The following is a 57,671-nucleotide window of genomic DNA, read 5'->3' on the forward strand; positions in this document are numbered from 1 at the left end:
TCTACAGAGCAAGAAGTAAAATTGCCAGACAGCAAGGTAGAAGTCGTCGATCCAAACCACTTAACTGATGAAGAAAAGCAGCAAGTTAAGGACAACGTGATCAAGTCCAACCCAGATGCCAAGGATATCAAAGTAGGCGACAATGGAGATACTGATGTAACCTTTGATAATGGTAACCATGGCCATGTCGACGGCAGTGAATTGGTAACTAAGAAGCCAGATACTTCTACAGAGCAAGAAGTAAAATTGCCAGACAGCAAGGTAGAAGTCGTCGATCCAAACCACTTAACTGATGAAGAAAAGCAGCAAGTTAAGGACAATGTAGCCAAGTCTAACCCAGATGCCAAAGATATCAAAGTAGGCGACAATGGAGATACTGATGTAACCTTTGATAATGGCAACCATGGCCATGTCGACGGTAGTGACTTGGTAACCAAGAAGCCAGAGACACCTGCAGAGCAAGAAGTAAAATTACCAGACAGCAAGGTAGAAGTCAGCGATCCAAACCACTTAACTGATGAAGAAAAGCAGCAAGTTAAGGACAACGTGATCAAGTCCAACCCAGATGCCAAGGATGTCAAAGTAGGCGACAATGGAGACACTGATGTAACCTTTGATAATGGTAACCATGGCCATGTCGACGGCAGTGAGTTGGTAACCAAGAAGCCAGAGACACCTGCAGAGCAAGAAGTAAAATTACCAGACAGCAAGGTAGAAGTCGTCGATCCAAACCACTTAACTGATGAAGAAAAGCAACAGGTTAAGGACAACGTGGTCAAGTCCAACCCAGATGCCAAGGATGTCAAAGTAGGCGACAATGGAGATACTGATGTAACCTTTAATAATGGCAACCATGGTCATGTAAGTGGTGATCAATTAATAGTTAAATCTAATGATAGCCATGATAATACGACTGATGCTGATAAGCATCCTGCAGTAGTTCCAGGCACAAAGGTAGAGGTAGCAGATCCAAGTCATTTAACTGATGATGAAAAGAATCAGGTTAAAGATAATGTAGCCAAGTCTAACCCGGATGCCAAGGATATTAAAGTGTCTGATAACGGTGATACAACGTTAATCTACAATGATGGCAGCCAACATAATCTTTCAGGCAGTGATTTGATTATTAAGAAAGATAATAATTCATCTAACACTTCTAATAACACAGATGCTGATAATAATCCTGCAGTAATCCCAGATACTAAGACTCCAGTCCAAGATCCAAATCATTTGACTGATGCGGAGAAGAACCAGATTAAAGATAATGTATCTAAGTCTAATCCAAATGCTAAAGATATATTAGTTAGCGATAATGCAGATACTACTTTGATTTATGGCGATGGATCTAAGAATGTCATTAAGGGAACAGATTTAATAGTTGTTAAATCAACTTCAACTATCTCACCATCTAAGAATATTTCTGATTTGCAAGACAAGGGTAAGAATAATAAGAAAGCAGAATCTGCAAAAGAAACTCTGCCACAAACTGGTGAATCAGATAATATCCTAGCTGTAATTAGTGGTGCAGCAATGCTAATCTTATCGGTAGTAACATTCGGTCTGATTAAGCGTAGAAAAGAATAATCACAGTTAGAGCAAATGAGACATTTAAGGTCTTGTTTGCTTTTTCTGTAAAAAATAATCAACTATGTATTGACTCAATGTAATTAAACCAGTATAATACAGAAGTTGAGAACAAGAAGAAGCTCCCGCTTCTCGCCTAAGTTAAAAATATAGACCTCTAGGCTGATCGATAATATCTGTTGATTAAAGGCGGGCGCATTACTTTGTCCGCCTTTTTCTTGTCCTCGAAATTAACGTGGAGGTGAATACCCATAGCAAGAAATATGATTTTAAACGAAGATATCCGTGCTCGTGAAGTTCGTTTGATTGATTCTGATGGTCAACAAGTTGGCGTTGTATCTAAGAATGAAGCTTTACGTAAGGCTGCTGATGCCGACATGGATTTAGTTCTTATCTCTCCTAACGCTAAGCCACCTGTTGCTCGCGTAATGGATTACGGTAAGTATCGCTTCGAACAGCAAAAGAAAGCTAAGGAAAATCGTAAGAACCAAAAAGTTATCGCAGTTAAGGAAATTCGTTTAAGTCCAACAATCGAAGGCAATGACTTTGACACTAAGTTAAAGCATGTTCGTAAATTCTTGACTAAAGGCGCTAAAGTGAGAGTTTCTATCCGCTTTAGAGGTCGTGCTATTACTCACAAGGAGTTAGGTAAACAAGTCTTAGAGAAGATGGCAGATGAAGCAAGTGACTTATCAACTGTTATTACCAGACCTAAGATGGAAGGTCGCTCTATGTTCCTAATGCTTGCTCCTTTGAGTGATAAAGACAAAAAGAAAAAGAAGTAGTTAATTGGAGGAATAGATATGCCAAAGCAAAAAACACACCGCGCATCAGCAAAGCGTTTTAAGAGAACTGCTAATGGTGGTTTAAAGCGTCACCACGCTTACACTGGTCACCGTTTCCACGGTAAGACTAAGAAACAACGTCGTCATTTGAGAAAAGCTGCAATGGTTTCAGCAAGTGATATGAAGCGCATCAAACAGATGCTTTCCCAAATGCGTTAATTTAGAGAGACTTTTTGAGGAGGAATTTTAGATGCCAAGAACTAAAGGTGGAACTGTAACACGTGCACGTCGTAAGAAGCTTTTGAAATTAGCTAAGGGTTACCGTGGCTCAAAGCACATTCAATTTAAAGCAGCAAGTACTCAAATCTTCGTATCACGTAAATATGCTTTCCGTGACCGTAAGAAGCGTAAGAGCGAATTTAGAAAATTATGGATTGCTCGTATTAACGCAGCTGCAAGACAAAATGGTCTTTCATACAGCAAGTTAATGCACGGTCTTAAGGTTGCAGGAGTAGACATGAACCGTAAGATGTTAGCAGACCTTGCTTACAACGATGAAAAGGCATTTGCCGCATTAGCAGAAACTGCTAAAAAGGCTTTAGCATAAATCAAATTCTAAAAATTGGACTCCAGACTTAGGTCTGGGGTCTTTTTTTGTGTGGTCAAGCCTTTTTAGCAATGTAAGTGCTTTTGACTGAAGTTAGCTTCCTATTATATAATTGAACAATAGTGTTTTTTCACTATAAGATGAGGAGTGAAATTTTTTTAAATGAATAATAACAAGAATATGGACACGGCCTTCTTTGGTCAGCCTCGTGGCTTATCCACTCTGTTCTTCACTGAAATGTGGGAACGATTCAGTTATTACGGAATGCGGGCAATCCTGCTATTTTACATGTATTACGCAGTAACTGAAGGTGGTTTAGGTATGAACCAGACAACCGCAGCTTCGGTAATGTCGATCTATGGATCACTAGTATATTTATCGAGTGTTGTTGGTGGCTGGCTTTCAGACCGTGTCTGGGGACCAAGACGAACCGTCTTCATTGGTGGCGTCTTGATCATGCTAGGGCATATTGTGTTAGCAGTGCCATTCGGTGCGGTTGCATTATATGTTTCTATCGCTTTAATTGTAGCTGGTACGGGTTTGCTTAAGCCTAATGTATCTGACATGGTTGGTGGACTATATTCAGACAATGATCACCGTCGCGATGCTGGCTTTAGCTTATTTGTATTTGGTATTAACTTAGGTTCAGCGATTGCCCCAATCTTAGTACCTTGGGCATCAGATGGATTCGGAATGAAGCTATTCGGTAATACCACTAACTTCCATGCCGGATTCGGTTTAGCTGCTGTTGGTATGTTCTTTGGCTTGTTGCAATACTACTTCGGTGGTAAGAAGTACCTTTCTAATGAAAGCTTACTTCCAACAGATCCTATTTCTAAAGAAGATAAGAAGTCAATTACTAAGAAGGTAGTACTAGCACTTATTCTAGTAGCAATCTTATTAGTAATTATGGCATTGATTGGTCAATTGAATGTTGACAATATTGTTAACTTATTAACTATTTTGGCAATTGCTCTTCCTATCTATTACTTTGTTGTCATGCTTCGCAGCAAGAAGGTTACTAAGACAGAGAAGTCTAGAGCAACTGCATATATCCCGTTGTTTATTGCCGCAGCAATCTTTTGGGGGATTGAAGAGTCTGGTTCTGTGGTTTTGGCGCTTTTTGCCCAAGAAAGAACTGTACTTCATCTTGGTAATTGGCACTTCGAAGCTGCTAACTTCCAGACTCTGAACCCAGTATTTATTATGATTTTAACGCCATTCTTTGTTTGGCTATGGGAGAATTGGAAGAAGCAGCCAAGTTCACCTAAGAAGTTTGCTGCTGGATTAGTATTTGCCGGATTATCTTACGCTTGGATGGCAATTCCTGGGATCTTATTTGGTACTAGTGGTCGTGTAAGTCCATTCTGGCTAGTGGGATCATGGTTTATTGTTGAAATTGCTGAGATGCTTATTTCACCTATTGGGTTATCAATTACTACTAAGCTAGCACCTAAGGCTTATCAATCTCAGATGATGAGTATGTGGTTCTTAGCAGATGCAGCTGGTCAAGCAGTTAATGCTCAGATTGTTAAGTACTATTCTTCTGCAACCGAAATTCCATATTTCTTGGCAGTTGGGGTAGTAAGTATTATCTTTGGTGTTATTTTGCTTGCAATGTCCAAGAAGATTTTTAAGCTGATGGATGGTGTGGAATAATCATTTTTAAAATGTCGTTAAAAATTAGCTTTTTTAACGGTATTTTTTTGGCTAAAATTTCTAATATTTCTTAATTTTTGATAATATATATGTGATATAAATTTGGAGACGACGATTTTAATGTTATTTAGACCTCGATATACAATTGACACTATTTATCATCTTGACCCAGTCCAGCTTAATAAGATGGGAATAACGGCAGTTTTTTCTGATTTAGATAATACATTACTTGCCTGGAATAAAGCAGATACAGCTGTCGAAATGGATCAATTAAACCAAAAGTTAGCTAAAGCTGGTATCAAGCTAGTTGTGATTTCCAATAATAATGCTGAAAGAATTGGCAAGGTACTCGATCCTTACCATATTCAGTTTATTGCTAAAGCTCGCAAGCCACTGCCAATTGGCATCAATAAGGAGCTTAAGGAATTAGGGCTTAATAAGAGCCAAGTGCTGATGGTAGGCGATCAGCTGATAACAGATATTCAAGCAGGAAATTTAGCTGGTGTAGGGACAGTTTTAGTTAAACCACTAGTAGAAACAGATAAGTGGAATACGAGAATCAATCGTTTCTTTGAGAAGTTTATCTTTTTCTTTTTGGGCTTGAAGAAGCCGGTTACTTTTAAGGAGATATTAAAAAATGGATGAACAAATTAAATGCATTGGCTGTGGTAGCACCTTGCAAAGTGAAGATCCTAAGAAGTCAGGATATTTACCTAATAGCGCACTAGAGAAGGCTCTAGCCAATGAAGATAGTGATGTATATTGTCAGCGCTGCTTCCGCCTGCGTCACTATAATGAGATTATGCCAGTCGAAGAAAATAACGATGACTTCTTGGCCTTACTTAATTCAATTGGAGAAAAGAATGCCTTAGTTGTTAATGTTGTTGACTTATTTGACTTTAGCAATTCACTTATTCCATCTCTCAAGCGCTTCATTGGCGGTAATGAGTATGTATTAGTTGGTAATAAGATTGACCTCTTTCCTAAGAACACTAAAGAAAGCAAAGTTAAAGATTGGATGCGTCAAGAATCTAATCGCAGCGGACTTCAACCAGAGAAGATCTTCTTAGTTAGTGCGGCTAAAAAGCGTAATTTAGAAGATTTAATCAATTTTTTAGCTAAAAAAGGCAAAAAGAAAGATATTTATTTCGTTGGCACTACTAATGTTGGTAAGTCTACCTTAATTAATGCTATTATTAGTGCGCGTAGTGAATTAAAGGACGTCATCACTACTTCTAAGTTTCCAGGAACTACATTAGATGCCATTAAGATACCAATTTCTGAGGGGCACTACTTAATAGATACACCAGGTATTATGAGTAAGAACCAGTTAGCAAGTCATTTAACTGGCAAGGAATTAGAAATGGTTGCCCCTAAAAAGCCACTTAAGCCTGCCACTTATCAATTAAAGCCAGGTCAGACTTTATTTTTGGCAGGATTAGGGCGGTTTGACTTTTTAGAAGGTGAGGCTAGTGGTGTAACTGTCTATGCAGAACGCAACCTCTATATTCACCGTACTAAGCTAGAGAATGCGGACGCCTTCTATCAAAAGCACAAGGATGACTTACTCTTGCCACCAAGTCCTGAAGATGATTTAGGACCAATGAAGGGTCAGACATTCTCACCCAAGACAAAAAGCGATGTTTTATTTGGTGGGGTAGGCTTTATTACTGTACCAAAGGATATTGTGATTAAAGCTTATACTCCAGAAGGTATTGGATTAGGAATTAGAAGAGCTCTGATTTAAAATGCAATGTGTAGTAGATGAAAAAACACAAGTAAAGTTCGAACCGACTTCTGCTTCAAAGCTGAGAATTGGAATTATGGGTGGAACATTCAATCCAGTTCATATTGCCCACCTAGTTATGGCGGAACAAGTACGCAAGCAATTAGACTTAGATGAGATTTGGTTTATTCCAAATAATATCCCACCCCATAAAGAAATGGCTAATTCGGTTAGCGCTAAGGATAGGGTTAATATGTTAGAATTAGCAACCCGAACTAATCCTCACTTTAGAGTAATGTTATTTGAAATTATGAGGGGTGGGGTATCATATACGGTCGATACTTTGCGGTACTTGAAGCGTCGTGCACCACGTAATCAATATTATTTGATTATGGGTGGGGATGAAGTAAACGACTTTGAAAACTGGAAGGAGCCACAGACAATTTCGCTTTTAGCAACGCTAGTCGGTGTTAGACGACCTAATTATCCTCAAAATCCTAAGTATCCGATGATATGGGTAGATATGCCTGATCTGAACATTAGTTCTTCATGGATTAGACAGAATGTTGCTACTGGTCAGTCGATTCGGTACTTGGTACCAGAAGAAGTAAGATTATATATTGAACAAAGAGGCCTATATCTTGGAGAACATCGAATTTAAGAATACTTATTCACCACTTTCTAGTGCAGAACTTATTGCTAAAGAAAAGGCTAACATGGATGCTAAACGCTTTAAACATTGTATTGGCGTTAGCCAAACCAGCCGTAAGTTGGCACAATTGAATAACTATGATGAAGATAAAGCAGCTTTAGCGGGATTTATTCATGATTATGCTAAGCAAGTATCTCCTGAGCGCTTTATTGAAGTGATTAAGAGTCAAGGCTTTGATCAAGATTTATTAAATTATAATCGCGCAATTTGGCATGGAATTGTTGGAGTTTACTTTATTGAGCATGAATTAAAGATTACTGATCCAGAGATCCTAACAGCAATCAGACGTCATACTACTGCTGATGTTGAGATGAGTACACTTGATAAGATTGTGTTTGTGGCGGACTTTATTGAGCCTGGGCGCACCTTCCCTGGAGTGGACGAGGCTAGGAAAGTAGCGTTTGCTAATTTAGATGATGGTGTTGGCTTTGAATTAGCTCACACACTAGAATTCTTAATTAAAAATAGGCAAAAAGTTTACCCTAAGACATTAGATGCATATAATAAATGGTCAATTAAGCATTAACATATGAAAGGAAAAATAATGTTAGAAAGCAAAGAATTATTAGATTTAACTATTAAAGCAATTGATGAACGCCATGGTGAAGATACAGAAGCTTACGATATGCGAGGCGTAAGTATCTTATCTGATTACTATATTGTAACTACAGCCGGATCAAACCGACAACTACATGCAATTGCCAACAGTATTATTGATAAGATACATGAGAGCGGTAAAGAAGATTATCGAATTGAAGGTAGTAAGGACTCTAATTGGCTGCTGTTAGATATGGGGGATGTTGTAGCTAATATCTTTACCGAGGAAGCTAGAGAATTCTATGGTCTAGAGAAGCTTTGGAGCAACGGTAAAAGGCTTGAATTGAATTTAGAAGACTAAGGAGATAATCATGAGCGTAGTTGGGATCGTAGCTGAATATAATCCCTTTCATAGTGGTCATGAGTTTTTACTTAATCAGGCACGCTTAGCTGCCGGTAATGATCCAATAATTGTTATGATGTCTGGAAACTATGTTCAGCGCGGTCAGATGGCAATTATGGACAAGTGGAGCCGGGCTAAAGCAGCTTTGTCATCTGGCGCTGATTTAGTATTTGAGCTACCTTTTTCTTTTGCGGTGCAGCCAGCAGATATATTTGCAGGTGGAAGTATTAGACTATTGCATGATTTGGGAGTAAGCGACTTAGTCTTTGGGGTAGAGGATGCCAATTTGAATTTCGCATATTTAGCTCAAAAAATAGCCCAAATTCCGCAAGGTAGTTTTGACTTTAAAGACTATACCCAAACTTATGCAACGCAATATAATCAAATGGTCGCAAGAGAAGTAGGTCATGAGGTCAATCAGCCCAATATGATGTTGGCTATTGCTTATGCCGTAGCTAGTCAATCATTAGACAATCCTTTAACTTTGCATCCAGTTAATCGGATTGGTAGTGGGCATGATGATCTATTAATGCGGGAGAACATAGTTTCATCGGCTACTTCAATCAGAAATTATATTTTGCACCATCAAAATGGCAGCTTAATTGAATTAAAGAATATTGTGCCCAAGCAAGAACTTTTGCAACTTCAAGAACAAGGTGTTTATCCTAACTGGAACTTATTATATAAGTTTCTTAAGTATCGTCTTGAAAGTTCTAGCATTGAAGAATTGCAGAAGATTTATCAAATGAGCGAAGGACTTGAATATAAGATGAAGGAAGAAATTCATGAAGCATTTGATTTCACAGATTTCTTGCGTCGAATCAAGTCTAAGCGTTATACTTATGCACGGCTACGTAGACTGTGTCTGTATACATTATTAAATATTCAGTCAGATGAGCTTTTTGCCTCATTTGATGACATTTCAACGATGTTACTTGGCTACAGTACACGTGGACGTAGCTATTTAAAGAAGATGCGTAAAGATTTTGGAGTTCCTGTAATTTCTAAAGTTGATAAAAGAAGTGCTAATTCGGGAACATTAGCTTTACAAGTCAAGACTGATCGTTTATTTGAACAAGTAATCGGAACTGACCAGAACTTTGGTCGCTTCCCAATTGAGGTAAAAAATGCTTAATTATTCTTATTCACAAATAAAAAATAGCAAAAATCCTGTAACTCATGTCGATAGTGATGTTGAATTGAGTTCAGAATTTTTTGAGCGTAGTAAGGAGCTTATAACTAAAGCTAAAAATGTGCATGTAACTGGTGATTTCTTCTATCAAGAGCCATTTGTTACTGGTAACTTCAGGGTGACAGCTGATGTAGAAGTTCCCTCTACTCGGAGCTTAAAGCCGGTAGAGTTACATCAAGATTTTACTTTTACTGAAAATTATTCAGATGTTAAGCCAACTCAAGAACAGCTTGAAGAGGAAGATACCATTATCATGGTTGAAGATGATCTAATTGATCTTCAAACTGCAGTAGAGGACAACTTATTATTGAGCTTGCCTTCAGTAGTTTTGACCAAAGATGAAAAAGAAAAGGGCATCTTTCCAGAAGGAAAAGATTGGCGTGTTATTTCTGAGAAGGAATATCAGGAAGAAAAGTCAGGTCAAGAAAACCCAGCTTTTGCTAAATTGAAAGATTTTTTTAAAAGTCAAGATAAAAATTAATTTAGTACTTGCATTGTGATTTTATTAAAATTAAAATTAATTTATTAATAATTTTTTTGATTCATGGTTAATGAGTTGCCAGTAAATTTAGAAGGTAGTGAACAGCAAATATGAATAAGATTTTGATTGTTGAAGATGAAAAGAGTTTAGCTAGATTCGTAGAATTAGAATTACGACACGAAGGCTATGAAACCGTAATTGAAAGTGATGGTCGCAAGGCACTAGATTTAGCATTAAAAGAAGATTTTAATGCGATCTTATTAGACTTGATGTTACCTAACTTAAATGGGTTAGAAGTAGCTCGTCGTGTTCGTCAAGTCAAAACTACGCCTATTATCATGATGACTGCCCGTGATTCTGTAATTGATCGCGTTTCAGGGCTTGATCATGGTGCAGACGATTATATTGTAAAGCCGTTTGCAATTGAAGAGCTTTTGGCTCGCTTGCGTGCCGTATTGCGTCGAGTTCAGATTGAAAAGAAGTCCATGGGCGAAACTATGGGCGTGCAGAAGGTTGTTCATTTCAATGACTTAACTATTGAAACTGCTAACAGAATTGTTCACCGTGGTGACAAGCAAGTTGACTTAACTAAGAGAGAGTATAACTTGTTGATGACTCTAATTGAGAATAAGAATAATGTTGTTACGCGTGAACAATTACTCAATACTATCTGGGGACCAGAATCTAAGATTGAAACTAATGTTGTCGAAGTTTATGTACGTTACTTACGTAATAAGATTGATGTTCCTGGTCGTCCATCCTATATCAAGACTGTTCGCGGTACCGGTTATATGGTGAGAACGAATGAAAACGATGAACATCGCGACGAAATCGAATAAAAACGCAAAAGAAGAGACTAAGAGATCGTCATTAGCCTTTAAGTGGGTTAGCGTAGTTGCTGCGACAATCACAGTCTCTTTTGTGATATTTTCGATTGCAATTTATTCCTTGATTCGGCAACAATTAATTCAAAATGATCAAGGAAATACCGAAGAGATAGTTACCACATTTCAAAGGCGTCTAGTAGAAATACCAGATAAGTTAGAAATTTCCAATGTAGTGCCACAATTATCTCCTAATACTAATCGTATCTTGAATAATGCCCCTGTTAGCAATAAAAGAGAAAATAATGTTTTCAATGATGATGTTTTAGCGACATTGGCCAATAGAGATACTACAATAATTATTTATAATCTGGATGGCGAGATTATTTTCAGTAATGGCAATAATGTTACTGACCGTATGCCAGATATTAAGGATAATCATGTGCGTCAACTGGGACATACTTCTAGTGGCTTACATTTAAACATCTATCAAAAAATATACTCTGATCGGACTCATAAGTTGACAGGCTACTTAATTGTAGACAATTCTATGACGCAAACTAATAAGATACTCCATACTATTCGCTTATGGATGATTGGACTATCATTATTGGCAATTATAATCTTTATTATTCTATCTTACTTAGTAGTTAATATTGTTGTAGTTAAGCCAATTAAGAAGATGTCTAAGATCTCGCATGAGATTAATGAAGATCCTAATAGTCAAGAGAGAATTTCAAATTTAAATCGTAATGATGAGTTAGGTGAACTGGCCAATAGCTTTAACCAAATGCTTGATCGGATGCAAGCTTATATCCAGCAGCAAAAGCAGTTCGTAGGGGATGTATCTCATGAATTGAGAACGCCTGTAGCCGTTATTCAAGGACACATGAATTTATTGCAGCGCTGGGGTAAGGATGATCCTGAAGTTTTAAATGAATCAATTAATTCATCACTTCAAGAGGCTAATCGAATGAAGCACTTAATTCAAGAAATGCTTGATTTAACTCGTGCAGAGCAAATTGATATCCAGTTTCCTAATGAAGTTACAGATGTTAATGAAGTGTTGCAGCGTACCGTTAATAACATGAAGATGATTCATCCTGACTTTAGAATTAGTTACGATGATGATTTGAAGCCTCACTCTTTTATTAAGATGTATCGTAACCATCTAGAACAGGTCTTAATTATCTTAATGGACAATGCCATTAAGTATTCACAAGATCGCAAAGAAGTTTTAGTAGATGCGTCTAGTGATCAAAATAGCATTATCATTACGGTGCAAGATTTCGGTGAGGGAATTGCCCTAGAAGAACAAAAGAAGATTTTCAACCGCTTCTATCGGGTCGATAAGGCTCGTACCCGTGAGAAAGGCGGCAATGGTCTTGGCTTATCTATTGCACAGAAGCTAGTTGAAAGCTACCATGGTAAGATTAGTGTAACTTCGCAATTAGGTTCAGGAAGTAAATTTAAGATTGAATTTCCAATTTTGAAAGAAAAACAAAAAAGTTCCTAAAAAGGATAAATAAAAACACCTGCTAGTTTATTAATGGCTAGCAGGTATTTTATTTACTTATTTTTATTATTAGGACGTTTTTGTTTACCAGCATTACGTTGGCGTAAATCTTGGTTTTGTTGCTTCCTTTGGATAGATGTGTCAGAGTTAACATCATCTTTATTCAAGATTTTATTAATAACTTCAGGGGTTACAACTTCTTTAAGTGGGCGGTCTTGTAATTCCGCAGCTACATCTTTTTTAACTTTTGGCATTAAGACGAAGGTAGTAATTAATTGTTGAATGACAATTACGACACCACCAGCCATGAAGTAAAGAGCTAAAGCACCAGAATATGAAATAGAAATAAAGAAAGTCATCGCTGGACTCAAGAAAAGAGTCATTCGCATGGTCTTTTTTTGTTCTTCGGGCAAGCCAATCATTGACAAGTAACCTTGTAATACATAAAGGGCTGTGGCAATAATTGTGAAAACAAATGACTTTTGGCTAAGTGAAATACCGAAGAATGTTGATTGTGCCAAAGTTGATGAATAGGCAACAGCTTGGTAGATACCAGCCATAATTGGCAATTGAATTACTAATGGCAAGCATCCCATTCCGCCGGTCATAGAAAGATTATTTTCACGGTAGATCTTCATTTGCAACTGGCTGATTTCCATTTGTTGAGGCTGACTAAGACCTGGGGTTTTTAGTGCTTTTTGAACTAATTTCATCTGTGGTTGCAATTTTTGCATTTTTTCTTGTTGAGTAGTCATTTTCCGCTGAGAAATTAGACGCAGTGGCATGACAATGAACTGTACAACTAAGGTGATAATACTGATTGCCCAACCAGCACCATTAGTTCCCCCGATTCTTTGGCTTACCCAAATCATGATATTCTGCAGAGGATGACCAAAAATGCTATAAATCCAAGCATATGGTCCACTTGTAGGTGCTTGAAGAGTACCAGAACTAGTTCTAGTAGCACAAGCAGTTAGGAAGATAGCTGTTAGTGCTAGTAGTCCTATTAATTTTAAGTATTTTGATTTTTTCATTCTTAAATTTAAATTCGCCTTTCTAAAAAGTATGTATTAAGTTTACTAGTAAATTTTGATCCTAGCAATGTTTAAAATACTACGTTAAAAGAATGGAGCGGTTTTTCTTCAATATCAGTGACTTCAATTTTGTCGACATATCCTGCTGGAGATGGTGAAGCCTTTACTTTAGATATAAATTCAGCTAGCTTTAGTGAATCACCTTGAGCTACAATTGCAACAGTGCCATCGGCATTGTTTTTGACATTGCCATGGATTCCCATTTGCCGTGCTAGAGCTTGAGTTGACCAACGAAAGCCAACACCTTGGACAAGACCATGAACGATAATTTTTTTAGTTTGCATAAAATTCTCACTTCTTTTTTTATTATTTATTCTACTATCTTAAATATTAACATTTTAATTTCATCGTCGGTAATCTAAAATAATAAACATAGAAAGAAGAATGATAAATGTTAGAAATTAATTCAGTAAACAATAGAACTATCAAAGATATTCGTAAGCTCGAAAAGAAAAAATACCGTAAAGAAAATCACTTATATTTAATCGAAGGCTTTCATTTAGTAATAGAAGCCTTGCAGAGTAAGCAGAAGTATCTTTACCTATTAGGTACTCAAGAAGCCTTAGAACGACTAGAAAGAGAAACTCACCGCAAGTTCGATGATGATAGAACCATCTTGATTAATGAAATGATCTGCGATCATTTGTCTGCTACTAAGAATAGTCAAGATATTTTTATGGTTTTGCCAATTAATCAACCTAAGACGTTTAGTTTTGAATATGGTAGATGGGTTATTTTGGATAATGTAACCGATCCAGGTAATGTTGGTACAATTATCAGAACAGCCGATGCGGCAGGATTTGATGGTGTAGTTCTATCTCAAGCATCAGTTGATCTTTATAATCCTAAAGTACAGCGTAGTATGCAAGGAAGTCAGTTTCATATTCAGATTATTCAGACTCCAGTTATGTCCGCAATTGCCAGCTTTAAAGAGAATGGCTTACCAGTTTACGTTAGCGTGCTGGATAAGGAAGCTAAGAAGCTGAATAATACTCCATCCGTACCACAACTTGCCTTAATTATCGGCAATGAAGCTCATGGTGCTAGTCAAGAAGTAATTGATAGTGCCGATAAGAAGATTTACATTCCACTTTACGGGCAGGCAGAATCGTTGAATGCTGCTGTAGCAGCCGGAATTATGATTTATCACTTTGCCTAATTATTAAACTTGTTTTTAGTAAGTAATTTTTTGTATAATTGATACTATAATAATGAGTTTAAAGTTTATTTTAGGAGGAATCATTATGGCTGAAACTATCGAAAAGAAAGTGGAAACTCCCTGTAGTGACCCAGAAGATTACTCATTGTGTGGTCACTTTGTAAGTGCCTTTGATATTATTGGTAAGAAATGGAACGGCTTAATTATTAGTTCATTATGTGATACTAAGGCGATGAGATTCAAAGACCTTGCTCGTTGTATTAGTCGTTGTAGTGACCGTGTCTTAGTTGAAAGACTAAAAGAATTAGAAAAACAAAAGATCGTTGAACGTAATGTTAACGGCGATACTGGTATTATCTCTTATACCTTGACTACTAAGGGAGCTGAATTGAAGCCAGTATTTGATCAAGTGCATGATTGGGCTGATAAGTGGGCTTAAAGTTATTGCAAGTTAATGGATTTTGTTTTAATATACTACTATGAAATTTAAATGCGATAATCAAGATTAGTAGTGCGGATTCTTTTTTAGAGAGAGCCTTGATTGGGTGCAAGAGGTTTACTGATGAAGCATGAATTTCATCTTGGGAGCAGAATCTAATCAATTCCGGTATTTCACCGTTATCTGAAGAGAGTGTGAACACGCACTTTTTTGTGCTGGTTTAAACTAGGGTGGTACCGCGAAGCTTCGTCCCTTTATGGACGGGGCTTTTTTTGTTGGAAAGGAAAAGTAAATGGACTTATTCGAGAAATTAAATAAGTTAAGAGAACAAGGAATAGAAAGAATCAATCAAGCTGATACACAAAAAAAGCTTGATGAAATTAGAGTTGAACTAATTGGTCGTAAGGGGCAATTGACTGAAATCTTACACTCAATGAAGGACGTTGCTCCAGAAAATAGACCTAAGGTTGGTCAACAAGTTAACCAATTACGTGACTTATTTCAATCTTCATTTGATGATGCTAAAGAAAAGCTGGTCCAAGCATTAATTGCTAAACGGTTGGAAGAAGAAAAGATTGATGTCACTCTACCAGGTCGTCAAGCACATCTGGGCTCTAAGCACCCTATGTATGTAATTTTAGATGACTTAGAGAGATTTTTTATTGGGATGGGCTACAAGGTAGTACAAGGTCCAGAGATTGAAACAGACCATTATTGTTTTGAAATGATGAACTTACCAAAAGATCACCCAGCTCGTGATATGCAAGCTACCTTCTACATTGATGATGAAAACTTACTTAGAACGCAAACTTCCGGTGACCAAGCACGTGTTTTAGAAAAGCATGACTTCTTAAAAGGTCCATTGAAGATGGTTGGACCTGGTAAGGTATATCGTCGTGATGATGATGATGCAACTCACTCTCACCAATTCATGCAAATGGAAGGCTTAGTTGTAGATAAGAACGTAACTATGTCAGACTTAAAGGGAACGCTTGAATTGATCGCTAAGCATGAGTTTGGTCAAGACCGTAAGACTCGACTTCGTCCAAGTTACTTTCCATTTACTGAGCCATCTGTCGAAATGGACGTGTCTTGCTTCAATTGTGATGGTAAAGGTTGTCCAATTTGTAAGTATACCGGCTGGATTGAAGTTTTAGGTGCTGGGATGGTTCACCCTAACGTATTAGAAAATGCCGGTATTGATTCTACGGTTTACGGCGGTTTTGCCTTTGGGTTAGGAATCGACCGTTTTGCAATTTTGAAGTATGGCGTTTCTGATATTCGTGACTTCTACACTAATGATGTTCGTTTCTTAGAACAATTCCGTAAGGAGGAAGATTAATGCTCGTTTCATATAATTGGTTACAAGATTTTCTTGATTTAAATGAAGATCCTAAAGATCTAGCTGAAAAAATCACCAGGACAGGTGTTGAAATTGCTTCAGTTGACCATCCACAAGAGGGACTAAAGAAGTTAGTTGTTGGTCATATTTTAGAATGTGAAGCTGTTGAAGGCACTCACTTACATAAGTGCATGGTTGATGTTGGTGAAGAAGAACCAATTCAAATTGTCTGTGGTGCTCCTAATGTTGCAGCAGGCGAAGACGTAATTGTTGCTCTTCATGGTGCTCGCATTGCTGGCAATGAGAAGATTAAGCGTGGCAAGATTCGTGGCATTAAGTCAAATGGTATGATCTGTGGCCTCCAAGAAATTGGCTTTGCAGACAAGCTTGTTCCTGCTAAGTATGCTGATGGGATCTGGGTCTTCCCTAAGGATAGTGATGTTAAGCCCGGTGATGATGTCTATGAGGCACTAGGGATGGATGATTATATCCTAGACTTTGACATTACACCTAACCGTGCTGATACTCTCTCAATGGAAGGTGCTGCTTATGAAGTTGGTGCAATCATTGACCAAAAGCCTAAGATTGAAGAAGTTACCTTAAAAGATGACGGCGCAGACTGGACTAGTGATTTAGAAACGGTAGTTGATGATAATTTAGCTCCAAAATTCTACTTAAGAAAGATTAGCAATGTCCAAATTGGCGAAAGCCCAATGTGGATGCAACGTCGCTTATGGAATGCTGGTATTCGCCCAATTAATAATGTAGTTGATGTTACTAACTATGTTATGCTTTTAACTGGTCAGCCAATGCATGCTTATGACGCTAAGGCATTCGCAAATGGTAAGTTAGAAGTTAGAAAAGCTAATTCTGGTGAAAAGCTAACCTTGCTAAATGGTAAGGAAGTTGATTTGGATACTAATGATATTATTATTAGCGATGGTCAAAAGCCTGTTATGATGGCTGGTGTGATGGGTGGCTTGAATTCAGAAGTAACTGCTGATACTACTGATGTAATTTTAGAATCAGCTATTTTTAATGGTACTTTAGTTAGAAAGGCAGCTTTACGTCATGCTAACCGTACTGAAGCTTCAAGTCGCTATGAAAAGGGCATTAACTGGGATAACACTGAAAAGGCCCTTAACTTGGCAGCACTGCTCTTAAGAGATAATGCTAGTGCAAATATTGAGGCAGGAATTATTAAGGCAACAGACCAGCAGCGTAAGCCTGCTGTAATTAAGACGACTATTTCTTATATTAATAAGGTTCTTGGAACTGATCTATCTAAGGATGAAATGGTTAAGATTTTCGATCGGCTAAACTTTGATGTTGTTGTGGACGGTGATGATTTAACTGTTACTGTACCTAATAGACGCTGGGATATTAGTATTCCAGCTGACTTGGTTGAAGAAGTTGGTCGTATCTACGGTTATGATAATTTAGAATCCACTCAGCCATTACTTGATGAAACCCATGGCGGTTATTCAAAGCAAGAAACTGCCATGAGAAGAATTAAGTCTATTGTGCAAGGACAAGGCTTAATGGAAGCCATCTCTTACTCATTAACTTCCCCAGAAAAGGCAATTCGCTATACTAAGAATCCAAAAGAAGTAGTTGAAGTAGCTATGCCACTTAATTCTAGCCGTAGCACTATGCGTGAGAATTTATTAACTGGATTAGTAGATGCAGCTAGCTATAACATGGCTCGTAAGCAAAAAGAATTAGCCTTATTTGAACAAGGTCGCGTTTATGATCGTGAAGGCGGCAGCTTCAATGAACATGAGCACTTAGCCGCATTATATTCAGGTCATACTTTTGCTAATAATTGGCAACATGAAACGCAAAAGATTGACTTCTTCTTTGTGAAGGGACAATTGACTAATTTATTTAATTCACTTGGAATTAAAGATAATGATGTTGAATATAAGGCTGAAGTAGTTGAAGGGATGCACCCAACTAGAACAGCTGCTATTTATATTAATAATCAATATGTCGGCTTGATTGGAATGATTGCGCATAATATAACTGTTCAAGATAAGGCTTTACGCGGTAGTGAAATTTATGTCTATGAATTAGACTTAGATACTATTATTTCAATGCTTACTAAGGGAATGAAGGCTAAGACTGCTCCTAAGTTCCCAGCAATTGAGCGTGACTTATCTGTCTTAGTAAATAGTGATATTACTAATGCTCAGATTATTAACCAAATTAAGCAAAGCGGTGGTAAGTATCTAGTTAAGGTTCAAGTGATTGATGTTTATGCTGGTGCCCAAATTGAAAAGGGTAAGAAATCTTTGGCATACTCATTGACTTTCTTAAATGAAAAAGATACTTTAACTGACGAAGTCGTAACCAAGGCAATGGATCAAATCGAAGCTGATTTGAAAGAAAAATTAAAGATTAAGATTCGTTAATCAATTAGGATTAAGTTTTGCTATAATTGCCTTAGATTTTTGCGATAGTCGGAGGGTTATATTATTGCTAGATCAAGACAAAAATAAAAGAAGAACAAGAGAAATAGAACAGCAAGCATCTAAAAAGATCACCCGCTGGATCTTAAGTGTTATTGGTGCGGTGGCAGTATTAGTTGTCTTGGCGACAGGAGTCTATACTGCTTATGCTCTGCAGCCTGTTAATCGTCATAACGAAGACGTAGTTAGTGTACATATTCCTGAAGGAGCGACTAATTCACAAATAGCAGATATTTTAAAAAGTAAGAATTTGATTCATAGTTCTAAGCTATTTAATATTTGGTTAAAGATACATAGTGAATCCAACTTTCAGGCTGGGGATTTCTATATTTCGCAATCAATGAATAATAAGCAGATAGTTGCTCAACTTCAAGGTGGGGGCGATCGACCAGTTAAGGGTCATGTCTTAATTAAGGAAGGTCAGACAATTGATAGTATCGCCACTACAGTAGGTAAGAATACTAAGTACACTCGTAAGGAGTTCTTAGACTTGATGAAGGATCAATCCTTTATGAAGGTTTTAGAGAAGCGTTATCCTAAATTATTAGCTAGTTCGATGGCTAATAAGAATGTTCGCTATCATTTAGAAGGTTACCTATTCCCTGCTAAGTATGATGTTTATCAAGGGGCATCTTTAAAGGAATTAGTAACTCAAATGGTCGAAAAGACCGACCAAATAATGACACCTTACTATTCAACTATTAGCAAAAAACACTTAACTGTTCAGAAGGTGCTTACTTTGGCTTCATTAGTTGAACGTGAAGGTGTAACTACTAAGGATCGTCGTAAGATTGCGGGCGTATTCTTTAACCGATTGGATGCAGGGATGCCGCTGCAATCTGATATTGCGGTAATGTATGCCCTTAATAAACACAAGCGCTCATTGACTATTAAGGATACTAAGGTTAAGTCACCATACAACTTATATGTTCATAAGGGTTATGGTCCAGGTCCATTTAATAATCCAAGTTTAGATTCAATCACTGCAGTTCTTAATCCATCAGAACGTAGTCAAAATTATCTTTACTTCGTTGCTAACTTAAAGACTGGTAAGGTATACTACTCACACAGTTACGATGAACACTTAAAGAGAAATAGTAGTTTAGGTCAATAACTGGTTGACTTTTTGATAAATAAACAATAAGCTTTTCTTGCAAAGAATAATTTAGTTAGGAGTAATGATTAATGCCAGAAAAAGTATATCCAATGACCGCTGAAGGTAAGGAAAAACTTCAGAAGGAATTAAAAGATTTGAAATTAGTTAAGCGTCCGGAAGTTGTTGAACGCATTAAGGTTGCTAGATCATTTGGTGACTTATCAGAAAATTCAGAATATGATGCAGCTAAAGATGAACAGAGTGCTGTAGAGCAACGTATTCTTCAAATCGAACAAATGTTGAAGTATGCTCAAGTTATTGATGCAGATAGCGTTGATCCAGATGAAGTTTCTATTGGTAAGACGATTACCTTTACTGAAGTAGGTACCGATGATCCAGAAACTTACACTATCGTAGGTTCAGATGAGTCTGACCCATTAAATGGCAAGATTTCTAATGATTCACCAATCGCTCAAGCCATCTTGGGCAAGAAGAAGGGTGACAAGGTTACTGTCAACACCCCAGGTGGTAGTTTTGAAGTAACTATTGATGAAGTTAAGACTAACAATTAATTAGATAAACTAAAAGGCGAGCTGCTTAGTAGCTCGCCTTTTAGTATGCATAAAATTTATATATAAAGTAGAGTTGATTATTTAGTGATCTTGTTAAATTATTTTTCATGAGGACGATTTTTTCGATGAATAATGACTAATAAGATAAGCACAACTATCGAAATTAACAATCCAGTTAAGAAGGCGAAAGGAATATAGATCAAGTTAATATGATGAATGCCTGGCCTTAATTTAAAGCTAAGAAATGTGCTAGCCCATAATTGCTTCTTAACTAGGTGACCGTTATCGAAGATCAACCAATTATTAGAGAATGGGATAGTAGAAGCAAGTCGCTGATTAGAATTGTTAGAGTTGTTTACTGTTAGTTTTAGCGATAATGGTGAGGTTTGATAAGTGACGGGCTGGTCTTTATTATAATCTTTTAGTGCTGATTGAAGTTTAGTTGTATTCAGACGCCAGATTTTAGCATTAGTCAGGTTAATAGATGAAGTATGAAGAATAAAGTTAATATGAATAGTTTGCCCTTTACTATTAGAAGCGAAGTTAATCAACTTAGAAGAAGTCCCCAAGTTCTCGGTGTCAACGGAATTACCATTAACATACATACTAGCAGAGTCGCTATCAACGTCGCTTGGCAATTCGAAATAGTAAGGATCATTAGTGTTAGGCTTGAATACAAAGGAAATAGTACTATCTTTATTCTTATTAATGCGGTCATATTGTCGCCAGCCACCTGGCCAGGCGTCTACATTATGAACTTCAGGATTATCAGGCAAGTCAAAAGCGGTGAAGAATTTTTGCTTAGTGCCTAAGATATTTTGTAAAATTCGGGTCTGGTTGCCAACGGGGTCACCTGATTTTAAGGATAGGCCTTTAGCAGAGTTGAGTTTAAAGATTAGCGGTAAAGCTGCATCATTCTTTCGGATCTGGACTTGCTTAGATTGTTTAATAATTTTGTCTTTATCTAAGTCTGGGCGCCAGTAAACCTCGGTTAAGTTAATTTGCTGCTTGATTGGAAGAGTCCGAAAGCCGGGAGCGGGGATGAAATAATACTTAATCCCTAGTATGGCATCAGTTGCTAGTGTTGAATAAGCATTAGAAAATGAATTGTCATTATTCTTTAGACCAATTTTGTCAATAAATTGAAGTGTCTGCCAATCGGAAATAGAATTGAAATGTCCGACGCCGTTATAGTCCTGACTTAGGGCATCGTTTTCAGAACGGTCGAAGTTCTTTTCAATCCGAAATAGGCTTGTATTATGGGTGTTTACGTAATGACTTGCTTGTTTAAAGGCTTGAGTAGTATTAGTGTAAGAATAATTATGTTGGTAAGTAATATTATCTAGGCTGAACATTAAGTTAACCACCACTTCTATGCCAGCTAATCCTAAAATGAAGATTGGTGCCCACTTATAGCGATAGAAGATAATTAATAATAAGTCACATATAATAAATATTAGTGAAAGCTCAAGCTTAGTCTGGTCCATAAAGCTATAACGTTCATAATTGAGATAGAAGAATCCACTTAAGCTAATTGCGACAATAATAGTCAGTAGCTTTTGAAAGAGAGAAAAGGATTCTTGCTGGCTTAGAACTTGAATAGTTAAGTTAAGCGCAAAGAAAACAAAAACAAAACTAAACCTTCCCGGATACCAAACAGGGAACTGCCCCATATGCCAAAGTAAGACTAATGGATTAAAGCTAAAAGATAAGCAGAGAAATATTAATAAAATGAAATTAGCAATCTTAGCCCTGATAGCTACCTTATTACTCAAAAAATACGTTAGACAGATAAGTAAGAGTAGAGAAGTGAAATAGATATTAGGCATACCACTCTCCATCTCGTTGAAGTTGTAGCTGCCAATTTCAAATTTATTGAAAATATTCCAGGGCAAAAACTGAAACTTAAAATTAAAGTTACTACTACCATGGACCTTACCCTGTAATAATTCAAAAAAAGTTGGCACTAAGATAAAACTAACTAAAAAACTAGCAATTATACTTTTCGTAAGGTAAATCTTGATTAAGTTAGCAGGATGAACATAGCGCTTGCTGAATAATTGAACAATGAAGTAGAGTAAGCCGAATAAAAGAGCCATAAATCCGGTATAAAAATTAGTAAACCAAAGTAAGAAGGTAACTAAAATTAGCCACTTACTGTTCTGACTAGTAAGTATCTGATTAATGCAGTTAATTAATAGTGGCAGTAGAATTAAGGTATCTAGCCACATTAAATTCAAATTATTAGCAATTACATAACCGCAAAGAGCATAAGCAAGACTAGCAGCTAAGGCAATTGTCTTATGATAGTTGGTGAATAACTTTTGCCAGATATAGTAGCTGCTAAGTCCAATCAAGCCTATCTTAATTGAAATCAAACCTAAAATTGCTTCAGGGAGCAATTTTTTAGGAAATAGAAATAATATTAAGTTAAGTGGACTATTGAGATAGTAAGCATCGGTTCCAATCATGGAGCCACCTAGTCCCTTAGCAAGGCTATAGATTAACTTTAATGGATTAGTGAATAGATTGTCGCGATAATACGCTAAAAAATCTACATACTGTTGGCCTAAGTCGACTGTTAATATTTCTAGTCCACGATAAGCAAAATAAGAAAAGAAAATTATACTTGGTAGTAAAAACGAAAGGATAAAGAGTATTTTTTGACGAGTTTTGGACATTTTTTCTTCTTTCTGTAAGTAATCATTAAGATTACTATTACTCTAACATTAAGAATAGAATTTTTGGCTATTTTTTGCTAAAATTTATTCTAGTTTTAAGTGAGGTCAGGAAATTTGAACTATCTAAATAATAATAACAGTTCTAATAGGAAAGCTGCATCAACGCCTCTAAGAATGAAGATAATTTTAGGCGTTATCTTAGCTTTGTTTTTGGTGTTAATAGGTCAACTGGTCTACTTGCAGTTAATCTACGGTGGACGATTTAAGTCTGAGGTACAGAAGACCGATCAACAAGTTATCACTAATAACGTTCCTCGTGGTGTCATGTATGATTCAACGGGGAAGATTTTAGTAGGTAACAAGGCTAATAATGCCATTACTTATACTAAGGGCGCAAGTGCAACTTCTAGCCAAATTTATACAATAGCAACTCGCTTGAGTAATTATATTACCTTAAATGATGAAAAACCTACCAAACGTCAACTTTATGACTATTATTTAGCTGATAGTAAGGTATCTAATAAGGAATTGGCTAAGTTGCCACGTTCTCAACGCTATGATAAGGATGGCAATGAATTAAGTGATTCTGAAATTAATAATAACATTCTGAAGAACTTAGCCAAGGAGAATCTTCATTTCACTAAGAAGCAAAAGACGGCAGCCTTAATCTTTAATAAGATTTCTGGTGCTTATCAGTTATCTACAATTTATATTAAGAATAAGAATTTAACTAACCAGGAAATGGCCACCGTAGGGGAGCACTTGTCAGAGTTACCTGGTGTAGGTATTGGTACTGACTGGGCTAGGAATTATCCACATGGTAAATCAATCCAGAGTATTATCGGATCTGTATCATCTGAGAAGTCAGGGCTGCCAAGTGACAACTTGCAATACTATTTAACTCAAGGTTATTCACGTAATGATCGTGTTGGTACGAGTTATTTGGAGCAAGAATATGAACCACTTCTTAAGGGAACTAAATCGCAGTCAGAGGTTGTCTCTGAGAATAAGAAAGATAGTAGCATTGAACAGACTAAGACAGTCTACAAGGGTGAGAGTGGCGCAAGCCTTATCTTAACTTTGAATGCCAAGTATCAACAAGAAATAACTAAGGCTCTTCAGACTACCTACGCTTCGGCCCAAGCTGCTGGAGCTACTCAATATTCTAATGGTGCTTATGCAGTAGTTATGAATCCTAATACAGGAGCTCTACTTGCAATTGCCGGTATTAACCACAATCCTAAGACTAATAAGAACACTGACGATGCTCTAGGTGTCATTAATCGTTCCTTTGTAATGGGGTCTGTTGTTAAGGGAGCAATGGTTGCTGGCGGATTGATGAATAAGGTCATTACACCGACTAGCAATACTCTTCCTGATACGCCTATTTATTTGCCAGGTTCACCAATTAAGAAATCTGTTTATCCAGTTGGAACTTTCAGCGCTCTAGATGCGCCAACAGCTCTAGAAGTATCAAGTAACATCTACATGATGCACTTGGCTATGAATTGGCTTAAAGCTAAGTATGTACCTAAGACATATATTTCTATGCCAGATGATGCCTTTAAGATATTAAGACGCAATTTTGCAATGTTTGGCTTAGGACAAAAGACAGGTGTTGACCTACCAGGTGAAGTATCTGGTATTACTGGTAGATCATATAATTCTAGTGGTCAACTACTTACTGGTTCGGTACTTGACTTGTCATATGGTAACTACGATGCTTATACTCCAATTCAGCTAGTACAGTATGTTTCAACAATTGCTAATGGCGGTTATCGGATGAAGCCGTATATTGTACAGTCAGTTGGTGAAACTAATTCTGAAGGCAATAAGGTATCAATCTTGTACAACACTAAGCCAACAGTTCAGATGAGAATTCCTTGGACAAGTGATGAACTTGATGTTATTCACCAAGGATTCTATCGTGTCGTTCATGGTACTAATAGCTGGGGGACTGCTCACAAGTTAAAGGATGTTAAGCCATCAATCTCTGGTAAGTCTGGTACTGCCGAAACCTTCTACTATGATGAAGATAATCCGGGTAATCCGAATGCGCCAGAGGTTATCAACGCTTCATTTGTTGGTTATGCTCCTTCTAATAAGCCTAAGATTGCCTTTGCGGTTATCTTCCCAGGGCTTGATCCAGAAAAGGAAGGTTCATATACCTTACAAATGGCTAAGGCAATTGTACAAGACTACTTTGCTTTACATAAATAAGCTAGATTTGAAGATATTGCTAATGATTGTTGGCAGTATCTTTTTTGTTTTATAATATATTTAACAAGCATTAGAAATGAGGAGGATAAAATGAAATTTAATAAAAAAATTTCTATAGTAGCACTTGCTGCTATGTTTGTAAGCCCCGCTATATTGACTGAATCACACTTTACTTCACAAGACTCAACAGTGCAAGCCGCTACATCCTTAAAAGGTAAGATTAATTTTGTAAAAGATTATGATCCAACTATTATTTACAATAAAAATGGTGTCGCTTTAGAAAAACAACCAGATTTTAATTTTAATAAAGCAGCTAAGTATTATGGCGGTCCTATAGTCGCCAATGGTGCCAAAGATTATGCGTATGCTTTTGTTTTTGGTATGCCACAAGCAATTATTAAGGGAAGCAGATACGCTGATTTAGGCGATGGCGGTTACATTAAATGGAGTAATATTGGCTCATATAGCTCGAAGAGCGGTGAGTTTGCTACAATTAAGAATTCTTATGTTTATGACAAGGACGGTAAACGTTTATTAACTTATCGTGGTCAAAAAGCTTACTATGCTAAGAATTCTACGGTTAACTATGTTGGTAAGAGGTATATTTATCAACCAAATTCATATTTAAATATTGGCAATAGCTACTACATTAATACTGATAATGTTAATAATATGGATGGTAAGGGCGTTTTGAAATTAAACGCTAATACCTATGTTTACAACAAGAATGGTCAACGTACTACTTACAACGGTAAGAGCAAGTTGCTCAAGTACGATTTGGTAAATTATTCTGGTAAGAAGAGAGATAAAACCAGTAGCGATGACTATTATTACTGGGCTGGTAATAAGAAATATAGTGTTAAGAACTACAAGATTAAGGGTCAAGATTATTACTATTTAGGCAAGGGTGCTTATATTAAGGCAATTAATGTTGGTGTAATCAATGGTCACGCTGTATTCCGTGATGGCGGGTCAACTTATGTAATTCCAAAGAGTGACTTATTCATCTACAACAATAATTTAGAACAAACTACTAAGTCAGTTGAACAAGACAAGAAGATTAAGGTAGATGCTACTAAAACTACTGGTGAAGGTGACGCAACTCAGCGCTGGTTCAGAATTGCGGGCACTAAAGGTACTAATGCTCAGTGGCTACTTTGGGGCGATGATAGTTCTTACGGCTATCTTGTCGCTGAAAATAATTCTAATGAAGGATACTTTACCGTTAGGACACGTATTGAATAAGATATTCAATTAAAATTCAAAAAAGCTACAGAATTATTACATTTAATAAAAAGTAATAGTTCTGTAGCTTTTAGTATATTCACAATTAAATTATGCTAGTCCCATTAATTGCCATACTGGAACACATAAGAGTAAACCGATAATGTTAATAATCATATAGCCAAATGATGATTTTGCTAAAGCGCTAGCAGTTGTCATCGAGCTGTTGACCGCAGCTTCACCTGTAATAAATGGTGCATCCATGTAAGAGAACATCCAAATATTAACACTAGTAGTGACAATTAAAACTAAGAGTGCTGGGTTAAAGCTCATAGTTGAAAAGAATGGCAGGAGTGCTACTAATATTAAGGTTCCAGTTGAAATGAGAGATACGACCGCAAATTTGCAGAGGTAGATGAGGATTGGTAGAGCTATGACAGTAATCCAAACATTGCCTAAAATCGGATTAATAACAGGTTTAAGAATTATCCTAAGCCAAGTAGTTAGACCAACTGTTTGCATAACGTTTCCTAATGCCATAACGCTACCGATAAAGATTATCGTGTTCCATGCTATTCTTGTCTTAAAATCTTGGGGAGTCAATACTTTAAGACTTATTAATACGCTGACAGCAATTAGTGCAGTAACAGCAGCTGGAATTTTAACAATTGATTCTAAAATCCAAAAGATAATTGCAATTAGAATAACAATTCCTGTGATTTTTTCATTGCGAGACATTGTTCCCATGTCTTGTAGCTGCTTATGAATAAAGCTCTTGGAAATAGTCTTATCGTCTTTAGGCTTAAATAAAAATCTTAATAAGAAATATCCACATACTAAGGTAACAATTGTCCAAGGAAGCATCATTAGGAACCAATTACCCCAATTTAAAACAGCTTGATACTTGACTGGTATTAAGCCTTTAAAGGCGTAGTTTTGTGCTGTTGCACTTAAAAAACTAGCTTCCATAACTAAGAATCCCCAAATAGCAGCTAAGAATAATCCTGAGCTAGCCTTTGAATGTTCCTTATATCCTAATGCATCACTTAGCCCTTTGGCAATAGGAGTACTCATTGCAGTCTTGGGGTGTGCACTAGGAATCATTGGAGAAATAATTGTACCAGCAGTAAATAAAGCTAGGACCTGTCCACTGAAGTTAGCAGGGAACCAGGACATAATCTTGTAAGCAATTCTCTTAATTAATCCAGTCTTGATAGCTGCAGCCCCAAGTGCTAAGCCACCGATAATAATCCACATCGTAGTTCCAGAAAAGATATTAAATGCCGTCGGAAAATCTACAGCACCTAAAACTACCCATGAACAAAGCATCAATAATCCAGTTACGAAGCTAGGAATAACATTAAATATCCAAAAAACATTAGCTGTAACTAATGAAGCTAACACTACCATTCCCTTATGAGATAAGCCTTGAGGGTTAGGAATGCAGAAGGCAATAATAATTCCTAAAATAATGCCTATAATCCCTGCTATTAGTTTTGTATGTTTTTTCATTTTAATTAACACCTACTTATCAAAGACCTCAGGATTTACAGGGAACTGAGGCATTTTGCCATTTGAGAAATCAATAATTGCTTGGGCAGCACCTTCACCTAAAGCTGCATTAGCCTCAACCGTAGTTCCTGCCATGTGTGAGGTAAGGATAATATTTTTGGCAGTAAATAATGGATTATCTGGAGCAGGGGGTTCAGGGTTAAATGAATCTACAGCAGCCGCTCTAATTATTCCTTCATTCAACGCTTGTGCTAAGTCGCTTTCATTGATAATTCCGCCACGTGCTGAGTTTATTACAATGGCATTGGACTTCATAAGTTTCAACTTGTCTAGAGTGATCATATTTTTAGTTTCATCAGTTAGTGGCATATTAACTGATAGGAAATCGGCAACAGGATAAATATCATCAAGATTATCATATAATTGCCACTTAACTTGATCTTGCTTTAGATAAGGATCGTATCCAATTACTTTCATACCAAATACTTCAGCGTAATTGGCTAAGATTCTACCAATATGACCTAAACCTAAGATTGCTAGTGTTTTGCCTTTTAATTCATTGCCATTTAATTGATATTTACTTGAAAAGTTAGGAAGTGAACCATCATCTTTGAGTTCATTTCTTTTTTCTTTAAGCATGCTAGAATCCTTAGAAATATTACGTGAAAGATTTAGCATAACTGTTATGACATATTCAGCAACGGCATTGGCATTGGCACCGTTGACTTTAGCAACTAAAACGCCTTGCTTTGTAGCTGCATCAACGTCAACGTTATTAATACCTGTACCGTTACGAGAGATTATTTTTAGTTCCTTACCAGCTTTGATAACTTCTTCGGGGAGTTCAGAAGAGCGCATAATTACTGCATATGCATCTGAGATGGCATGCTTCATGCTCTCAACATCAGTAGCTGGGGCTACGGTTACTTCAAAATTGTTTTCTTTTAATAAGTTAATACCAGCATCGTCGATTTTTTCACTTAATAAAACTTTCTTCATAATATCCTCCTGAGCTTTAGTAGCTTTTTTTGTAATCGCTATCATTAACTTTTCGCTTTTATAATAGTTATTTTTTTCACAAATATATAGTGTTTAAAATGTACGCCACATGAACCTTTAGTTACTGTTAATTTATTGAAAATAGGCTTAGAACATATTTGAAGCGTATAAGCGCTTACAAGATAGCTGTAAATAATGTTGGAGGCTTATATGAAAATTACAAGTATAGACGTCATGAAGGTCCCTAGTCCTGACGTTAGCTTTGATGGTAATGGATCAGGCTCAAAGGAAGAATGGGCACCAATAGTGGTGAGAATTAACACAGATAAAGGAATTTCAGGCTTCGGTGAAGCTGGCTTGGCTTATGGTAAGGGCTGGCGTGCAGGCTTTGGTATGGTGCAAGACTTTGCACATACTATTATTGGCGAAGATCCGATGAAAATTGAAAAGATCTGGGATAAACTACAAAGAACAACCTATTGGGGAATTGCTGGTGGAGTAATTCCTAATGCTGCCATCAGCGCAATTGATATTGCACTCTGGGATATTAAGGGTAAGTATTTTAATGCACCGGTATATCAATTATTGGGCGGCAAGACTAATGATAATTTACGTTCATATGCTAGTCAGCTTCAATATAATTGGGGTGAAGAGCCAGATCCGGATAAGTTGAAGTTATCAACACCGCAAGATTATGCGGAAGTTGCTCGCAAGGTAAAGGATGAAGGATATGATTGCTTAAAGTTTGATCCGATTATGTGGGCGACAGATCCTAATATGACTTGGAAGACTAAAGGACCCGTTAATGAAAGTGTCATTAGGGTAGCTTATGACAGGATTAAGGCCATTAGGGATGCAGTAGGTCCAGATTTTGACATAATTTTGGATATGCATGCTAATTCAGACACTACTTCTGCGATAAAGATGGCTAAGGCATTTGAACCATTAGATATTTTGTACTATGAAGAACCGGTTGATCCAATGAACTCAGACTTTTACAAGATAGTTCATCAAGAAGTGCCAATGCCAGTTGCAGGTGGAGAGAGGACCTTTACTCGCTGGGGATTTAGACAGATGTTTGAAGATCGTTCTTTAGATATTGTCCAACCTGACTTAACCTTGGCTGGTGGTATCACTGAAACTAAGAAGATCTGTGATATGGCATATACTTATGACATTAATGCCCAAGTGCATGTTTGTGGATCACCGATTGCTATTGCTGCGGCACTGCAAGTTGAAGCTGTAATTCCGAACTTCTTCATTCATGAAGTATATCAACGTGCCCAATACAAGAAGGATAGAGCTGCAGCTGTATATGATGACTTAATTCCGGTTAACGGTAAGGTGCATGTCCCTGATCGTCCGGGCATTGGTCAGGAATTGAAGCCAGAAGTTATTAAGCAATGCAAGATTGCAACGGTTACTGATTAAATTTATAGGGAGGTTTATTATAATGATTGATAAATTTTTATTAGGTGGTTACACTGCTGATAGCTATACTCAAGGAAATCCAAATAAGTCAGAGGGTATCTATCAAGCAACTTTAGATACTGAAAAAGGCAAAATTACCAGCATTGATCTAGTTACCAAAGCGGAAAATCCTGCCTTCTTCAATTATTCAATTAAAGATCATAAGCTAGCTGCAGTAGTTACTAAAGATGACAAAACAGGTGGTGTAGCGATCTTTGATATTGATCCTAAGACTGGTAAGGGTAAGTTAATATCTGAGTCTATGCTTGATCAATCTTCTAAGGGCTCTTATGAAGCTTATAATTACTTTGATAAGTTATTTTATTGGAATGAACTAAAGTATACAGTTCCATCATATGTATACTTAGATGATAAGCGTAAGATGGTATTTGCTGCGAACTATAATACTAATGCAATCTTGACTTGGAAGCTTGATGATAACTATCAATTTATTGATTCACATCGTTATCCAATTGAAGGCAGAGGACCTAAGGCTGTTCAAGATGCTGCCCATATTCACTATACTCGATTGCTTCCTGATGGACGTTTAATTGTGTGTTCTTTAGGACATGATAGATTATTTGTCTATGATGTAAATGATGACGCCAGTCTTACATTAGTTGAAGATTATGAAGTAGAAGCAGGATTTGGACCACGTCAATTGGCATTTAACGAGAATACTAATAATTATATTTATGTATTGTGTGAAGTTGGTAGCAAGACTGCGGTAGTACATTATGATCCGAAGACAGGGCATTTAGATAGAGTAGCTAATTATTCTAACATTCCTGAAGGTTATGCTGGGCATAATCAATCAGCAGGTATTCGTGTTTCGGCAGATGGAAAATTTGTCTATTCTTCAAACCGTGGCCATGACTCTCTCGCTGTATATAGGGTAATAGATAATGGTCGCCATCTTGAAAAAATCCAAACTATCAAAACTGAGGGAATGTCACCACGTGACTTTGACCTAAGTAAGAATGGTGATTATCTTCTTTGTGCTAATCAAATGACGCATGATTTAATTTTATTTAAGCGAGATACTGAAACAGGTTACTTATCAGTAGCCCAAACAGGTATTAAGCATGATGCTTGTGTACGTGTTCTTGAAGCAACTGATTTCTTAAAGTAATCAAAGAATAAAAAGCATTAAGCTTTCAGAAGTTGTAGTGAATACTGAAGCTTAATGCTTTTTTATGCTCTCAATGTGTTGGATTAACTTTTTTAAGACAGGATTAGAGTTATGAGGATTATACCAAATAGCAGATGAATAATACTTATTGCAATCATCACTAATAGGTAAGAAATTAATCATTGGATTCTGGATCTCGTTTTCATCTTTTAAAACACTTGGGAATAACCCTATACCTTGATTTAATGCTACCATGAGATTTCTTTGCTCAAGAGTAGATACTGGATGCATTTGATTAGCTGATAGTAACCCAGAAAACTTAGCTGAAAAAGTCTGCTTAAGAAAACTTGATCCAAATGGTGAATAATATAATAGCTTGTAATCCTTAATCTGAGACAAGCTGATAGATTCTTGCTTACTTAAAGGATTGATTTTACTAATCCCTATATAAAGCTCACCTACGTAAAGGTCTATTTTAGCCAGGGATTCAGTTTGTGGATTATCATTTATATCATAAGATGGAGTAATACAGTAGTCTAAAATCGAATTTTTAACTAGGGACTTTAGTCTTTGGCCACTTTCTTGTTTTATTTCAAGCTGAATTTGTGGATTTTTTTCTAAAAAGTCAACTAAAGTTGTTTGTAAGATTGTTACTTGGCTAGGAGAAGAAATCCCAACAAACAACTTTTGAATTGTGCTATTTTCCTTTAATTTGAGTTGAGTTACTGCATTGTTGTACGTATTGATAATATCTTGGGCTGTAACTGCGAAACTTTTTCCAGCACTTGTAATATCAGTTCGATTATTTTTTCTGTCAAAAAGCTTGACGCCAAGCTCGGATTCCATTTGATTGATTTGCTTAGAAACTGCACGAGGTGATAAAAATAATTTTTCTGCAGCAGCTCTAAAGCTACCGTATTTAACAATAGTAAGAAAAGTTTTTAATTTATCGATATCCATTTTGATTTTACACTTCCTGAGTTGGTATTTTATTTTAGAATACAGCAACATATAGTTCATGTCATGTATTATCTGGTATCTGTGAATATATTCACATTATCCTTATAATGAAAGCGGTTAATATGAAAAGAGAGGTAAACTATATGTCAATTCCAAAAATTGAAAAGATGGAAGTATATCCAGTAGCAGGTTACGATAGTATGTTGCTTAATCTATCAGGAGCACACGGTCCATTCTTCACAAGAAATGTAACTATTATGTGGACTGACGAAGGAAAGATGGGGGTCAGTGAAGTTCCTGGCGGTCCAAAGATTACTAAGATTATTGAGGAATCAAAAGAATTTATTATTGGTTCATCTATTGGTGAATTCAAGAATGTCTTAAAGAAGATTCGTGAGAAGTTTGCCGGTATTGATAAAGGAGGACGCGGCAATCAAACTTATGATGAGCGTACTCTAGTTCATGCAGTAACTGCTGTCGAAACTTGTTACTTAGACCTTTTAGGTAAGCACCTGCATGTTCCAGTGGCTGCTTTACTTGGTGATGGACAACAACGTGAAAAGGTTGGCGTCTTAGGATACTTGTTCTATGTTGGTGATTCTTCTAAGACCGACTTACCTTATATTACTAATGATGATAATTCTGATGACTGGGGCAAGACTCGTAGAAAGCCACATATGACACCAGAATCCATTGTTGAAGAAGCTCAAGCAGCCTATGAAAGATACGGCTTTAAGACATTTAAGTTAAAGGGTGGCGTCTTTGACGGTGAAGAAGAAGTTAAAGCTATTAAGGCACTACATGAAGCCTTTCCTGATGCACGTTTAGACCTAGATCCTAATGGTGGCTGGTCATTAAAGCAAGCTCTGCACTATGCAGAAGAGATGAAAGATGATTTGTTCTACATTGAGGATCCATGTGGCGCTGAAGATGGATTCTCAGGAAGAGAAGTATTAGCTGAATTCTCTAGAATAACCCATATGCCGGTAGCCACTAATATGGTTGATACTGATTGGCGTCAAATGAATCATGCTTTGCAGCTTAATTCAATTTCAATTCCACTAGCAGATCCTCACTTCTGGACTATGGAAGGAGCTACACGGGTTGCACAACTTTGCAATGAGTTTAACCTTAATTGGGGTGTTCACTCAAATAATCACTTTGATATTTCACTTGCAATGGTTGCTAATACTGCTGCAGCTGCACCGGGTAAGATCTATGATGTTGATACTCACTGGATTTGGCAAGATGGTCAATACTTAACTAAGAATCCATACAAGATTGAAAATGGTGAATTAACTGTACCTAAGACTAATGAAGGTTTAGGTGTTGAAGTGGATCTTGATGCAGTTAAGAAGGCTAATAAGTTATACATTGATAATAATTGTGGCGCACGTGATGATGCTAAGGGGATGCAATATTATATTCCTGGTTGGAAATTTGATCCTAAGCGTCCCGCAATGGTGAGATAGTTTTGAAATATAATACTTAAAGATAAATACCATATTGAATTTGATGATGATTCAATATGGTATTTGTTTTTATATATAAAAAATTATTTCATTAAAAAATCCATTGTTAGCTTATTTACTTGGTCTCTAGCTTGATCCATGTTGTGGTTACCATTTTCAAGAATATGATATTCACTATTAGATAAAGCTGCATAGTAGTGTCGGGATGCATAGTTATTAACTACTTCATCATGTGATCCACAAGGTGTAATTTATAGCTTTCAAGTTTCAGATATATTATAATTTTTTAATATATCAAAATTAATAATAATTAACAGAAAAACAAATGTAATATTAAAAATTAAATAGGATGTGAGTTATATGGAAAAAAAGTATTTATTTAGAATATCCGTTATATTTCTTATACTTACTGGTTACTTTACTTTATTTAGATCAACTATGTCTGGTGTTTTTACTATCTTTTATTCAACTTCTGGAATTTCTGATGCACAGATTGGTTCAATAAAGTCTTTTCAAAATATTGGAATAATGTTAGGAATGTTACCTGCAGGGTATATATCAGATAAATTTGGTAGACTTAAGGTTCTAACACTTTCATCCTGTATTATTAGTTTCAGTTTTTTATTATTAGTGTTGTTCAGAAGTTATTTATCATTTTCATGTGCTGAATTTATTTATGGAATAGGATTAGCACTTAATTCAGGGACATTGTTAGCATATATCACTGAATTGCAAGAAGAATATAGTATAGAACCTGATAAAAAGTTAATGGGTATGCAAGTAATAGTTTTAAATATTACAGTTTTAGTAGGAGGAAATATTGGTACGTGGCTTTTTGATGTAAATCATTCGCTACCAATATGGTTTTCTACAATAGGATTATTTCTATATCCTATTGGTATGTATTCACTTATTAAATATATGAATTTTTCAGATAATAAATCTAAAACATATGCAAAAAAGGTTAATGAGTATAGTTTCATTAAGTTACTATCTTTTATTAAAAACCGTAAGTTTTGGATATTGCTGCTATTAAACATAGGATATGATTGTGGCACACAATTTGTTTTAATATATTGGTCAATTATATATGTAAAAAATTTACACTTTAATTTAACTGTAGTATATACTCTGTTTATGTGTGCATTTATTCTGGGTACAATTATTTTTAGTAAAATCATTATAAATACATCACTAAAAAGGTTACTTTTAGTTAATACATTATGTATAATGGTAGCGCTTATTTTAAGCGGAATGTTAACTGATAAATATATTTTATTAATACTGTTTTTAATAATAGAGTTAATAATGGGTATAATGTCAGGGCAAATTTCTGCCACAAGCAATTTAGCTATATATGGAGAAAATAATAAATCTATAATGTTGTCTGTTGTGTCGTTTGTTGCCGAAATTTTAGTAAGTATATCTCTATTCATTAATGATTTATTAGTTAAGATTAGTAATAATGTCAATATATTGTTTTGGGTTTCTGCTTGTTACTTTATAATATTGTTGTTTGTGGTTCCTTTGGTACATTACAATGATTAAAGTATTTATTATCAATAAAAATAAATTAAAAGCAGAAAATGTTACGAGTATAATTATATTAAATAGATTTGTAAATAACTTTCTAAAAGATCTATTTAGAAAATATTCAAATGAGCCATTTATGCAAAAACGCTAATTTTCATTTAAATGAGAAGACAAAAAAGGCACTGATTAGAGCTTATGTTGAAGAGAAAGAGATTATTCCAAATACTGCGCGAAAGTTTACTGATACAGAGGAATTGATGAAGGATTTATTTAGTGATGAATGATAAGTATGAAATTCACTACGATCCTGAGTTTAAAGAAGATATTAAGAGATGGAAAAAAGATAGACCCGATCTAAAAATAGAACTTAAAGCAATAGTTCAATTCATTCTTGAGTATGGATTCATTCCTGATGATTATAATCCTCATCCTTTGACAGATCCAGATTTACCTTATTATGGGTATAATGATTTATTTTAAGTCAATAAAACTGCTGATATTATTTGTTTATTAGCAGTTTTATCATGAAGTATAATTTTAGTAAAAGCTAATGAGAGAGGAAAAACATGAATAAGGACTATAACGAATCAGATGAATTGTTAGATATTGGAGCAGCAGCTTATCGTGAAGGAAATTACCAAAAAGCCCAAGAATATTATGAAAAATCTGCCAATCTGCACAATGCACAAGCAGCTTGTAACTTAGGCTATATTTATGAATACGGTAGAACTGGTGAAAAAGATACTGAAAAAGCATTCTATTATTATAGTGAAGCTGCTCTTCTTGGGAATGCTAATGCTTTTTATAAAGTGGGCGATAGTTACCTGTATGGTAATTTTGTTGCTAAAAATGGTAATTTAGCATTTTTGAATTATATGCAAGCAGCAGGATTTGCGGAAGATAGTGGAACAGATGAAGATATCAAATCAGATATTTATTATCGGATAGCCGTTTGCTACTTTAATGGCATTGGAACTGAAAAAGATAATCTTACAGCACTGATGTATATTAATAGGGCTGAGAGCTATGCTTACTTTGATCGCCAAAATAATAAATTTATGTGGAGATCAATCATGAAACGCATTAAAGCTTTGCGTGAAAAGATTTTGCGCGAAATTGAAGATTAGGTATTAGTGTGTGGAGCATTGAGTAAAAATTTAAAGTAATAAAAAACTTCTAATAATCGACGTTTATTAACGTTGATATATCAGAAGTTTTTTTGTTTAAGGCAATTATTAATATTTTGCTTACTTAGTCAAAAAATCTACGACTCTAGTGTAAACTTCATCACGATTTTGATGTAAACCATGGTCGCTTCCCTTAATTAAATGATATTCACAATTATCGAAGATTGCTTGATAATGACGACTGGCATAATTATTGACAACCTGATCATTTTCACCGTGTAGTGCTAAGACAGGACCTCGGAAGGCTTGTGCTATATCATAATTATTGATGAATCTAGCTGTTCTAAAGTACCAATCATTTAGTTTGAAGTCTTTAAAGTCTACTTTTTCTGGAATATTATTAGGATCGTAATTTACGCCCATGCAAGTTCCAATTCTAGCATCATCAACTAATGTAGCTGCGGATGACATGATTACTAGTTTAGCTACTTTATCAGGATAAAATCCCGCCATCATCGATGATAATACTCCACCTTGGGAGTGACCAATTAAGTAGAGATGATTTAGTCCATCAAAGTTATCAAAAACATATTGTAATACTGCATGGTAATCTTCTAATTCATTATAAATTGACATATTGTCTAATGGTCCATCACTTTCACCATGTCCATTAAAGTCAAATCTAACTGTGGCTAAGCCCTTTTCTTGTAATTTCTGAGCAATTACAGGCAATAAGTCATTAACCTTAGGATCCATCATACCAACAAATCCATAAGCTAAAATAGCTACATCATAGTTGTCAGAATTAGGCAATGAGATTTTCGCGGCTAGATTTAAGCCATCTCTTTTAATGGTGATATTTTTTTCAGTCATAATTAAATCCTTTCAGATAATATTTATTCTAAGTTGGAAATTCCATTTTTGATGCGAGCGGATTGATATTTTCGAACTATTAAGGCAAGCACAATACCTATTAAACAAATGATGAAATTAAATAGCAAAATATCTCTAGGTGCATTTTGACCAAGCTTAGCAGTAATAATTGCGGCAATTTGAATTACACCCCAGTTGGAAATACCATTAGCTAGTCCAATAGCAGATGTGGCGGTTGCCTTATGAGATGGATATAACCCAGAAAGTAATGAAACTGCTAACTGCATTAATCCACCAGCAGCGAACCAGCCCATTAATGCTGCAACTAAGAACAATAGAGCACCATTATGGATAAAGTAGGCTAGTAATAATGCAATTGCAGAAAATGCTGGATATAAAATTAAGACAGTTGTTTCTTTGAGCCCTTTGGTCACCATCCATGAAGTAACTAAAACAGAAATAAGTGAAGTTATTGCGTATACTGATTGAAGTAATGCAGGATTAGATAAGCCATAAAGCTTACCAAGTTCTTGATTAGTTTGTGTCCAAATCATGAATACAGCAGTGGAACTAAAACCCATTAATGCTAAAGCAATTGTTTCACCAGTAATCCTTAATTTGGCTTTTTTATCAGTTTCGCCTTCATTTGAGTTAGCTTGATTATCTGCTCCAACTTCAGGGAAAGGTAAGAAAATACTAATAATTGCAATTATAACGTATAAAATACCCAAAAAGTTAAATGCAACAGAAAAAGGAATCTTACTTGCTGCTAAGGCTACAATGATAAATGGCAAAATGAATTGTCCTAAACTAACAAAAAATTTCGTTAATAATGTTACTAAAGAGCGCTTCTTAGGGTAGGCATCCATCATTGATGGTGTCCAAGCGGCATTAGTAAAGGAATTAGCAACTCCTCCGGCAACGCCAGCAAGATAAGCTAGCCCCATATTAGGTGCATAAAGCATCCCAAAAGCGAAAGCTGCCCATAATAATGAAGAGATAATTGCAGAAGACTTTCTACCAAAATGGTCAGAAATCACACCTGTAAATAAGCTGGCAACAATTCCGCCGATTCCTACAGCTGAATTTACCGTTAGAACAGATGAAATATTGCTTCCTTGTCCCCATACTTGAGCTAATTGAACTTTATATTGTGCTGTAATTGACATATCAATCCCACAGAGTAGAAAAGAAACGTAAACGGCAATTGCAGTACTTATGTAACTACGTTTATTAATAGCCATATTTAATCTCCCAAAAAATAATTTATAAATTGTTTACGTATCCAGAATACAATGTAATCGGTTGCACAAAAATAAGAAATCTTAAAGAAATTAATAAAATAAATTTATGAATGATAGAAATAATCAATTAATTGTAGAAAATTAATAATATTACTTTGTGTTAAAAAACATATAGATAAATTTTATCAAAAAAGCTAGTTCCTATTATTGAAAGCGATTACCTATATGGCTATATAATAAACTGAATATAAATAGATTGGAGAAGAGCTATGTTAGCAAAGAATAAAGAATATGATTTAGCAATTGTTGGTGCGGGTCTATCAGGTTCAGTAGCTGCTGTACAAGCCGGATTATTAGGTATTAAGACTTTATTAGTAGAAAAAGGACGAACTTTAGGCGGAACAGGTAATTATGTGGAAGGAGTTTTTGCTGTAGGATCAAAATTGCAAAAAGAAAGAGGAGTTGATATTAATCCTCAAAAAATCATAGAAGAAGAAAGAGAATGGACTCATGCTTTAGCAGATATGAAGATTTGGCAAAATTATATTAATGAATCTGCTAAAAATATTGAATGGCTGCAAAAATATGGCGCCAGAATTTCTGAAATGAGAACTCTAGGCACTGGAGATGATACTTGGCACTTATTTGAAGGACATGGAAAACAAGCTATTAATCATGGTTTATTACCAGTTGCTAAAAAACATGGTGTAGAAATAATTACATCAAGTCGAGTAATTAAATTAGAGACAAATTCACAAGGCATAGTAAACGGAGTATTGCTTAAGGACTTTGAAAGTGATACTGAGCAGAGTATAGTTACCAAAAATGTTATTTTAGCTACAGGTGGATATTTAAATAATCCTGAATTATTAGATTCTAATAATAACCATAATTCTAACCGTATAATTCCGGTTAACTCAGGAAAGGATACAGGTGATGGTTTAAATCTGGCTTGGAATGTTGGAGCTAAAAAATTTGGAATGGGAACAGTAATGATGTTTGGAGGACAGCTTTATGAGCCTAAAGTAGCTGGTTATAAAAATTGGCAACGAGCAATAAATCGGGCAGTTACCCATGAAGCTATATTATGGGTTAACCAAAATGGTGAGCGATTTGCTAATGAAGATTGTACGGATATCTGGGCGATAGCTGGTAATACACTGATTAGGCAAGAGAAGGTTTATGCAATACTTGATCAAACACAGTTTAAATCTCTAGCTAAACATGCTTTTAAAGGAAATTATGATTATAAAAATTTATTAGCTGAGCTTGATTCTGATATAAAGTCAAATAAACCATATTTATTTAAGGCAAATACAGTTAAAGAACTAGCTAAAAAGATGCAACTAGATAATCTAGAAATTACAGTAAAACACTATAACGATTTAGTTAAGCAGGGAAGGGATACAGATTTTTATAAAAAAGCGAATTATTTGCATAAAATTTCAAACGGGCCAGTTTATGCTTTTGAATTGGGTGTTGGAGCATTTTGTACTTTAGGTGGCTTAAAAGTAAATTTTGAAAATAAAGTTTTAGACAATAACGGACATCCTATTGGTGGATTATATGCTATTGGAAGTGATGGTTCTGCAGTATTAGTTGGAGATACCTATGGGGTCAATGTCCCGGGCTCAGAAGCGGGATATTGTGTTTACTCAGGTAGAAACGCAGTTTTTAATTTAATCAAATAAACACTAATAGATAAAATCTATTAATATTAAATTATTTATTTATTTTTTGATAGATACAATTCAAATATAATGAAAGCGGTTAAAATATTTGAAAGGTAACCTATTATGAAAAAAGAAATAATTAAAACTCATGCAAAAGGCAAAAATGGTCAAATAGATTTTGATATTGATGTTACAGACAATCATATCAATGATATAAAAGTAACGAAAAGCTTTGAAACGCCAGCGATATTTAACCAAGTTTTTACACAATTAAAGCAAAATATTTTAGATAAGCAAACATTTGATGTTGACGCTATTTCTGGTGCAAGTATCATGACTAAAGCAATTACTGAATCAGGATCAAAAGCACTGAGAAATTCAAATATTACACCTAGAAGTAATCATCAAGCAATAAAGTATAGCAAGACAATCTTAAATACTGACGTAGCTGTGATAGGTTCGGGAATAGCTGGATTAATGGCTGCTTGTAGAGCATTATCAATGGGTAAAAAAGTCATCGTTTTAGAAAAGAACGGTTATTTAGGTGGTGCAACTATTCTAAATGGCTCTAATGTAGTTGCCACTGGCTCAAAGGTAGCCGAGAATGTATTGGGAAAAGAAGCTAAAAAGGATTCTAAAGAACTTTTGGTTAGGGATATCACTAGAGAGAGTTCAGGAACTAATTATCTTGATCTGTCTAAATTACTCGCTAATAATATTGGCTTAGCAGTTGACTTTATTTCAAAATTTGCTGGTCTTACTTATCAAAAATCTGAAATACAAACTATTGAGCACTCAGTTGATCGACAAATTGAAATGCCATCTGAAAGCTCATATGAGTTAATAATGAAAGTTGCTAAAGCATTTCAAAAAAAGGGTGGAAAAATCTTACTTGATGCTAGAGTTGAGGAATTAAATAAAGATAATAATGGCAACTTAGTTTCTTTAGTTGCAGAAGGGAAACATAAAAGTATACAAGTTAATTTTAAGTCGCTAATATTAGCTGCAGGTGGTTGGGGAGCTAGAGATTATAAAGCTAAAAAAACAGATATTCCATATTATGGTCCAATGACATCAACGGGTGATTATTTCGACTTTGCTAAGAATATGAATTTAGTTACTCGCAACCTTGACTGGTATAAAGTTTATCCACATGGTATTGAAGTACAACCTGGAATTGCCAAATTAACTACTTATTCTACTAAGGCAGTAAGTGATATGGGAGCTATTTTCATAAATCAAAATGGGAATAGAATAGTTAATGAATCAGCACCATATACACATTTTAGGGATGCTATAAATAAGCAAAAAAACAAAACAGCTTATATTATCATGGATCAAAGAATGTGGAATAAATTCTATGACGTCATGCTGAGATACGGTTTTACAGCTGGGGAAGTACAATCCTTCTTTAATTTAGATGGTAAAAAGAGTCCAGTGCTAGTTAAAGGTAATCTCCAAACTGTTGCCAAGAAAGCAAATATTAATTATTCTAATTTGCTCAATACTTTAGAAAATTACAGCAAGTATGTTAAAGCTAAACGTGATTCTGAATTTGGCAGAGATCCTAAATTCATGCACTTATATCAAGGAAATACTTACTACATAATTGAACAAAAGTTACGATTCTGCACTACCCTGGGTGGTTATGAAACTAATAAGAAAATGCAGTTACTTGATACAAAATTTAATACTGTGAATAATTTTTATGCTGCAGGCGAAATTATAGGTGGAGCAAATGGTCATGATTCTATGCCTAGTATGATGAATTCTTGGGCGTATGCATCAGGCTTTGTAGCCGGGACCAGTGCAGCTGATAATTGTAATTACTAGAAAAAAGCTGATAGTTAGTACTTACTTTAAAGTAAAAAACTATCAGCTATTTTTAAATTAATCTATTTTGATCAAGATAATTAAAACGGCAATATTTTTGAATAAAATCTTGAAAAGACGCTGCTGAAGGTGCTAAAAAGTGATTAGCCCTAGTAATGCAGTAAAGTCTATGCCAATTCTGCTTGTCACTTAAATGGAGTAATTTAACACGGTCGTTAACTAGATTAGGCAGATGAGGAATTATTGCTATTCCAAAATTATAATGAACAAAGCCAATAATTGAATTGTCTTCAAGAGATTCAAATTGAATTCGAGGTTTAACTTTGGCAGCTGATAATAATCTGTCTATATCTGACCTTAAACCGCTATTTTTTGAATATAAAATAAATGGGTATTTGGCTAGTTCTGATAATGATATTGTGGTGTTATTTTTAAATGGATACTCATTAGGGATTGCTACTAATAATTCTTGGTTTAGGAGATGTCTTATATTGAGCTGCTCGCGAGATTGAAGTGGAGGCATGGAAGATAAGACTATATCTAATTTATCATCAAGTAACTGGTCAATTAGTTCTGAAGTTGTCCCTTGAAAATATGAAAAGGAGATATTCTTTTTTTTAGGTTCCTTTTTAAATGCTGTAATCAATCTAGGAACGATATCCTGTCCCATTGTAAACGTAAAACCAATATTAATGTGTCCATTATTAACGTCAAGCAGCTCATTAATATATTCATTTCCTTCGTTAAGTGTATTTAAGCTGGCTTCAACATATTGCAAATATATCTGGCCATAATTAGTTAGCTTGATATTTCTGCCATCTTTTTCAAAAAGAGGAACCTTTAATTCTTGTTCTAAACTGTTGATTGCATATGATAATGATGGTTGAGAAATACCTAGGGCTTCAGCTGCCTTAGCCATATGCTGAGTCTTGGCAAGTTCAATAAAGAATTGTAAATGTCTCAAATTCATATATTACCTCAAAGAATTCGTAAATCTAAAATAAACAATAGAATAATTTTATTAATAAAATAATATTATTCTATTTATCCAGATAATTGCAAGCGTTAACATGATAAGAGGCTAGATAATAAAAGTATAAAGCAGTTTAAGGAGGTATTTATGGAAAACAAAATTACAGGTATAAATGGTCCCATTACCGGTTGGTTAGATGGACATACTTATCTTATTGGATTAATGGCGTATCCGATTCGACACTCAATGTCACCAACTATGCATAATAATGCATTTGCAAAGTTAGGTCTAAATTATGCTTATCTTTGCTTTGAAGTTGGCAATGATAAGCTTGAAGGTGCAGTTAATGCTATTCGTACATTAGATATGCGTGGCTCAAATGTATCTATGCCGAATAAAAAGGAAGTCATTAAGTACTTAGATAAATTATCTCCAGCTTCTAAGATGTGTGATGCAGTTAATACTATTGTTAATGACAATGGAGTTCTAACTGGTTACACTACTGATGGTATTGGCTTTGTCCAAGCACTTAAGGATGAAAATATTAGCGTTAAGGATAAGGTTATGACTCTAACTGGTGCTGGTGGTGCTGCAACTCCAATTGCAGTTCAATCTGCCTTAGATGGAGTTAAAGAGATTAGAATCTTTAATATTAAAGATAATAAGTGGCCTCAAGCAGAGAAGAATGTTAAGACTATTCGTGAAAATACTGATTGTAAAGTTTCTCTAACAGACTTAGCTGATAAGGATGCATTTAAAAAGTCCATCGCCGAATCAGATATTTATTGTGATGCAACTGGTGTAGGCATGAAGCCATTAGAAGATATGACTTTGGTAGAGGATCCATCATGGTTCCATAAGGATATGGTGGTATTTGATACTGTCTATGCTCCACGAACAACTAAGTTAATGAAAGTTGCTCAAAAAGCTGGTGTAGAGCATGTCTTTAATGGTATTGGCATGATGATTGAACAAGGTGCTGCTGCATTTAAGCTATGGACTGGTAAGGATATGCCAACAGACTACATTCGTCAAATTATGTTCGAAGATGAGAATAAGTAGTAAGGATTAGATAATGGCAACAGTTAAAATTAGAAATATGGTTTTGGGTGAAGGATTACCTAAAATTGCTGTTCCTAATGTAGGTCAAACTGAAGAAGATATTCTATCTTCTGCTAAAGAAATTTTGAAAGCTAAGTCTGACTTAATGGAATGGCGAATTGATTATTATTCACAAGGTATTAAGAATGCCGCTAAGTTAATATCTACCGCTAAAAAACTTAGAGAAGTTGTAGTAGATTTGCCTATTTTAGTTACTTTTAGAACTAAAAATGAAGGTGGTGTTCTTGAATTAAGCGAAAATGATTATCTGAACTTGGTTCAATTAGTTATCGAAAAGCGCCTAGGTGATGCAGTAGATATTGAACTATTTCATGATGAAGCTAAGGTAGAGGAACTAGTTCATCTTGCTCACAATTACAACGTTGTGGTTATTATGAGTAATCATGATTTTGAAAAGACCCCTGCTAAAGATGTAATTGAGTTTCGTTTAAAAAAGATGGCTGCTATAGGTGCAGATATTCCAAAACTCGCATGCATGCCACACAATAATCAAGATGTGTTAACACTTTTAAGCGCTACTAGTGAGGTTAATAATGAATTAGCTAATCCGTTAATTACTATGGCAATGGGTGATATTGGTAAAGTTACGAGAATAGCTGGACAAGTGTTTGGATCGAGTTTATCTTTTGGAGCAGTAGGTAAGACTTCTGCCCCTGGGCAATTATCAATTGAAGATTTACGAAATGCAGAAAAGTATCTCGAATTAAATCAATGATTGAACACTGTCACACATGATTTTTTTAAAATACTGGAAATATAATTCAAAAAGTTATATAATTTAACAGTCGATATAAAAATCAAATAGGTGGTGGAAAAAGATGGCAGAACATATCATCCTTGAATGTACTGAATGTGGTGACAGAAGTTACTTATCTTCAAAGAATAAGCGTAAACATCCAGAACGTTTAACTTTAAAGAAGTATTGCCCAGTTGAAAGAAAAGCAACACTTCACCGTGAAACTAAGTAATTAAAAACAACAGGTAATGCCTGTTGTTTTTTTTATAAAAAACGAGGTACTTAATGGAAAAGGGTCAACTTAGGGAGAGGCAACTAAGGATTCTAACAGAGTTTTCTCAGACTAAAGAAAAGCAGCAAGAAGATGAAATTTTAACCGCAAAGTTTTTACAATCGCCTTTGCTAAAAAACGCTCAAAAAATTGGTCTGACTCTTTCGCTACCCCTTGAAGTAGATACTTCAGAAATTATTGCGCAATTATGGGTATCAGGTAAGGAAGTCTACCTTCCGCGCTGCCTGCCTGAACGTCAAATGGAATTCACTAAGTTCACATATCAGACTAAATTAACAATGACCAGGTTCGGCGTTAAAGAGAATCATGAACCTGATGCTATAGTAGATAATAATCTAGACTTAGTTGTGGTACCATTACTAGCATATGGACAAGATCAGTCTGCAAGGTTAGGCTTTGGTGGTGGATATTATGATCGCTTTTTAGCTGAAAGAAATTTAACTACTGTTTCTTTAGTCAATTCTAAACAGTTATTTCAACATACTATCTGGTCTATTGAGCAGACAGATATTCCAATTAAGAATTACATAACAATTTAGTGGGAGGAATGTATGGAAAGTTCAAATTCCCAAAAATTTTCAAAAAATTTTATTACAACAGCAATTTTAATCGTTTTGTTTGGTGTCTTTTTAATTGAAACTTTTATGGGTGGGTCATATGATCTTAATACCCTAATTAGAATGGGAGCAATGAATAATCAGTTAGTCGTCATTAAGGGTCAATGGTGGCGTTTATTCACTGCTCAATTCTTACATATTGGCTGGTTACACATTGCTTCTAATGCGGTGATGATTTATTACTTAGGACAATTCTTAGAACAATTATTAGGTCATTGGCGTTTTTTAATTATCTATCTTTTAGCCGGAGTTGGTGGTAACTTATTGAGCTTAAGCTTAGGTAGTGATGCTACGATTGGAGCTGGCGCTTCAACTGCACTATTTGGCTTATTCGGTGCAGTTATCGCTATCTATCTTGCTAATCGTGAAGTTCCTCAGATAACTTACCTCGGTAAGCAGGCAATCGCTCTAGCGGTGATTAATATTGCCTTAGACTTATTTGCTAGTGGAATTGATATCCTAGGACATATTGGTGGCTTAGTATCTGGTTTCTTTTTGGCGATAGTCTTTGGTAGCCAATACTTGCGTAAGTATCATAATAAGCTTAGGGTTCTAGCTGCTGTTGCTTTAATAATTTATGTCGTGTTCTGTGTCCACCAAGGAATGGTGATTAGTAACTAATGAAGACTTTATATGATGTACAACAATTGCTTAAGCGATTCAATATTTTAGTTCATGTTGGTAAACGCAAGTGGGACATTGAGTTAATGGGATTCGAATTAGACAACTTACACATAGCTGGTGTAATCTCTGAAAAAGAATACATGACTGCTAAGTTAATTTTGCGTCATCAACATGAAATTGAAGAAGAGAAAGAAGCCTCTAGCACAAATCACGATAATGGATTATCATAATATTGTTAGACTAAAGAAGGGTATTTAGAAGAACTTATGAATATTTGGGGAATTATCAATTTAATTTTAATTATCATTATCTTGGCAATTGCCGGCAGTTGGCTTTGGATTAAGATTGAAGAGAAGCGTGTTGGCGGTGCAATTACTAATGAAGAATTTGAAAAAGGTAAGCACAAGGCTCAGATTATTGACGTCCGCGAGAAGAATCCTTTCAAAAGAAAGCATATCTTAGGCGCAAGAAACATTCCGATGACTATGTTTAAATATCAATATAGTGAAATTAGGCCTGATTTACCAGTCTATATCTATTCAGATACACCATCAGTTTCTCTTAGGGCGGTAAAGATTTTAAAGAAGAACGGTTATCAGAAGGTTTACTGGCTTAAAGATGGCTTCGATGGCTGGAAGGGTCAAACTAAGACTTCCAAATATTAAACAAAAAGAGGATCTTATTTAGACCCTCTTTCTTTATATATTATTAAGCTTGGTGTGAAGCAAAGCTCTTACGGTTAGCACGCTTGCGGTTCTCTTCAATTCTGCTACTTTCTTGCTCTTTAGGTTCAACGACTTTCTTTTTATAAGTTAATAAGCCAGCAGCGAGTGCACCAATAGTAGCAGCAACGCCAGTTACAACACCAGCACCAAATTTCTTAGCCATACGGTATACCTCCTAGAATTTATCTATTTACTATGATTCTAACAGTCTTTTTATACTAAATAAAGGATTTAAATATGCAAAAAATAATTATTATGGTTGGACCAACGGCAATTGGTAAGACAGATTTAGCACTTAACTTAGCACCTAAGATTAATGCTGAGATTATCTCTGGTGATTCAATGCAAATCTATCAAGAAGTATCAATCGGGACTGCTAAGCCAACTGCAGCAGAGCAAGCCCAGGTAAAACATTATCTTATTAACGAAAAGTCAATCTTTGAGGAATATTCAGTTAAAGACTTTGTTAAAGCTGCAACGTCTGCAGTTGATGAGATTGTAGCTACTGGCAGGGTCCCCTTAGTTGTTGGTGGAACCGGATTCTACATTAATGCTCTAGTTAATAAGATGCAGTTAGGTGAGCCTGGAGAGTACAAGACCAGCGTTGACGCTAAATGGGAACAATACTTAGCTGATTATGGTCCTCAGCAGCTATGGAATGAATTGAATAAGCTTGATCCCCAAGCTGCGAGCAAGATTGCCGTTCCTAATAGCCGCCGTACTTTAAGGGCTTTAACGGTAATTACTAGGACAGGCAAGTTATTCTCTCAGCAGCAAAGTCAAATTGAACCGCGTTATGATGCTTTAATCATCGGTTTGAATACTGATCGCAAGATAGTTTATGAACGAATTAATAAGCGGGTTGATATAATGATGGAGCGTGGCTTACTGGATGAAGCAAAGCTGATTTATGAAAATCGCAAACGTGAGCATCAAGTAATTCAAGCAATTGGTTATAAAGAATTCTTTCCTTATTTTCAAGGTGATAGAAGCCTAGAAGAATGTGTTTCTAAGCTTAAACAAGCCTCACGCAAATATGCTAAAAGACAATTGACTTATTTTAAACATCAATTATCGGTCGACTGGTTTGACCCAATTAGGGATTCGAATTGCGCAGATGCAATATATCAAAAAGTAACTGAATTCTTGAATAAATAATTATCATAAAATGCAATAACTACGTCAGCATAAGCAGATGAATAAAATATTAAAATAAATTCTAAAAAATATCTAAATTTTTCAAAATAATTAAAATAATTAGCTAATTATATTGACGATACCAATTTAGTTTGCTACTGTAGTTATGTGCAAAAGCACAAGTAATATAAAGAGTTTCTAGGACTATACCAATTTTTGTAAAACTGGTGAAAGATCCTTTAGAATAGGTGTGTACAATGAGTAAAGAAATTACTGCAGAAGATATTAAGAAGAGCGTTGAAGATAACGATGTTCGTTTTTTACGTTTGGCTTTTACTGATATTAACGGTACTTTAAAAGCCGTTGAAGTTCCTAAGAGCCAATTGGACAAGGTATTAACTAACGATATCCGTTTTGATGGTTCTTCAATTGATGGTTTTGTGCGTTTGGAAGAGAGTGACATGGTATTATACCCAGACTTCTCTACCTGGTCAGTACTTCCTTGGACTGATAATCGTGGTGGAAAGGTCGGTCGCTTAATTTGCTCTGTGCACAAGACTAATGGTGAGCCATTTGCAGGTGATCCAAGAAATAATTTAAAGCGTGTTATTGGTGAAATGAAAGAACTTGGATTTAGTGAATTTGATATTGGCTTTGAAGCTGAGTTCCACTTGTTCAAGTTAGGTGAAGATGGCAATTGGACTACCGAGTTCCCAGATCAAGCTTCATACTTTGACATGACTTCTGATGATGAAGGGGCAAGATGCCGTCGTGAAATCGTTGAAACACTGGAAGACATGGGCTTTGAGGTTGAAGCTGCTCACCATGAAGTAGGTGACGGCCAACAAGAAATTGACTTTAAGTTCGATGATGCCTTAACTACTGCTGACCGTGTTCAAACCTTTAAGATGGTCGTTCGTGAAGTTGCTAGAAAGCATGGATTGTTTGCAACATTTATGGCTAAGCCAATTGAAGGACAAGCCGGTAACGGGATGCATACTAATATGTCACTATTTAAGGATGGCAAGAATGCGTTCTACGACAAGGATGGCGAATTCCACTTATCTAAGACTGCCTTAACATTCTTAAATGGTATCTTAGAACATGCCCGCGCAATTACTGCAATTGGTAACCCGACTGTTAACTCATACAAGCGCTTGATTCCAGGCTTCGAAGCACCAGTGTACATTTCTTGGGCTTCTAAGAACCGCTCACCATTAGTTCGTATTCCTGCAGCTAATGAAGTTGGTACCCGTCTTGAAATGCGCTCAGCAGACCCAACAGCTAACCCATATTTATTATTAGCCGCTTGCCTTACTGCTGGCTTGCAAGGTATTAAGGAAGGCAAGATGCCAATGGACCCAGTAACGTCTAATGTCTTTGAAATGAGCGAAGAAGAGAGAGCTGAGAAAGGAATTAAGCCACTCCCATCAACTCTTCACAATGCTATCAAGGCCTTTAAGCAAGATGAACTGATTCAAAGAGCCCTCGGTGAACACTTAACTCAAAGCTTTATTGATTCTAAAGAATTAGAATGGTCACAATATACTCAAAGTGTTTCTGAATGGGAAAGAAACAAGTACATGAACTACTAAAGATAATGAATAATTAGACTAAATGGTGATTGCCTTGAGTAATCATCATTTTTTATGTTATTGAAGTTATTTTTTAAACTGGGTTAAAAAATCATCCTAAAAGTAGGATAATAGAAATGTTGTTAAATAAAAGGAGTGTTTTTTATTTTTTATGAAAGATAGTAACAGCGTCAAAATTAAACTAGGCTCGTTAGTTTTGATGATTTTTTCAGCCATTTTTGGCTTCAGTAATTCGCTGACAGCCTTTTACCAGATGGGATATTCGAGTATCATTTGGTATGTTTTGACGGCAATTTTCTTCTTCGTACCATCAGCTTTGATGTTTGCCGAGTATGGTGCTTCTTTTAAAGGAGCTAAGGGTGGAATCTTCTCATGGTTGCGTGGTTCTGTTAGTGAGAGGACAGCCTTCATTGGAACTTTTATTTGGTTAGCTGCTTGGGTTGTTTGGTTAGTATCATCGACGCAATTTTTCTTAGTATCATTATCGACTGCTATTTGGGGACATGATACTACTCAGAGTTGGCATTTAGCTAGTCTTAATTCAACGCAGCTGTTAGGTATCTTGGAGGTCATTTTCTTAGTTGTAGTTACGTTTTGTGCAGCCAAGGGTGTTGACAAGATTAAGGCTGTAAGTAATATTGGTGGTTTCTTCACTTTGGCAATCGCCATTGGCTTTATGGTAATTTCAGCTTTGGTGTTTTTCTTAAATCATGGCCAGCTTGCTGAACCAATTACTGCTACTAATTTGACTCACTCACCTAATCCTGCTTTCCAATCTCCAATCGCAATCGTATCATTCATTGTTTATGCATTATTTGCCTATGGCGGTTTGGAAACTTCAGCTGGGGTGATTGATTCAGTTGACAAGCCAGAAAAGACCTTCCCTAAGGGATTGATTATTTCAATGATTTTGATGACTGCACTCTATGTCTTGAATATTTTGATGTGTGGGGTTGCAGTTAACTGGAATCATAGCTTATCTGGTAAGAGCGTTGACTTAGCTAATGTTGAATATGTATTAATTAACAACTTAGGTGTAGTAACTGGCCATGCTTTAGGTTTATCATCTTCAGCTTCTTTAGCTTTAGGAACGGTTTTTTCACATTTTGCAGGAATTGCTGATGTTTTAGCTGGAGTTTCTGCGGCTATCTTAATGGTATATTCACCAATTAAGTCATTTATTGAAGGCTGTGACCCCAAGTTAATGCCTAAGAAGTTAACTAAGCTTAATAAGCACAATATGCCCGAATATGCAATGTGGTTGCAAGCTATCATTGTAAGTGTGATTATCTTATTCATTTCATTTGGTGGTAATGCAGCAGGTCAATTCTATACTATCTTGATGGATATGATGAATGTATCATCTTCAGCACCGTACTTATTTTTAATTGGTGCTTTCCCATTCTTCAAGATGAAAAAAGACCTAGATCGTCCATTTGTATTTATCAATAATATGAAGCTGGTCTGGATCATGACGATAGTTGTCTGGCTAGTAGTTGCGATTGGAATTGTCTTTACTTGTATTGAGCCTTTGTTTAGTCATGATTATGCAACTTCATTCTGGACTGCAATTGGGCCTGTAGCCTTTGGAATTGTTGCTTGGATTTACTATGCGTATCGAGAGCATAAGAATAAGGCGCTAAGTGAATAGAGACTATAAAGATGTAGCTAATATGACTGCATCTTTATTTTTTTATTGTTATACTAATTGAGTAACTACTTAGAGATAGGAGATGTGATAATGACTTTACCTTTTAAGGCGGTAGCTGTTGATATGGATGGAACTTTTTTAAATGGTGAGAGAACTTACGATAAGAAGCTATTTGACAAGGTATTAACACAGCTTGAAGAGCGTAATGTTCACTTTATCGTCGCCTCTGGGCGTCCTTATGCTCGCTTAAGGGATGACTTTATTGAATTTGTTGATCGGATGGATTTCGTTACCGCAAATGGTTCACGCCTAATGTCTGATGATAAGGAAATTGGCATAACTACCATGAAGCGTGAAACTATCTTGCAATTAATTGAAGAAGTTCATGCTAAGTATGGCAAGATTGCAACGATTTTATTTGGGCCTAATATGGCTTATGTTGGTGCCGATGCACCAAGAAGAGATAAGGACTTTTTAAGATATTTTGCTGGTAATTCTACTGAAGTCAAGGGCTGGGATAAGTTACCAGATGCTCAATTTATTGAATTAACATTTCACTATGATCGAAAATTTGCTTCACAGATTGAGCGCGACTTTAATCGCAAGCATGGTAAGCTGATCTCTGTATTTGGTTCTGCTGATAGAGCAATTGATGTTAATGCTTATGGTGTAAGTAAGGGAAATGGTCTTAAGGAGATGCTTACTAAGTTTGGGTTAACGGGCGATGACCTGATTGCCTTCGGTGATGGTGGCAATGATATTCCGATGCTAGATTTTGCCAAGTATTCATATGCAATGGAGAATGGTATGGCCGAAGTTAAGAATCATGCTCGTTTTATTGCCCCTCGTAATACTGAAAATGGCGTTTTGCGAGTTTTACAAGAATATCTTGATAAAGATCAGGATTAGTTCTAAGTAAACAGAGATACAAATACGATTATAAGATCGTCAATGTATCTCTTTTTATTTAGCAATTTATTACTAAAAATAGCATAAAATTATCGTAATTTCTTGGTGATTTATACCATCTAGTGAGAAAATATAAGGGACTATGTCGATAGGAGAATAATATGATTAGTTATCAGAATATTACCAAGAAGTATGGTGACAACATTATCCTAAAAAATATCTCCTTCCAAATTAATGATAATGAAATTTTTGTGCTAGTTGGACCAAGTGGCGGTGGTAAGACTACACTGTTAAAGATGTTTAACAGGCTAGTTGAGTCTACAAGTGGGGATATTTTTTATAACGAAAAAAATATTAAAGATTATAAAATTAAAGACCTAAGGCAAGAAATTGGATATGTCTTGCAGTCAGCGAGTTTATTCCCTAACTTGACGGTTGGTGAGAATATAACTATTGCCTTAGAGCAGAAGAAAGTCAGCAAGTCTAAACGAATTGATCGCCAAAAGCAACTTCTTAGAGCTGTAGGAATGGATCCTGACTTATATCTAGATAGAATGCCTAATGAGCTATCAGGTGGAGAGCAACAGCGGGTAGGAATTATTAGAGCACTAGCAGCGGATCCGCCAGTAGTCTTAATGGATGAACCATTCTATGCACTTGATCCGGTAATGAGGAAGCAATTGCAAGACTTAGTCTTAAATCTGCATCACAAGATGGGTAAGACCATCTTATTTGTAACTCATGATATGCAAGAGGCTATTCGTATGGGGGATAGGATTGGTGTAATTCACGCAGGTCAGCTTGAACAAGTAGGTAAGCCACGTGAGATCTTGCAACATCCAGCGACAGAATTCGTGAAGAAGTTCTTTGCTGGTAATAAGATGCAAGCGTCCCTAGATTTAGAGAGCTTACTTAAAGGTGAGCTGGGAGTAGATCCGCGCTTTTATCCTAAGACAGAGACTCTACCTAGGTATCATGTATACAGCATTAGAGACCTAGTAAAGGATTGTTCTAATCATCCAGATTCACTGTTTATTGCAGAAACGGAGTTTGGTGTGTTCTTGATCGAACCTAAGAGAGTATGGAATTTCTTATTGAAGAGGGTGGTAGATAATGATTAAATCACTGTGGAATATAATTTTGACCGAGCATGATCAGATCTTATCGACTACTCTCGTGCATATTAAGATCTCATTAATATCATTATTTATTGCAATGGCGATAGCGGTTCCGTTAGCTTTTATTTTGAAAAATCATAAAAAGTTGGCAGGGTTTACTTTACAATTAGCAGGAATAGTTCAAACAATTCCTAGTCTAGCAATTTTAGGATTGTTGTTGCCCTTTGTAGGCATTGGGACTGTACCAGCGATTATAGCGTTAGTACTCTATGCTATTATGCCTATCTTTCAAAATACCTATTCAGGCTTAGTAAATATCCCTGAAAATTTGCAAGAGGCTGCCGATGCCTTTGGATTATCTAAATGGAAGAAGTTTCAGCGCTTAGAACTACCTCTGGCCATGCCGATGATTCTATCTGGAATTAGGATTGCCCTGGTAATGATTATTGGAACAGCCACCTTAGCAGCCCTAATCGGAGGTGGTGGATTAGGTACTTATATTTATGTAGGTATTAATTCTAATAACAATACCGAGGTCTTGTTAGGGGCAATCTTATCAGCAGTTTTGGCCTTATTTTTCAGTTGGTTTTTGAATTTTATTTCTAAAAATAAAACTAGAACCAAGATTGGATTAGGAATAATTGCCATTTGCTTATTAATATGGGGTGCTAGCAGTGCATACCATGCTATGCAGCCGCAAGTAGCCGAAAAGGCTGAACCACAAGAAATTATAATTGCTGGCAAGATGGGGTCCGAACCAGATATTCTGATTAACATGTATAAAGAATTAATCGAAAAGAATGACCCGGATACCAAGGTGGTTTTAAAGCCTAACTTTGGTGGTACGACCTTCTTATTTAGGGCTTTAGAGAGTGATAAGATTGATATTTATCCAGAATTCACTGGGACGGTCTTACAGACTTTAGTCAAGACTAATCAAAAGACTGGCTCTGATCCTAAACAAGTTTATCTTGAAGCTAAAAATGGCTTAAAGAATCAATATAAGATGACCTACTTGCAACCTATGCAATATCAAAATGGTTATGCATTGGCTACGACTAAGAAGTTTGCCAATAAATATCATTTAAGTAAGATGAGTGACTTGAAACGGGTAAATAAGCAAGTTAAAGCAGCATTTGATCCAGATTTTAATAATCTTAAGGATGGTTATCCTGGGTTGAAGCAGGCGTACAAGTTGAACTTTAAAAATATTAAGACAACTGAATCAAGTATTCGTTATCGAGCAATTGCTAATGGGGATGCTAATGTAGTTGATGGTTATACGACAGATGCTGAAATTAAAAAATATCATCTAGTGATGCTAGAGGACGATAAGCACTTCTTCCCACCATATCAAGGCTCAGCCTTGATGAAGTCTAGCTTTGCCCAGCGTAATCCTAAGGTTGTTAGAGCATTGAACAAGTTAGCTGGTAAAATTACTACTCAGCAGATGCAAGAGATGAATTATTTAGTAAATGTTAAACATGACAAGCCAGCTAAAGTAGCACATAATTTTTTAGTTGAACATGGACTATTATAATGAAAGGAAAGTCAAATGAGTGAATATATAGTGGACACAAATCTAGAAGATCCTTGGAAAGCCAATAATAATACTGGCAGTTTTAACTTTTTAGCTGATGAGGAAGTTAAGTTTAGTGAAGCCCAAGGTCCTAATCCAGTGCAATATTTAACTGGGGCCTTGAATAGTTGCATTACAATCTCAGCGGGAATGATTAACCAAGTTCACAAGCTGGGTGTGACTAACTTTAAGGTTCACAGTAAGGCAATTACTAAAAAAGTAGGTCATCAGTCAAGCGTAACTAAGATTGAAACGGAGATTTCTTTTGATTCAGAGATGGATGAAAAGCAAAGAGAAGATTATCTAAGTCATATTCTACATGTATCAACCGTTTACCAAACTCTAAAGAAATGCATTGATATTGAGGTAAAGCTTCAGTCTAACTAACCTAAAAGGCAGAACAAGAAATTTCAAAATCTTGTTCTGCCTTTTTCTATCTTAAGTCAAGTAATATCAGTAATTTAATCAAATTAATTACCATTCATAGTCCTCAGTATCAGCTTTACCTAATCCAGTTGCCTTGTCAAGTAAGATTCGCTGTTCAAAGTGAGCGACATTACGCTTGGTAAGCTTAACCATATCAGGATTTACTGATACATAATCAATGCCACTTCTTACCAAAAATTCAGTGAACTCAGGGTATTCTGAAGGAGCTTGGCCACAGATTGAAACTGTCTTGCCATCCTTGTGGGCTACCTTAATGAGGTGGCGAATAGCACGCTTAACTGCTAAATTGCGCTCATCAAATAAGTTAGAAATGACCTCATTGTTTCTATCGCAACCAAGTAAAAGCATAGTTAAGTCATTGGAGCCAATGGAGTAACCATCAATAAATTGGTTGAATTGATCGGCTAAGATAATGTTAGCTGGGATTTCGGCCATCATGTAAACTTTGAAGTCAGCACTTCTTTCAAGCCCTTGGTCACGCATGATTTCAGTAACTTTTCTAGCTTCGTCAACAGTTCTACAGAATGGAATCATGACGTTCAGGTTCTTTAAGCCAAATTCGTTGCGAACTTTCTTAACAGCTTCGAGTTCTAACTTGAAGGCATTAATATATTTAGGATCATAGTAACGAGAAGCTCCACGCCAACCTAATAAGTCAGCTGGTTCATGTGGCTCGTACTTTTCGCCACCTTTAAGATTGCGGTATTCACCTGACTTGAAGTCTGAGAATCTTAAGACAACTGGTCTTGGAGCCATCGCACGGGCAACTTTACTAATACCGTTAGCGAGTTCATTCACTACGCGTTCTGGGTGACCAGTTTCGATTAAGTAGAGAGGATGCTGGTGAATATAAGTAGTCCATAGGAATTCTTCCCTCATAAGACCAATTCCGTCTGCTGGTAAGTCGGCGTATTTTTCAGCTAGGTCAGGATCACCTAAGTTCATCATAACTCTAGTTGCAGTAGGTGCGAAGTACTCAGTTGCTGGAGCGACTTGAGTGACTGCTGTCTGTTTAGGCTTAACTACATCTTCAACTACACCTTCGTAGACTATACCATTTTTAGCATCAATGGTAATTGATTGACCATTCTGAAGAATCTTAGTTGCAGCATTGCCACGACTTGTGGTACCCACTAAACATGGAATCTGCATTTCTCTAGATACGATAGCTGCATGACATGTCATACCACCGTTATTAGTAATGATAGCAGCTGCCTTCTTCATAGCTGGAACCCAGTCAGGTGAGGTCATAAGAGTTACTAAGATTTCACCTTCCTTGAATTCATTAATATCTTTAGGATCGTCAATAATATGAACTTTACCTGTAGCAATACCAGGTGAAGCAGGTAGACCCTTTAGAATAACCTTTTTTTCAGTGGTTAAAACTTCTGCTTTTGTTGTTTGCTCATCTGTTTCTTTTTTGCGTTGTGACCATACAGTTTCTGGACGAGCTTGAACGATCCATAACTTGTTATCTTGGTCCAAAGACCATTCAGTATCCATATAGCATCCATAATGCTTTTCAATTTGCTTAGCATAGCCAGCTAGTTCGATAATTTGTTCATCAGTTAAGACAGGTTTATTAATTCGATCTTCTGGCACCTTGTGTTGCTCAGTACCACCTGAAGGCAGGCGAACAAGTTCAATTTCCTTTTTAGTAATATTTTTGTCGACGATTTTCATAGATTGCTTGTCGACAACGAAGTTATCAGGCGTTACAGTACCAGAAACAACGTATTCACCCAGGCCCCAAGCCCCTTCAATCATGATCTTAGTATCATCACCGGTAGCTACATTAACTGTGAACATAACACCTGCTGCTTTTGAAAAGGCCATCATCTGAATTGCGGCAGATAGGGCGACTTTTTCTTGTGGGAAGTTTTGTTTAATACGATAGTAAGTTGCACGATCGGTGAATAATGAAGCATAACATTCTTGTACCTTACGGACAACATTGTTTCTACCATGAACATTTAAGTAAGTATCTTGCTCAC

General features: G+C 36.0%; 56 protein-coding genes and 2 other annotated features (1 of these 58 running past the window's edge). Of the genes, 45 read left to right on the forward strand and 11 right to left on the reverse strand.

Annotation, left to right across the window (positions count from 1 at the left end):
• From J2Z60_RS00005 to J2Z60_RS00070, 14 genes are all read left to right on the forward strand, one after another.
• A partial coding sequence (locus J2Z60_RS00005) for a MiiA motif-containing surface protein (protein ID WP_209685052.1) occupies positions 1-1,584 on the forward strand: 1,584 nt, incomplete at its 5' end.
• Positions 1,585-1,691: 107 nt separating this feature from the next.
• Positions 1,692-1,809: a sequence feature (ribosomal protein L20 leader region), on the forward strand.
• 38 nt (positions 1,810-1,847) lie between these two features.
• Positions 1,848-2,369, forward strand: a complete 522-nt coding sequence (gene infC / locus J2Z60_RS00010) for a translation initiation factor IF-3 (protein WP_209685053.1) — start codon at positions 1,848-1,850, stop codon at positions 2,367-2,369.
• 18 nt (positions 2,370-2,387) lie between these two features.
• On the forward strand, positions 2,388-2,588 hold the full coding sequence (rpmI, locus tag J2Z60_RS00015) for a 50S ribosomal protein L35 (protein WP_209685054.1): 201 nt from the start codon (positions 2,388-2,390) through the stop codon (positions 2,586-2,588).
• A 31-nt stretch (positions 2,589-2,619) separates the two neighbouring features.
• A complete protein-coding gene (gene rplT, locus J2Z60_RS00020; RefSeq protein WP_209685056.1) occupies positions 2,620-2,976 on the forward strand; it encodes a 50S ribosomal protein L20 in 357 nt (118 codons plus the stop codon).
• Positions 2,977-3,138: 162 nt separating this feature from the next.
• Entirely contained in the window at positions 3,139-4,635 is a 1,497-nt protein-coding gene (locus J2Z60_RS00025; RefSeq protein ID WP_209685058.1) for a peptide MFS transporter, read from the forward strand.
• 120 nt (positions 4,636-4,755) lie between these two features.
• Complete coding sequence (locus J2Z60_RS00030; RefSeq protein WP_209685060.1) at positions 4,756-5,280, forward strand: YqeG family HAD IIIA-type phosphatase; 525 nt, start codon at positions 4,756-4,758, stop codon at positions 5,278-5,280.
• Positions 5,273-6,382: a ribosome biogenesis GTPase YqeH gene (gene yqeH / locus J2Z60_RS00035; RefSeq protein ID WP_209685062.1), complete on the forward strand. Its 1,110-nt coding sequence runs from the start codon at positions 5,273-5,275 to the stop codon at positions 6,380-6,382. Before J2Z60_RS00030 ends, yqeH begins: the two co-directional genes overlap by 8 nt.
• 1 nt (position 6,383) lies before the next feature.
• Positions 6,384-7,022 (forward strand): nicotinate-nucleotide adenylyltransferase, encoded by a 639-nt coding sequence (locus J2Z60_RS00040; protein WP_209685064.1) that lies wholly within the window; start codon positions 6,384-6,386, stop codon positions 7,020-7,022.
• Positions 7,003-7,599 carry a bis(5'-nucleosyl)-tetraphosphatase (symmetrical) YqeK gene (gene yqeK, locus J2Z60_RS00045; protein WP_209685067.1) on the forward strand — a complete coding sequence of 199 codons (597 nt, stop codon included), beginning with the start codon at positions 7,003-7,005 and terminating at the stop codon, positions 7,597-7,599. Before J2Z60_RS00040 ends, yqeK begins: the two co-directional genes overlap by 20 nt.
• Before the next feature lie 3 nt (positions 7,600-7,602).
• Entirely contained in the window at positions 7,603-7,971 is a 369-nt protein-coding gene (gene rsfS / locus J2Z60_RS00050; protein ID WP_209685070.1) for a ribosome silencing factor, read from the forward strand.
• Positions 7,972-7,981: 10 nt separating this feature from the next.
• The gene (locus tag J2Z60_RS00055; RefSeq protein WP_209685073.1) at positions 7,982-9,148 is read left to right on the forward strand and encodes a nucleotidyltransferase; all 1,167 of its coding nucleotides are present in this window, start codon (positions 7,982-7,984) and stop codon (positions 9,146-9,148) included.
• Positions 9,141-9,686, forward strand: a complete 546-nt coding sequence (locus J2Z60_RS00060) for a DUF177 domain-containing protein (RefSeq protein WP_209685076.1) — start codon at positions 9,141-9,143, stop codon at positions 9,684-9,686. Before J2Z60_RS00055 ends, J2Z60_RS00060 begins: the two co-directional genes overlap by 8 nt.
• A 110-nt stretch (positions 9,687-9,796) precedes the next feature.
• The gene (locus J2Z60_RS00065) at positions 9,797-10,525 is read left to right on the forward strand and encodes a response regulator transcription factor (protein WP_209685080.1); all 729 of its coding nucleotides are present in this window, start codon (positions 9,797-9,799) and stop codon (positions 10,523-10,525) included.
• Positions 10,491-12,026: an ATP-binding protein gene (locus J2Z60_RS00070; RefSeq protein ID WP_425352198.1), complete on the forward strand. Its 1,536-nt coding sequence runs from the start codon at positions 10,491-10,493 to the stop codon at positions 12,024-12,026. The genes J2Z60_RS00065 and J2Z60_RS00070 overlap by 35 nt, the downstream gene beginning before the upstream one ends.
• Positions 12,027-12,079: 53 nt before the next feature.
• Here J2Z60_RS00070 and yidC read toward each other — a convergent pair whose 3' ends face one another.
• Together yidC and J2Z60_RS00080 are read right to left on the reverse strand one after the other, a co-directional pair.
• On the reverse strand, positions 12,080-13,060 hold the full coding sequence (gene yidC / locus J2Z60_RS00075; RefSeq protein ID WP_209685082.1) for a membrane protein insertase YidC: 981 nt from the start codon (positions 13,058-13,060) through the stop codon (positions 12,080-12,082).
• Between the two features lie 71 nt (positions 13,061-13,131).
• Positions 13,132-13,404 carry an acylphosphatase gene (locus tag J2Z60_RS00080; RefSeq protein ID WP_209685085.1) on the reverse strand — a complete coding sequence of 91 codons (273 nt, stop codon included), beginning with the start codon at positions 13,402-13,404 and terminating at the stop codon, positions 13,132-13,134.
• A gap of 107 nt (positions 13,405-13,511) precedes the next feature.
• On the opposite strand from J2Z60_RS00080, the gene J2Z60_RS00085 reads away from it, so the two are divergent.
• From J2Z60_RS00085 to greA, 6 genes are all read left to right on the forward strand, one after another.
• Positions 13,512-14,279 (forward strand): TrmH family RNA methyltransferase, encoded by a 768-nt coding sequence (locus tag J2Z60_RS00085; protein WP_209685087.1) that lies wholly within the window; start codon positions 13,512-13,514, stop codon positions 14,277-14,279.
• Positions 14,280-14,364: 85 nt separating this feature from the next.
• Positions 14,365-14,718: a winged helix-turn-helix transcriptional regulator gene (locus tag J2Z60_RS00090; protein WP_209685091.1), complete on the forward strand. Its 354-nt coding sequence runs from the start codon at positions 14,365-14,367 to the stop codon at positions 14,716-14,718.
• Between the two features lie 47 nt (positions 14,719-14,765).
• Positions 14,766-14,975 (forward strand) — a binding site (T-box leader).
• A gap of 35 nt (positions 14,976-15,010) precedes the next feature.
• On the forward strand, positions 15,011-16,060 hold the full coding sequence (gene pheS / locus J2Z60_RS00095) for a phenylalanine--tRNA ligase subunit alpha (protein WP_209685094.1): 1,050 nt from the start codon (positions 15,011-15,013) through the stop codon (positions 16,058-16,060).
• Positions 16,060-18,474, forward strand: coding sequence for a phenylalanine--tRNA ligase subunit beta (gene pheT, locus J2Z60_RS00100; protein WP_209685097.1), 2,415 nt, complete (start codon positions 16,060-16,062; stop codon positions 18,472-18,474). The genes pheS and pheT overlap by 1 nt, the downstream gene beginning before the upstream one ends.
• A 64-nt stretch (positions 18,475-18,538) precedes the next feature.
• Entirely contained in the window at positions 18,539-19,645 is a 1,107-nt protein-coding gene (gene mltG, locus J2Z60_RS00105; RefSeq protein WP_209685100.1) for an endolytic transglycosylase MltG, read from the forward strand.
• A 71-nt stretch (positions 19,646-19,716) separates the two neighbouring features.
• Positions 19,717-20,199 (forward strand): transcription elongation factor GreA, encoded by a 483-nt coding sequence (gene greA, locus J2Z60_RS00110; protein ID WP_209685103.1) that lies wholly within the window; start codon positions 19,717-19,719, stop codon positions 20,197-20,199.
• 98 nt (positions 20,200-20,297) lie between these two features.
• On the opposite strand, the gene J2Z60_RS00115 is transcribed toward greA, so the two are convergent.
• The gene (locus tag J2Z60_RS00115; RefSeq protein ID WP_209685106.1) at positions 20,298-22,880 is read right to left on the reverse strand and encodes a YfhO family protein; all 2,583 of its coding nucleotides are present in this window, start codon (positions 22,878-22,880) and stop codon (positions 20,298-20,300) included.
• Between the two features lie 114 nt (positions 22,881-22,994).
• Between J2Z60_RS00115 and J2Z60_RS00120 the strand changes: the two genes are divergently transcribed.
• Positions 22,995-25,100: a peptidoglycan D,D-transpeptidase FtsI family protein gene (locus J2Z60_RS00120; protein ID WP_209685109.1), complete on the forward strand. Its 2,106-nt coding sequence runs from the start codon at positions 22,995-22,997 to the stop codon at positions 25,098-25,100.
• A gap of 90 nt (positions 25,101-25,190) precedes the next feature.
• Entirely contained in the window at positions 25,191-26,345 is a 1,155-nt protein-coding gene (locus J2Z60_RS00125; RefSeq protein WP_209685111.1) for an SLAP domain-containing protein, read from the forward strand.
• Positions 26,346-26,435: 90 nt separating this feature from the next.
• Here the strand turns inward: J2Z60_RS00125 and J2Z60_RS00130 are convergent, their stop codons facing one another.
• The gene (locus J2Z60_RS00130; protein ID WP_209685113.1) at positions 26,436-27,836 is read right to left on the reverse strand and encodes an SLC13 family permease; all 1,401 of its coding nucleotides are present in this window, start codon (positions 27,834-27,836) and stop codon (positions 26,436-26,438) included.
• 12 nt (positions 27,837-27,848) lie between these two features.
• Entirely contained in the window at positions 27,849-28,835 is a 987-nt protein-coding gene (locus tag J2Z60_RS00135) for a hydroxyacid dehydrogenase (protein WP_209685116.1), read from the reverse strand.
• A 210-nt stretch (positions 28,836-29,045) separates the two neighbouring features.
• Between J2Z60_RS00135 and J2Z60_RS00140 the strand changes: the two genes are divergently transcribed.
• Positions 29,046-30,266 carry a mandelate racemase/muconate lactonizing enzyme family protein gene (locus J2Z60_RS00140; RefSeq protein ID WP_209685119.1) on the forward strand — a complete coding sequence of 407 codons (1,221 nt, stop codon included), beginning with the start codon at positions 29,046-29,048 and terminating at the stop codon, positions 30,264-30,266.
• 22 nt (positions 30,267-30,288) lie between these two features.
• On the forward strand, positions 30,289-31,437 hold the full coding sequence (locus J2Z60_RS00145; RefSeq protein WP_209685122.1) for a lactonase family protein: 1,149 nt from the start codon (positions 30,289-30,291) through the stop codon (positions 31,435-31,437).
• Between the two features lie 51 nt (positions 31,438-31,488).
• Here J2Z60_RS00145 and J2Z60_RS00150 read toward each other — a convergent pair whose 3' ends face one another.
• A complete protein-coding gene (locus J2Z60_RS00150) occupies positions 31,489-32,397 on the reverse strand; it encodes a LysR family transcriptional regulator (RefSeq protein ID WP_209685125.1) in 909 nt (302 codons plus the stop codon).
• A 143-nt stretch (positions 32,398-32,540) separates the two neighbouring features.
• On the opposite strand from J2Z60_RS00150, the gene J2Z60_RS00155 reads away from it, so the two are divergent.
• From J2Z60_RS00155 to J2Z60_RS00175, 5 genes are all read left to right on the forward strand, one after another.
• Complete coding sequence (locus J2Z60_RS00155; protein ID WP_209685127.1) at positions 32,541-33,869, forward strand: enolase C-terminal domain-like protein; 1,329 nt, start codon at positions 32,541-32,543, stop codon at positions 33,867-33,869.
• Between the two features lie 360 nt (positions 33,870-34,229).
• Positions 34,230-35,417: an MFS transporter gene (locus J2Z60_RS00160; RefSeq protein ID WP_209685130.1), complete on the forward strand. Its 1,188-nt coding sequence runs from the start codon at positions 34,230-34,232 to the stop codon at positions 35,415-35,417.
• Between the two features lie 110 nt (positions 35,418-35,527).
• On the forward strand, positions 35,528-35,686 hold the full coding sequence (locus tag J2Z60_RS00165; RefSeq protein WP_209685132.1) for a hypothetical protein: 159 nt from the start codon (positions 35,528-35,530) through the stop codon (positions 35,684-35,686).
• Positions 35,676-35,882 (forward strand): type II toxin-antitoxin system RelE/ParE family toxin, encoded by a 207-nt coding sequence (locus tag J2Z60_RS00170; RefSeq protein WP_209685134.1) that lies wholly within the window; start codon positions 35,676-35,678, stop codon positions 35,880-35,882. Before J2Z60_RS00165 ends, J2Z60_RS00170 begins: the two co-directional genes overlap by 11 nt.
• An 86-nt stretch (positions 35,883-35,968) precedes the next feature.
• Positions 35,969-36,529 carry a tetratricopeptide repeat protein gene (locus tag J2Z60_RS00175; protein ID WP_209685138.1) on the forward strand — a complete coding sequence of 187 codons (561 nt, stop codon included), beginning with the start codon at positions 35,969-35,971 and terminating at the stop codon, positions 36,527-36,529.
• Positions 36,530-36,649: 120 nt separating this feature from the next.
• On the opposite strand, the gene J2Z60_RS00180 is transcribed toward J2Z60_RS00175, so the two are convergent.
• A complete protein-coding gene (locus J2Z60_RS00180; RefSeq protein ID WP_209685141.1) occupies positions 36,650-37,402 on the reverse strand; it encodes an alpha/beta hydrolase in 753 nt (250 codons plus the stop codon).
• A 23-nt stretch (positions 37,403-37,425) separates the two neighbouring features.
• Entirely contained in the window at positions 37,426-38,646 is a 1,221-nt protein-coding gene (locus J2Z60_RS00185) for an MFS transporter (protein ID WP_209685143.1), read from the reverse strand.
• 269 nt (positions 38,647-38,915) lie between these two features.
• On the opposite strand from J2Z60_RS00185, the gene vprA reads away from it, so the two are divergent.
• Entirely contained in the window at positions 38,916-40,337 is a 1,422-nt protein-coding gene (gene vprA, locus J2Z60_RS00190; protein ID WP_209685146.1) for a vinyl phenol reductase, read from the forward strand.
• Positions 40,338-40,442: 105 nt separating this feature from the next.
• Entirely contained in the window at positions 40,443-42,152 is a 1,710-nt protein-coding gene (locus tag J2Z60_RS00195) for an FAD-dependent oxidoreductase (RefSeq protein ID WP_209685148.1), read from the forward strand.
• 52 nt (positions 42,153-42,204) lie between these two features.
• On the opposite strand, the gene J2Z60_RS00200 is transcribed toward J2Z60_RS00195, so the two are convergent.
• Positions 42,205-43,122, reverse strand: coding sequence for a LysR family transcriptional regulator (locus J2Z60_RS00200; protein ID WP_209685151.1), 918 nt, complete (start codon positions 43,120-43,122; stop codon positions 42,205-42,207).
• 150 nt (positions 43,123-43,272) lie between these two features.
• Between J2Z60_RS00200 and J2Z60_RS00205 the strand changes: the two genes are divergently transcribed.
• From J2Z60_RS00205 to J2Z60_RS00235, 7 genes are all read left to right on the forward strand, one after another.
• Complete coding sequence (locus J2Z60_RS00205) at positions 43,273-44,187, forward strand: shikimate dehydrogenase (RefSeq protein WP_209685154.1); 915 nt, start codon at positions 43,273-43,275, stop codon at positions 44,185-44,187.
• A 13-nt stretch (positions 44,188-44,200) separates the two neighbouring features.
• A complete protein-coding gene (gene aroD, locus J2Z60_RS00210) occupies positions 44,201-44,962 on the forward strand; it encodes a type I 3-dehydroquinate dehydratase (RefSeq protein ID WP_209685156.1) in 762 nt (253 codons plus the stop codon).
• Between the two features lie 103 nt (positions 44,963-45,065).
• Complete coding sequence (gene rpmG / locus J2Z60_RS00215) at positions 45,066-45,215, forward strand: 50S ribosomal protein L33 (protein ID WP_209685158.1); 150 nt, start codon at positions 45,066-45,068, stop codon at positions 45,213-45,215.
• A gap of 53 nt (positions 45,216-45,268) precedes the next feature.
• Positions 45,269-45,814, forward strand: a complete 546-nt coding sequence (locus J2Z60_RS00220; protein WP_209685160.1) for a 5-formyltetrahydrofolate cyclo-ligase — start codon at positions 45,269-45,271, stop codon at positions 45,812-45,814.
• A 12-nt stretch (positions 45,815-45,826) separates the two neighbouring features.
• A complete protein-coding gene (locus J2Z60_RS00225) occupies positions 45,827-46,513 on the forward strand; it encodes a rhomboid family intramembrane serine protease (RefSeq protein ID WP_209685162.1) in 687 nt (228 codons plus the stop codon).
• On the forward strand, positions 46,513-46,746 hold the full coding sequence (locus tag J2Z60_RS00230; protein WP_209685164.1) for a YqgQ family protein: 234 nt from the start codon (positions 46,513-46,515) through the stop codon (positions 46,744-46,746). The genes J2Z60_RS00225 and J2Z60_RS00230 overlap by 1 nt, the downstream gene beginning before the upstream one ends.
• Positions 46,747-46,782: 36 nt before the next feature.
• Entirely contained in the window at positions 46,783-47,181 is a 399-nt protein-coding gene (locus tag J2Z60_RS00235) for a rhodanese-like domain-containing protein (RefSeq protein WP_209685166.1), read from the forward strand.
• A 43-nt stretch (positions 47,182-47,224) separates the two neighbouring features.
• Here the strand turns inward: J2Z60_RS00235 and J2Z60_RS00240 are convergent, their stop codons facing one another.
• On the reverse strand, positions 47,225-47,404 hold the full coding sequence (locus tag J2Z60_RS00240; protein ID WP_209685168.1) for a DUF3042 family protein: 180 nt from the start codon (positions 47,402-47,404) through the stop codon (positions 47,225-47,227).
• A gap of 74 nt (positions 47,405-47,478) precedes the next feature.
• Between J2Z60_RS00240 and miaA the strand changes: the two genes are divergently transcribed.
• From miaA to J2Z60_RS00275, 7 genes are all read left to right on the forward strand, one after another.
• A complete protein-coding gene (gene miaA, locus J2Z60_RS00245) occupies positions 47,479-48,399 on the forward strand; it encodes a tRNA (adenosine(37)-N6)-dimethylallyltransferase MiaA (RefSeq protein WP_209685170.1) in 921 nt (306 codons plus the stop codon).
• Between the two features lie 236 nt (positions 48,400-48,635).
• On the forward strand, positions 48,636-49,973 hold the full coding sequence (gene glnA / locus J2Z60_RS00250; protein ID WP_209685172.1) for a type I glutamate--ammonia ligase: 1,338 nt from the start codon (positions 48,636-48,638) through the stop codon (positions 49,971-49,973).
• 151 nt (positions 49,974-50,124) lie between these two features.
• Complete coding sequence (yjeM, locus tag J2Z60_RS00255) at positions 50,125-51,624, forward strand: glutamate/gamma-aminobutyrate family transporter YjeM (protein ID WP_209685175.1); 1,500 nt, start codon at positions 50,125-50,127, stop codon at positions 51,622-51,624.
• A gap of 90 nt (positions 51,625-51,714) precedes the next feature.
• A complete protein-coding gene (locus tag J2Z60_RS00260) occupies positions 51,715-52,533 on the forward strand; it encodes a Cof-type HAD-IIB family hydrolase (protein WP_209685178.1) in 819 nt (272 codons plus the stop codon).
• A gap of 161 nt (positions 52,534-52,694) precedes the next feature.
• Positions 52,695-53,654: an ATP-binding cassette domain-containing protein gene (locus J2Z60_RS00265; RefSeq protein ID WP_209685180.1), complete on the forward strand. Its 960-nt coding sequence runs from the start codon at positions 52,695-52,697 to the stop codon at positions 53,652-53,654.
• Complete coding sequence (locus tag J2Z60_RS00270; RefSeq protein ID WP_209685183.1) at positions 53,647-55,191, forward strand: ABC transporter permease/substrate-binding protein; 1,545 nt, start codon at positions 53,647-53,649, stop codon at positions 55,189-55,191. The genes J2Z60_RS00265 and J2Z60_RS00270 overlap by 8 nt, the downstream gene beginning before the upstream one ends.
• Before the next feature lie 15 nt (positions 55,192-55,206).
• A complete protein-coding gene (locus J2Z60_RS00275) occupies positions 55,207-55,617 on the forward strand; it encodes an OsmC family protein (RefSeq protein ID WP_209685186.1) in 411 nt (136 codons plus the stop codon).
• Positions 55,618-55,704: 87 nt separating this feature from the next.
• Here the strand turns inward: J2Z60_RS00275 and ppsA are convergent, their stop codons facing one another.
• Positions 55,705-57,671, reverse strand: partial view of a phosphoenolpyruvate synthase gene (gene ppsA, locus J2Z60_RS00280; protein ID WP_209685189.1) — the 3' portion only. Its footprint extends 421 nt past the window's final position; the window shows 1,967 of its 2,388 coding nt (coding positions 422-2,388); its start codon lies off the right edge, out of view — the gene reads right to left on this strand; its stop codon occupies positions 55,705-55,707.

The sequence above is a fragment of the Lactobacillus colini genome, from assembly GCF_017874575.1.
GTDB lineage: Bacteria > Bacillota > Bacilli > Lactobacillales > Lactobacillaceae > Lactobacillus > Lactobacillus colini.

Bases quoted from the DNA above. Each gene is read 5' to 3' on its own strand.
- infC (WP_209685053.1), top strand. From the start codon at position 1,848: ATGATTTTAAACGAAGATATCCGTGCTCGTGAAGTTCGTTTGATTGAT.
- rpmI (WP_209685054.1), top strand. From the start codon at position 2,388: ATGCCAAAGCAAAAAACACACCGCGCATCAGCAAAGCGTTTTAAGAGA.
- rplT (WP_209685056.1), top strand. From the start codon at position 2,620: ATGCCAAGAACTAAAGGTGGAACTGTAACACGTGCACGTCGTAAGAAG.
- J2Z60_RS00025 (WP_209685058.1), top strand. From the start codon at position 3,139: ATGAATAATAACAAGAATATGGACACGGCCTTCTTTGGTCAGCCTCGT.
- J2Z60_RS00030 (WP_209685060.1), top strand. From the start codon at position 4,756: ATGTTATTTAGACCTCGATATACAATTGACACTATTTATCATCTTGAC.
- yqeH (WP_209685062.1), top strand. From the start codon at position 5,273: ATGGATGAACAAATTAAATGCATTGGCTGTGGTAGCACCTTGCAAAGT.
- J2Z60_RS00040 (WP_209685064.1), top strand. From the start codon at position 6,384: ATGCAATGTGTAGTAGATGAAAAAACACAAGTAAAGTTCGAACCGACT.
- rsfS (WP_209685070.1), top strand. From the start codon at position 7,603: ATGAAAGGAAAAATAATGTTAGAAAGCAAAGAATTATTAGATTTAACT.
- J2Z60_RS00055 (WP_209685073.1), top strand. From the start codon at position 7,982: ATGAGCGTAGTTGGGATCGTAGCTGAATATAATCCCTTTCATAGTGGT.
- J2Z60_RS00060 (WP_209685076.1), top strand. From the start codon at position 9,141: ATGCTTAATTATTCTTATTCACAAATAAAAAATAGCAAAAATCCTGTA.
- J2Z60_RS00065 (WP_209685080.1), top strand. From the start codon at position 9,797: ATGAATAAGATTTTGATTGTTGAAGATGAAAAGAGTTTAGCTAGATTC.
- J2Z60_RS00070 (WP_425352198.1), top strand. From the start codon at position 10,491: ATGAAAACGATGAACATCGCGACGAAATCGAATAAAAACGCAAAAGAA.
- yidC (WP_209685082.1), bottom strand. From the start codon at position 13,060: ATGAAAAAATCAAAATACTTAAAATTAATAGGACTACTAGCACTAACA.
- J2Z60_RS00080 (WP_209685085.1), bottom strand. From the start codon at position 13,404: ATGCAAACTAAAAAAATTATCGTTCATGGTCTTGTCCAAGGTGTTGGC.
- J2Z60_RS00085 (WP_209685087.1), top strand. From the start codon at position 13,512: ATGTTAGAAATTAATTCAGTAAACAATAGAACTATCAAAGATATTCGT.
- J2Z60_RS00090 (WP_209685091.1), top strand. From the start codon at position 14,365: ATGGCTGAAACTATCGAAAAGAAAGTGGAAACTCCCTGTAGTGACCCA.
- pheS (WP_209685094.1), top strand. From the start codon at position 15,011: ATGGACTTATTCGAGAAATTAAATAAGTTAAGAGAACAAGGAATAGAA.
- pheT (WP_209685097.1), top strand. From the start codon at position 16,060: ATGCTCGTTTCATATAATTGGTTACAAGATTTTCTTGATTTAAATGAA.
- greA (WP_209685103.1), top strand. From the start codon at position 19,717: ATGCCAGAAAAAGTATATCCAATGACCGCTGAAGGTAAGGAAAAACTT.
- J2Z60_RS00115 (WP_209685106.1), bottom strand. From the start codon at position 22,880: ATGTCCAAAACTCGTCAAAAAATACTCTTTATCCTTTCGTTTTTACTA.
- J2Z60_RS00125 (WP_209685111.1), top strand. From the start codon at position 25,191: ATGAAATTTAATAAAAAAATTTCTATAGTAGCACTTGCTGCTATGTTT.
- J2Z60_RS00130 (WP_209685113.1), bottom strand. From the start codon at position 27,836: ATGAAAAAACATACAAAACTAATAGCAGGGATTATAGGCATTATTTTA.
- J2Z60_RS00135 (WP_209685116.1), bottom strand. From the start codon at position 28,835: ATGAAGAAAGTTTTATTAAGTGAAAAAATCGACGATGCTGGTATTAAC.
- J2Z60_RS00140 (WP_209685119.1), top strand. From the start codon at position 29,046: ATGAAAATTACAAGTATAGACGTCATGAAGGTCCCTAGTCCTGACGTT.
- J2Z60_RS00145 (WP_209685122.1), top strand. From the start codon at position 30,289: ATGATTGATAAATTTTTATTAGGTGGTTACACTGCTGATAGCTATACT.
- J2Z60_RS00150 (WP_209685125.1), bottom strand. From the start codon at position 32,397: ATGGATATCGATAAATTAAAAACTTTTCTTACTATTGTTAAATACGGT.
- J2Z60_RS00155 (WP_209685127.1), top strand. From the start codon at position 32,541: ATGTCAATTCCAAAAATTGAAAAGATGGAAGTATATCCAGTAGCAGGT.
- J2Z60_RS00160 (WP_209685130.1), top strand. From the start codon at position 34,230: ATGGAAAAAAAGTATTTATTTAGAATATCCGTTATATTTCTTATACTT.
- J2Z60_RS00165 (WP_209685132.1), top strand. From the start codon at position 35,528: ATGAGCCATTTATGCAAAAACGCTAATTTTCATTTAAATGAGAAGACA.
- J2Z60_RS00175 (WP_209685138.1), top strand. From the start codon at position 35,969: ATGAATAAGGACTATAACGAATCAGATGAATTGTTAGATATTGGAGCA.
- J2Z60_RS00180 (WP_209685141.1), bottom strand. From the start codon at position 37,402: ATGACTGAAAAAAATATCACCATTAAAAGAGATGGCTTAAATCTAGCC.
- J2Z60_RS00185 (WP_209685143.1), bottom strand. From the start codon at position 38,646: ATGGCTATTAATAAACGTAGTTACATAAGTACTGCAATTGCCGTTTAC.
- vprA (WP_209685146.1), top strand. From the start codon at position 38,916: ATGTTAGCAAAGAATAAAGAATATGATTTAGCAATTGTTGGTGCGGGT.
- J2Z60_RS00195 (WP_209685148.1), top strand. From the start codon at position 40,443: ATGAAAAAAGAAATAATTAAAACTCATGCAAAAGGCAAAAATGGTCAA.
- J2Z60_RS00200 (WP_209685151.1), bottom strand. From the start codon at position 43,122: ATGAATTTGAGACATTTACAATTCTTTATTGAACTTGCCAAGACTCAG.
- J2Z60_RS00205 (WP_209685154.1), top strand. From the start codon at position 43,273: ATGGAAAACAAAATTACAGGTATAAATGGTCCCATTACCGGTTGGTTA.
- aroD (WP_209685156.1), top strand. From the start codon at position 44,201: ATGGCAACAGTTAAAATTAGAAATATGGTTTTGGGTGAAGGATTACCT.
- rpmG (WP_209685158.1), top strand. From the start codon at position 45,066: ATGGCAGAACATATCATCCTTGAATGTACTGAATGTGGTGACAGAAGT.
- J2Z60_RS00220 (WP_209685160.1), top strand. From the start codon at position 45,269: ATGGAAAAGGGTCAACTTAGGGAGAGGCAACTAAGGATTCTAACAGAG.
- J2Z60_RS00225 (WP_209685162.1), top strand. From the start codon at position 45,827: ATGGAAAGTTCAAATTCCCAAAAATTTTCAAAAAATTTTATTACAACA.
- J2Z60_RS00230 (WP_209685164.1), top strand. From the start codon at position 46,513: ATGAAGACTTTATATGATGTACAACAATTGCTTAAGCGATTCAATATT.
- J2Z60_RS00235 (WP_209685166.1), top strand. From the start codon at position 46,783: ATGAATATTTGGGGAATTATCAATTTAATTTTAATTATCATTATCTTG.
- J2Z60_RS00240 (WP_209685168.1), bottom strand. From the start codon at position 47,404: ATGGCTAAGAAATTTGGTGCTGGTGTTGTAACTGGCGTTGCTGCTACT.
- miaA (WP_209685170.1), top strand. From the start codon at position 47,479: ATGCAAAAAATAATTATTATGGTTGGACCAACGGCAATTGGTAAGACA.
- glnA (WP_209685172.1), top strand. From the start codon at position 48,636: ATGAGTAAAGAAATTACTGCAGAAGATATTAAGAAGAGCGTTGAAGAT.
- yjeM (WP_209685175.1), top strand. From the start codon at position 50,125: ATGAAAGATAGTAACAGCGTCAAAATTAAACTAGGCTCGTTAGTTTTG.
- J2Z60_RS00260 (WP_209685178.1), top strand. From the start codon at position 51,715: ATGACTTTACCTTTTAAGGCGGTAGCTGTTGATATGGATGGAACTTTT.
- J2Z60_RS00265 (WP_209685180.1), top strand. From the start codon at position 52,695: ATGATTAGTTATCAGAATATTACCAAGAAGTATGGTGACAACATTATC.
- J2Z60_RS00270 (WP_209685183.1), top strand. From the start codon at position 53,647: ATGATTAAATCACTGTGGAATATAATTTTGACCGAGCATGATCAGATC.
- J2Z60_RS00275 (WP_209685186.1), top strand. From the start codon at position 55,207: ATGAGTGAATATATAGTGGACACAAATCTAGAAGATCCTTGGAAAGCC.